General features: G+C 70.4%; 52 protein-coding genes and 2 pseudogenes. 35 read left to right on the top strand and 19 right to left on the bottom strand.

Going from position 1 to position 56,689, the window contains the following annotated elements; translation table 11 throughout:
- Window positions 1–17: 17 nt before the first annotated feature.
- From ACILSK_RS14325 to ACILSK_RS14310, 4 genes are all read right to left on the bottom strand, one after another.
- Entirely contained in the window at window positions 18–311 is a 294-nt protein-coding gene (locus ACILSK_RS14325; protein ID WP_395727842.1) for a hypothetical protein, read from the bottom strand.
- Between the two features lie 10 nt (window positions 312–321).
- The gene (locus ACILSK_RS14320) at window positions 322–996 is read right to left on the bottom strand and encodes an acetate uptake transporter (protein ID WP_395727841.1); all 675 of its coding nucleotides are present in this window, start codon (window positions 994–996) and stop codon (window positions 322–324) included.
- Window positions 997–1,328: 332 nt separating this feature from the next.
- Window positions 1,329–2,948, bottom strand: coding sequence for an AMP-binding protein (locus ACILSK_RS14315; protein ID WP_395727840.1), 1,620 nt, complete (start codon window positions 2,946–2,948; stop codon window positions 1,329–1,331).
- Between the two features lie 43 nt (window positions 2,949–2,991).
- Window positions 2,992–4,197 (bottom strand): acyl-CoA dehydrogenase family protein, encoded by a 1,206-nt coding sequence (locus tag ACILSK_RS14310; RefSeq protein ID WP_395727839.1) that lies wholly within the window; start codon window positions 4,195–4,197, stop codon window positions 2,992–2,994.
- 263 nt (window positions 4,198–4,460) lie between these two features.
- Between ACILSK_RS14310 and ACILSK_RS14305 the strand changes: the two genes are divergently transcribed.
- Together ACILSK_RS14305 and ACILSK_RS14300 are read left to right on the top strand one after the other, a co-directional pair.
- The gene (locus ACILSK_RS14305; protein WP_395727902.1) at window positions 4,461–4,940 is read left to right on the top strand and encodes a MarR family winged helix-turn-helix transcriptional regulator; all 480 of its coding nucleotides are present in this window, start codon (window positions 4,461–4,463) and stop codon (window positions 4,938–4,940) included.
- On the top strand, window positions 4,937–6,565 hold the full coding sequence (locus ACILSK_RS14300; RefSeq protein WP_395727838.1) for a DHA2 family efflux MFS transporter permease subunit: 1,629 nt from the start codon (window positions 4,937–4,939) through the stop codon (window positions 6,563–6,565). The genes ACILSK_RS14305 and ACILSK_RS14300 overlap by 4 nt, the downstream gene beginning before the upstream one ends.
- A gap of 53 nt (window positions 6,566–6,618) precedes the next feature.
- Here ACILSK_RS14300 and ACILSK_RS14295 read toward each other — a convergent pair whose 3' ends face one another.
- Entirely contained in the window at window positions 6,619–7,143 is a 525-nt protein-coding gene (locus ACILSK_RS14295) for a hypothetical protein (protein WP_395727837.1), read from the bottom strand.
- 1,099 nt (window positions 7,144–8,242) lie between these two features.
- On the opposite strand from ACILSK_RS14295, the gene ACILSK_RS14290 reads away from it, so the two are divergent.
- Window positions 8,243–9,568: an HNH endonuclease gene (locus tag ACILSK_RS14290; protein WP_395727836.1), complete on the top strand. Its 1,326-nt coding sequence runs from the start codon at window positions 8,243–8,245 to the stop codon at window positions 9,566–9,568.
- Window positions 9,569–9,634: 66 nt separating this feature from the next.
- Here ACILSK_RS14290 and ACILSK_RS14285 read toward each other — a convergent pair whose 3' ends face one another.
- Genes ACILSK_RS14285 through hutU form a run of 5 tightly spaced genes read right to left on the bottom strand, consistent with a single transcriptional unit; the run spans window position 9,635 to window position 15,397 of the window.
- Window positions 9,635–10,111, bottom strand: coding sequence for a hypothetical protein (locus ACILSK_RS14285; RefSeq protein ID WP_395727835.1), 477 nt, complete (start codon window positions 10,109–10,111; stop codon window positions 9,635–9,637).
- A 6-nt stretch (window positions 10,112–10,117) separates the two neighbouring features.
- Window positions 10,118–11,218, bottom strand: coding sequence for an amidohydrolase family protein (locus tag ACILSK_RS14280; protein WP_395727834.1), 1,101 nt, complete (start codon window positions 11,216–11,218; stop codon window positions 10,118–10,120).
- Window positions 11,218–12,534 carry a formimidoylglutamate deiminase gene (locus ACILSK_RS14275; protein WP_395727833.1) on the bottom strand — a complete coding sequence of 439 codons (1,317 nt, stop codon included), beginning with the start codon at window positions 12,532–12,534 and terminating at the stop codon, window positions 11,218–11,220. The genes ACILSK_RS14280 and ACILSK_RS14275 overlap by 1 nt, the downstream gene beginning before the upstream one ends.
- Window positions 12,531–13,718, bottom strand: coding sequence for an allantoate amidohydrolase (locus ACILSK_RS14270; RefSeq protein WP_395727901.1), 1,188 nt, complete (start codon window positions 13,716–13,718; stop codon window positions 12,531–12,533). Before ACILSK_RS14270 ends, ACILSK_RS14275 begins: the two co-directional genes overlap by 4 nt.
- A gap of 11 nt (window positions 13,719–13,729) precedes the next feature.
- Window positions 13,730–15,397, bottom strand: a complete 1,668-nt coding sequence (gene hutU, locus ACILSK_RS14265) for a urocanate hydratase (RefSeq protein ID WP_395727832.1) — start codon at window positions 15,395–15,397, stop codon at window positions 13,730–13,732.
- 267 nt (window positions 15,398–15,664) lie between these two features.
- On the opposite strand from hutU, the gene aceB reads away from it, so the two are divergent.
- From aceB to ACILSK_RS14235, 6 genes are all read left to right on the top strand, one after another.
- Window positions 15,665–17,287, top strand: coding sequence for a malate synthase A (gene aceB, locus ACILSK_RS14260; RefSeq protein WP_395727831.1), 1,623 nt, complete (start codon window positions 15,665–15,667; stop codon window positions 17,285–17,287).
- 118 nt (window positions 17,288–17,405) lie between these two features.
- Entirely contained in the window at window positions 17,406–19,118 is a 1,713-nt protein-coding gene (locus tag ACILSK_RS14255) for a multicopper oxidase family protein (protein WP_395727830.1), read from the top strand.
- Window positions 19,115–20,746 (top strand): FAD-binding oxidoreductase, encoded by a 1,632-nt coding sequence (locus ACILSK_RS14250; RefSeq protein WP_395727829.1) that lies wholly within the window; start codon window positions 19,115–19,117, stop codon window positions 20,744–20,746. The genes ACILSK_RS14255 and ACILSK_RS14250 overlap by 4 nt, the downstream gene beginning before the upstream one ends.
- 24 nt (window positions 20,747–20,770) lie before the next feature.
- Window positions 20,771–21,079, top strand: coding sequence for a DUF1272 domain-containing protein (locus ACILSK_RS14245; RefSeq protein WP_395727828.1), 309 nt, complete (start codon window positions 20,771–20,773; stop codon window positions 21,077–21,079).
- A gap of 44 nt (window positions 21,080–21,123) precedes the next feature.
- Entirely contained in the window at window positions 21,124–21,378 is a 255-nt protein-coding gene (locus ACILSK_RS14240; RefSeq protein WP_395727827.1) for a type II toxin-antitoxin system VapB family antitoxin, read from the top strand.
- A 61-nt stretch (window positions 21,379–21,439) separates the two neighbouring features.
- A complete protein-coding gene (locus ACILSK_RS14235; RefSeq protein WP_395727826.1) occupies window positions 21,440–21,841 on the top strand; it encodes a type II toxin-antitoxin system VapC family toxin in 402 nt (133 codons plus the stop codon).
- A 12-nt stretch (window positions 21,842–21,853) separates the two neighbouring features.
- Here ACILSK_RS14235 and ACILSK_RS14230 read toward each other — a convergent pair whose 3' ends face one another.
- Window positions 21,854–22,555: a FadR/GntR family transcriptional regulator gene (locus ACILSK_RS14230; protein WP_395727825.1), complete on the bottom strand. Its 702-nt coding sequence runs from the start codon at window positions 22,553–22,555 to the stop codon at window positions 21,854–21,856.
- Between the two features lie 219 nt (window positions 22,556–22,774).
- Between ACILSK_RS14230 and ACILSK_RS14225 the strand changes: the two genes are divergently transcribed.
- From ACILSK_RS14225 to ACILSK_RS14210, 4 genes and pseudogenes are all read left to right on the top strand, one after another.
- A complete protein-coding gene (locus ACILSK_RS14225; RefSeq protein WP_395727824.1) occupies window positions 22,775–24,172 on the top strand; it encodes an aspartate ammonia-lyase in 1,398 nt (465 codons plus the stop codon).
- On the top strand, window positions 24,169–25,188 hold the full coding sequence (locus ACILSK_RS14220; RefSeq protein WP_395727823.1) for an asparaginase: 1,020 nt from the start codon (window positions 24,169–24,171) through the stop codon (window positions 25,186–25,188). The genes ACILSK_RS14225 and ACILSK_RS14220 overlap by 4 nt, the downstream gene beginning before the upstream one ends.
- A 62-nt stretch (window positions 25,189–25,250) precedes the next feature.
- Window positions 25,251–26,825, top strand: coding sequence for an amino acid permease (locus tag ACILSK_RS14215; protein WP_395727822.1), 1,575 nt, complete (start codon window positions 25,251–25,253; stop codon window positions 26,823–26,825).
- 100 nt (window positions 26,826–26,925) lie between these two features.
- A pseudogene (locus tag ACILSK_RS14210) lies at window positions 26,926–28,639 on the top strand (NAD-dependent malic enzyme).
- Between the two features lie 157 nt (window positions 28,640–28,796).
- On the opposite strand, the gene ACILSK_RS14205 reads toward ACILSK_RS14210, so the two are convergent.
- From ACILSK_RS14205 to ACILSK_RS14195, 3 genes are read right to left on the bottom strand one after another with little or no spacing between them, the layout of a single operon-like run.
- A complete protein-coding gene (locus ACILSK_RS14205; RefSeq protein WP_395727821.1) occupies window positions 28,797–29,150 on the bottom strand; it encodes a hypothetical protein in 354 nt (117 codons plus the stop codon).
- Complete coding sequence (locus ACILSK_RS14200; RefSeq protein ID WP_395727820.1) at window positions 29,147–29,680, bottom strand: hypothetical protein; 534 nt, start codon at window positions 29,678–29,680, stop codon at window positions 29,147–29,149. The genes ACILSK_RS14205 and ACILSK_RS14200 overlap by 4 nt, the downstream gene beginning before the upstream one ends.
- Complete coding sequence (locus ACILSK_RS14195; RefSeq protein WP_395727819.1) at window positions 29,671–30,276, bottom strand: RNA polymerase sigma factor; 606 nt, start codon at window positions 30,274–30,276, stop codon at window positions 29,671–29,673. Before ACILSK_RS14195 ends, ACILSK_RS14200 begins: the two co-directional genes overlap by 10 nt.
- Before the next feature lie 244 nt (window positions 30,277–30,520).
- Between ACILSK_RS14195 and ACILSK_RS14190 the strand changes: the two genes are divergently transcribed.
- The 21 genes and pseudogenes from ACILSK_RS14190 to ACILSK_RS14090 all read left to right on the top strand — a co-directional run bounded on the left by ACILSK_RS14190 (window position 30,521) and on the right by ACILSK_RS14090 (window position 51,314).
- Complete coding sequence (locus tag ACILSK_RS14190; protein WP_395727818.1) at window positions 30,521–30,994, top strand: Asp23/Gls24 family envelope stress response protein; 474 nt, start codon at window positions 30,521–30,523, stop codon at window positions 30,992–30,994.
- Window positions 30,995–31,278: 284 nt separating this feature from the next.
- Complete coding sequence (locus tag ACILSK_RS14185; RefSeq protein WP_395727817.1) at window positions 31,279–31,476, top strand: hypothetical protein; 198 nt, start codon at window positions 31,279–31,281, stop codon at window positions 31,474–31,476.
- Window positions 31,477–31,508: 32 nt separating this feature from the next.
- On the top strand, window positions 31,509–31,898 hold the full coding sequence (locus ACILSK_RS14180) for an Asp23/Gls24 family envelope stress response protein (RefSeq protein WP_395727816.1): 390 nt from the start codon (window positions 31,509–31,511) through the stop codon (window positions 31,896–31,898).
- Complete coding sequence (locus tag ACILSK_RS14175; RefSeq protein WP_395727815.1) at window positions 31,895–32,464, top strand: DUF6286 domain-containing protein; 570 nt, start codon at window positions 31,895–31,897, stop codon at window positions 32,462–32,464. Before ACILSK_RS14180 ends, ACILSK_RS14175 begins: the two co-directional genes overlap by 4 nt.
- 8 nt (window positions 32,465–32,472) lie before the next feature.
- Entirely contained in the window at window positions 32,473–33,126 is a 654-nt protein-coding gene (locus ACILSK_RS14170; protein WP_395727814.1) for an alkaline shock response membrane anchor protein AmaP, read from the top strand.
- A gap of 63 nt (window positions 33,127–33,189) precedes the next feature.
- Complete coding sequence (locus ACILSK_RS14165) at window positions 33,190–33,372, top strand: CsbD family protein (RefSeq protein WP_395727813.1); 183 nt, start codon at window positions 33,190–33,192, stop codon at window positions 33,370–33,372.
- Window positions 33,373–33,524: 152 nt separating this feature from the next.
- A complete protein-coding gene (locus tag ACILSK_RS14160) occupies window positions 33,525–34,247 on the top strand; it encodes a helix-turn-helix domain-containing protein (protein ID WP_395727812.1) in 723 nt (240 codons plus the stop codon).
- Between the two features lie 118 nt (window positions 34,248–34,365).
- Complete coding sequence (locus ACILSK_RS14155) at window positions 34,366–35,544, top strand: CaiB/BaiF CoA transferase family protein (protein WP_395727811.1); 1,179 nt, start codon at window positions 34,366–34,368, stop codon at window positions 35,542–35,544.
- Window positions 35,537–36,304 (top strand): annotated as a pseudogene (locus tag ACILSK_RS14150) (citryl-CoA lyase); the annotation flags it as partial. The gene ACILSK_RS14155 and the pseudogene ACILSK_RS14150, both read left to right, overlap by 8 nt.
- Window positions 36,305–36,359: 55 nt before the next feature.
- Window positions 36,360–37,136, top strand: coding sequence for an extradiol ring-cleavage dioxygenase (locus ACILSK_RS14145; RefSeq protein WP_395727810.1), 777 nt, complete (start codon window positions 36,360–36,362; stop codon window positions 37,134–37,136).
- A 91-nt stretch (window positions 37,137–37,227) separates the two neighbouring features.
- Window positions 37,228–37,587, top strand: a complete 360-nt coding sequence (locus ACILSK_RS14140; protein WP_395727809.1) for a hypothetical protein — start codon at window positions 37,228–37,230, stop codon at window positions 37,585–37,587.
- A gap of 23 nt (window positions 37,588–37,610) precedes the next feature.
- A complete protein-coding gene (locus tag ACILSK_RS14135; RefSeq protein ID WP_395727808.1) occupies window positions 37,611–39,077 on the top strand; it encodes an amidohydrolase family protein in 1,467 nt (488 codons plus the stop codon).
- A gap of 97 nt (window positions 39,078–39,174) precedes the next feature.
- Window positions 39,175–40,146 (top strand): zinc-binding alcohol dehydrogenase family protein, encoded by a 972-nt coding sequence (locus tag ACILSK_RS14130; RefSeq protein ID WP_395727807.1) that lies wholly within the window; start codon window positions 39,175–39,177, stop codon window positions 40,144–40,146.
- Between the two features lie 124 nt (window positions 40,147–40,270).
- The gene (locus tag ACILSK_RS14125; RefSeq protein WP_395727806.1) at window positions 40,271–41,092 is read left to right on the top strand and encodes a class I SAM-dependent methyltransferase; all 822 of its coding nucleotides are present in this window, start codon (window positions 40,271–40,273) and stop codon (window positions 41,090–41,092) included.
- Between the two features lie 181 nt (window positions 41,093–41,273).
- On the top strand, window positions 41,274–44,648 hold the full coding sequence (locus ACILSK_RS14120) for an SNF2-related protein (protein WP_395727805.1): 3,375 nt from the start codon (window positions 41,274–41,276) through the stop codon (window positions 44,646–44,648).
- A 241-nt stretch (window positions 44,649–44,889) separates the two neighbouring features.
- Complete coding sequence (locus tag ACILSK_RS14115; protein WP_395727804.1) at window positions 44,890–45,285, top strand: hypothetical protein; 396 nt, start codon at window positions 44,890–44,892, stop codon at window positions 45,283–45,285.
- Window positions 45,261–46,418, top strand: a complete 1,158-nt coding sequence (locus ACILSK_RS14110; RefSeq protein WP_395727803.1) for a PTS transporter subunit EIIC — start codon at window positions 45,261–45,263, stop codon at window positions 46,416–46,418. Before ACILSK_RS14115 ends, ACILSK_RS14110 begins: the two co-directional genes overlap by 25 nt.
- Window positions 46,419–46,543: 125 nt before the next feature.
- Window positions 46,544–46,981, top strand: coding sequence for a PTS sugar transporter subunit IIA (locus ACILSK_RS14105; RefSeq protein ID WP_395727802.1), 438 nt, complete (start codon window positions 46,544–46,546; stop codon window positions 46,979–46,981).
- A 1-nt stretch (window position 46,982) separates the two neighbouring features.
- Complete coding sequence (locus tag ACILSK_RS14100) at window positions 46,983–48,143, top strand: mannitol-1-phosphate 5-dehydrogenase (protein ID WP_395727801.1); 1,161 nt, start codon at window positions 46,983–46,985, stop codon at window positions 48,141–48,143.
- 75 nt (window positions 48,144–48,218) lie between these two features.
- Window positions 48,219–50,477, top strand: a complete 2,259-nt coding sequence (locus ACILSK_RS14095; protein ID WP_395727800.1) for a 6-phosphofructokinase — start codon at window positions 48,219–48,221, stop codon at window positions 50,475–50,477.
- A gap of 51 nt (window positions 50,478–50,528) precedes the next feature.
- Window positions 50,529–51,314: a deoxyribonuclease IV gene (locus ACILSK_RS14090; RefSeq protein WP_395727799.1), complete on the top strand. Its 786-nt coding sequence runs from the start codon at window positions 50,529–50,531 to the stop codon at window positions 51,312–51,314.
- A gap of 242 nt (window positions 51,315–51,556) precedes the next feature.
- Here the strand turns inward: ACILSK_RS14090 and ACILSK_RS14085 are convergent, their stop codons facing one another.
- From ACILSK_RS14085 to ACILSK_RS14070, 4 genes are all read right to left on the bottom strand, one after another.
- Window positions 51,557–52,978 (bottom strand): FAD-binding oxidoreductase, encoded by a 1,422-nt coding sequence (locus ACILSK_RS14085; protein ID WP_395727798.1) that lies wholly within the window; start codon window positions 52,976–52,978, stop codon window positions 51,557–51,559.
- Window positions 52,979–53,123: 145 nt separating this feature from the next.
- Window positions 53,124–53,393, bottom strand: a complete 270-nt coding sequence (locus tag ACILSK_RS14080; protein ID WP_395727797.1) for a hypothetical protein — start codon at window positions 53,391–53,393, stop codon at window positions 53,124–53,126.
- Between the two features lie 212 nt (window positions 53,394–53,605).
- The gene (locus ACILSK_RS14075) at window positions 53,606–54,310 is read right to left on the bottom strand and encodes a head GIN domain-containing protein (RefSeq protein WP_395727796.1); all 705 of its coding nucleotides are present in this window, start codon (window positions 54,308–54,310) and stop codon (window positions 53,606–53,608) included.
- Window positions 54,307–54,900 carry an NUDIX domain-containing protein gene (locus ACILSK_RS14070; RefSeq protein ID WP_395727795.1) on the bottom strand — a complete coding sequence of 198 codons (594 nt, stop codon included), beginning with the start codon at window positions 54,898–54,900 and terminating at the stop codon, window positions 54,307–54,309. The genes ACILSK_RS14075 and ACILSK_RS14070 overlap by 4 nt, the downstream gene beginning before the upstream one ends.
- 175 nt (window positions 54,901–55,075) lie before the next feature.
- Here ACILSK_RS14070 and ACILSK_RS14065 point away from each other — a divergent pair, with 175 nt between their 5' ends.
- Complete coding sequence (locus tag ACILSK_RS14065; protein WP_395727794.1) at window positions 55,076–56,068, top strand: cation diffusion facilitator family transporter; 993 nt, start codon at window positions 55,076–55,078, stop codon at window positions 56,066–56,068.
- Between the two features lie 74 nt (window positions 56,069–56,142).
- Here the strand turns inward: ACILSK_RS14065 and ACILSK_RS14060 are convergent, their stop codons facing one another.
- Window positions 56,143–56,571, bottom strand: a complete 429-nt coding sequence (locus tag ACILSK_RS14060) for a Fur family transcriptional regulator (RefSeq protein WP_395727793.1) — start codon at window positions 56,569–56,571, stop codon at window positions 56,143–56,145.
- Window positions 56,572–56,689 lie beyond the last annotated feature (118 nt).

The raw sequence follows: 56,689 nt of genomic DNA, 5'->3' as shown, positions 1-56,689 counted from the left end.
GGGTGCTGCCGGCTGGTTCAGTGGAGCAACCCATGACTGCGAGCCCAGGACTGGACCAGCGGGGTGAGGTCGGCAACCCGCCGACCGAGTCGGCGCTCGCGCCGCCTCGTGTCGACCTCCGCCCAGCTGATCAGGCCCAGTTCGGCGGCGACGTCGTCGGTCAGCTCGCTGCGGCTGGGCCGCCAGCCATCGCAGAAGCCGTGGGTCAGCCGCAGCAGGTAGCTGCGCCGGCGGCCGGGTGGCAGCAGCCGGAGCACCGACTCGTACCGGTCGGTGATGCGGGCCGCCGGGGCGCCCGTCAAGGTAGCCATGACGAGCCGCTCAGGCCTTGACGAGCGACTTGTTGGGCAGCACCGGGCGGCCGAACACCGAACTCAGCACGCCCGCCAGGCACAGGTACCAGGCCATCGCGCCGGCCAGCAGACCGACCCAGCCGCCGGCCCGGGTCAGCGCCGTGACGCCTTCCAACGCGCCGAACCCGAGCAGGAAGAACGCGACCACGACCACCGCGAACAGGGTGGCCAGCACCGCGGTGGTGCGCAGCGCCGCGACGAACATCAGCACGGTAAAGATGCCCCAGCAGATCAGGAACCAGCCGGCGGCCGCGCCGTGCTGCTCGGCCGGGACGGTGGGTGCGTAGAAGGTGACGTAGGCCCAGAAGGAGAGCCAGAAGCCGCCGTAAGAGGAGAACACGGTGGCGCCGAAAACGTTGCCCTTCTTGAATTCCCACATTCCGGCCAGCAGCTGGGCGACGCCGCCGTAGGCCAGCGCGACACCGAACACGACCGGCTCGGCGGACGCCGGCATCAGGCCCGAGTTGGCCAGACTCAGCAGGAACGTGGTCAGGGCGAACGCGGCCAACCCCAGGGGCGCCGGGTCGGCAATCATCTGGACCTGGGCCGAGGCCATCTCGCGGGCCTGGGCGACCCGCCCGGCCGTCGGATCGCCCAGATCGGGGACCAGGTCGGATTCGGTGCGGTCGACGATGGTGGTCATGGCGGGAGCTCCTCTGCTCGTGGGTGATCCGCGGTGCGGATCGACTGGCGGCGTGCGGCGGTGCGGCGGTGCGGCGGTGCGGAAAGCGCTGAGGTGCGGAAAGCGCTGAGGTGCGGAAGGACCGAGGTGCCCGGGGTACTCGGGCTCGGCTGGCGCGCGGATCAACGACGCCGACGCGGATGAAATGACCTCGTCGGTGACGGGTGGGACCGGAGTTGCCGACTTCATCCGCGCGTCGGGGTCGGCGGAGCCGGCGGTGCCTGGTGGCACCGCCTGGGAAGGGTGGGGTCCCGCGGCGCCGTGGGTGATCGGCACGGCGCCGCGGGCAGTTGCTACGGGGTGGTGCTGAGGACGCGGGGGCTCGGTTCGGTCACCCGCAGCTCGTTCTTGCGGATCTTGCCGGTGGCCGTCCGGGGCAGTTGGTCGACGAACACCACCTCATCCGGCACCTTGTAGCGGGCGATCAAACCCCTGACGTGGTCGAGTATCTCGGCCGATGTGACGTCGACGTCCGGCCGAGCGACGACGAAGGCCCGCGGTCGCTCGCCCCACTTGACGCTGGGGATCCCGATCACCGCGGCCTCGGCCACCGCCGGGTGCGACAGGACGGCGTTCTCCACCTCGATGGTGGAGATGTTCTCGCCGCCGGAGATGATGATGTCCTTGGCCCGGTCCTTGAGTTCGATGTACCCGTCCGGGTGCATGACCCCCAGATCGCCGCTGTGGAACCAACCGCCGCGGAACGCCTCCTCGGTGGCCGCATCGTCCTTGAAGTAGCCGGCCATCACGTTGTTGCCGCGCAAGACGATCTCGCCGATGTGGTGGCCGTCGGGCGTGACGTCGACCATGTCGTCGTCGACCACCCGGGCCGATTCGGCCTGCAGCATGCCGACGCCCTGCCGGGACAGCTTCCGGGCCCGCTCGGCCGGCGGCAACTCGTCCCATTCGCGCTTGTACTCGCAGATGGTGAACGGGCCGTAGACCTCGGTCAGTCCGTACACATGCACGACGGTGACGCCGAGCCCGTCCAACTTCTCGATGATCGTCGGGGACGGCGGGGCGCCGGCGGTGGTGATCCGCAGCGGGCGGTCCAGACCATGGGCCTGCGGAGCATCCGCGATGGTGCTGCACACCGTGGGCGCGCCGCAGAGGTTCGTCACGCCCAGCTCGTCGACCGCCGACCAGATCGCGTCGGCCCGCACGGCCCGCAGGGCGACGTGGGTGGCGCCGGCGCCGGTGACCGCCCATGGCGTGCACCAGCCGTTGCAGTGGAACATCGGCAGCGTCCACAGGTACACCGAGTCACTGGTGAAGTGGTTGTGGAAGATCTCGCCGAACGAGTTCAGGTACGCGCCGCGGTGGGTGTACATGACGCCCTTGGGCTTTCCGGTGGTCCCGGAGGTGTAGTTGATGGTGATGACGGTGCGCTCATCCGCCACCGTCCACGGCAGGGCGTCCCCGTCGGCGCCGGCGGCCAGGAACGACGCGAACGACTCCTGGCCGAAATCCAGCCCACTGGACGCCAGACCGAACTCGGGGTCGGCGATCTCGACGACACCGGTCAGCGCGGGGGCGGCCTGGAACGAGTTGCCGACCGTGGCCACCAGCTCGGCGTCCACGAACAACAGCCTCGCCTCGGAATGGTTCAGGATGTAGTCGATCTCGGCCTTGGCCAGCCGGGAGTTCAGTGCCACCAGCACCCCGCCGGCCAGCGGCACGGCGAAGTGGGCGATGAGCATTTCCGGCACGTTGGGCGCGAGGAACACCACCCGGTCGCCGGGCTCGATCCGGTCCCGCAGGGCGCGGGCGAAACGCTGGGCGGTATCGGCGAAATCGGCGAAACTGTACCGGCGGGCGCCGTAGACGATGGCGTCCTTGGTCGGGTAGACCTCGGCCGAGCGCTGGAGGAAGCGCAAGGGGGTGAGCGGGGAATCGTTGGCCGTGCTGATCATCGCGATGACTCCTTTGTCAGGGTTGGTGTTCAGGGGACGGCGGTCAGTGGAACGCGCTGATGCCGGTCAGGTCCCGGCCGATCAGCAGCGCCTGAATGCTCTCGGTGCCTTCGTAGGTGTGCAGCGACTCGATGTCGGCCATATGCCGGATCACGTGATTCTCGAGCAGGATCCCGTTGCCGCCCAACAGATCCCTTGCGATGGCGGCCAGCTCTCGGGCACCCCGGGTGTTGGTGTACTTGGCCAGCGCGGCCTGAGTGGGGGTCAGCGTGCCGGCCTGGTCCAGCGCGGCCAGGTGCCGGCAGGTGAGCTGCATGGTGGTCAGGGTGGCCAGCATCCGGGTCAGCCGTTCCTGCACCAGCTGGAACGAGGCCAGGGGCTTGCCGAACTGCACGCGGTGCTTGGCGTAGGTCAGGGACGCCTCGAACACTGCGGTGGCGTGGCCGAGCGCCGCCCAGGCGACCCCCAGCCGGGTGGCCAGCAGCACCTTGCTCGCCGACTTGAAGCTGGTCGAGGCGGGCAACACCGCGTCCAGGGGCACCCGGACGTCGGTCAACGTGATGTTCGCCTGGTGGATCGCCCGCAGCGACGCCTTCCCCCGGATGGTCTCGCCGCGGTAGCCGGGCGTGTTCTGCTCGACCAGAAAGCCGCGGACGGCGCCCTCCTCGGTTCGTGCCCACACGACGGTGACGTCGCCGACCGAGCCGTTGCCGATCCACTTCTTCTCCCCGTTGAGGACCCAGGCATCGCCGTCCCGCACCGCGGTCGTCTCCAGGCCGACCGAGTCCGAACCGTGCGCCGGCTCGGTCAGGGCGAACGCGCCGAGCTTCTCGCCGCGGGCCAGCGGAACCAGCCACTGCGCCTTCTGCTCGTCACTGCCGAACATCGCGATGGACCGCAGGGCCAGGCCGCCCTGGACCGCGATGACGGTACCCATGGACCCGTCGCCGCGGGAGACCTCCATGTTGACCAGGCCCGCGGCCAGCGGCGACATGGGGGTGAGACCGGGTCCCACCACCCCGTCGGTGAGTAGATCCAGCTGGCCGAGCCGGCGGGCCAGGTGGACGGGGTACTCGGCCCTGTCCCAGGCCGCGTTCACCTCGTCGAGGGTCTCGTCGGCGAACGTGCGGGCCCGCTTCCAGAACCGCCGGTCAGCCTCGGGGACGTCGGCGAAGACGGCGTAGTAGTCGGTGTTCAGCGCCGCAGCGAGGTCGGGGGTGATCGTGGCGGGTGACAGCACATCGGTCATGAATCGATCCTCATCGTTGAGTGAAATCGTTGATTGAAGGGGGCGGCCGGGGCTGGCTCAATGGTGGCTGATACTGGGTGTCAGCACAATGGAATCGAGTGTCATGTGAGCGATGCCACCCGCCGCCGCGATGAGTTCGGGCTCTGACGACGGTCAGTCCCGGCATGGCGAACGGGATAACCCTGGTTCATTCGTGCAATAGTTGCATGCGTGGTACCTTCTCGTCCGTGAGCGCACCGACCGCCGAGCGATTGCTGAGCGTCCTGGAATCCTTCGTGGGGCGCCTGCACTGCGGCATCCAGAGCGCCGGCATCGAGGCGCTGATCGCCGCCGATCTGACGTTCTCGCAGATGCGAACGTTGCTGGTGCTGACCCAACAGCCGGAACCGGGCCCGATTCACGAGATCGCGACCCGGCTGGAGCTCTCGGTCGCGGCGGCCGGTCGGAACGTCGACCAGCTGGTGCGGCTCGGGCTCGTCGACCGCGTCGAGGACGACGCCGATCGGCGGATCAAACGGATCTCGTTGAGCGGTCCGGGCCGCGAGCTCATCGCCACGTTCAAGGCCGGCCAGCGCCGGTACGCCCTTGAGCTGCTCGCCGACGTCGACGAGCAGGATGCCCAGCGGCTGATCGACGCCCTTGGCCCGATCATCTCGAAACTCGGTTGCCCCGAGCCGATCACTGAACAAGCCTCACCGCCAGCCCCACCGCAGTTCGAGCACCGTCAGGAGATTCCGGTATGAGTAAGCATGCGGCCCCCGAGCCGGGGACCGATTCCGGCGGGCCACCGCCCCCCGACCTGACCAAGCCGGCCGGTGCCGGAGCGCACTCCGCCCCGCTCGCGACCGGTGTCACCCCGGACGACGACAAGCTGGACGGCACCGTCTGGCGGATCGCCGGCGTCGTCGTCCTCGGCGCGATCATGTCCATCCTGGACGTGACCGTCGTCAGCGTGGCGCTGCCGACGTTCCAGGAGACGTTCAACGCCAGCTACGCCACCGTCGCGTGGACGATGACCGGCTACACCCTGGCGCTGGCCACCGTCATTCCTCTGACCGGTTGGGCCGCGGACCGGTTCGGCACCAAGCGCCTGTACATGCTGGCGCTGACCCTGTTCCTGCTCGGCTCGATCGCCTGTGGCCTGGCCTGGAGCATCGGCTCGCTGATCACCTTCCGGGTGCTGCAGGGCCTGGGCGGCGGCATGCTCATGCCGCTCGGCATGACGATCATGACCCACGCCGCGGGCCCGCACCGGATCGGCCGGGTGATGGCCGTGCTGGGCGTGCCGATGCTGCTCGGCCCGATCTTCGGGCCCATCCTGGGCGGTTGGCTGATCGAGACCGCGAGCTGGCACTGGATCTTCTTCATCAACGTGCCGATCGGCATCGTCGCGCTGATCGCGGCCTGGCGGGTGCTGGCCAAGGACGACCCGTCGCCCTCGGAGTCCTTCGACTTCGTCGGCATGTTGCTGTTGTCACCAGGCCTGGCGCTGTTCCTCTACGGGGTGTCCACCATTCCGGGAGAGGGCACGTTCGTCTCGGCCAAGGTGCTGATTCCGATGGTGATCGGGCTGCTGCTGATGGCCGGGTTCGTCTTCCACGCGCTGCGCCGCCAGGATCACCCGCTGATCGACCTGCATCTGTTCAAGCGCCGGCAGCTGAGCGTCTCGGTCATCACCATGTCGCTGTTCGCCATCGCCTTCTTCGGCGCGATGCTCTTGCTACCCACCTATTTCATTCAGGTGCGGGGGGAGAGCACGCTGACCGCCGGTCTCCTGCTGGCCCCGCAGGGCATCGGCGCGATGCTGACCATGCCCATCGCCGGCCGGTTGACCGACAAGATGGGTCCGGGCCGGTTCGTCATCAGCGGCCTGATCCTGATCCTGATCGGGATGAGCGTGTTCACCCAGATCAGTTCGACCACGCCGATTCCGTTGCTGCTGGGGGCCCTGTTCATCAACGGCCTGGGCATGGGCATGACGATGATGCCGATCATGACGGCGGCCCTGGCCACGCTCAAGCACGCCGAGGTCGCCCGCGGGTCGACACTGATGAACATCGTTCAGCAGTCGGCGGCCTCCATCGGTACCGCGGTGATGTCGGTGATCCTGACCAACCAGCTGCTGAACAAGCCGGCGGTGCAGACCGCGGCGGCACTGCAGGCCGACCCGTCGGCCGCCGCGAATATTCCGCCGGACCAGCTGGCATCACTACAGACGGATGTACCGGCGCAGGCGGCGGAGGCGTTCGGCACCACCTTCTGGGTGGCGCTGATCCTGCTCGCGCTGACCTTGATCCCGGCGTTCCTGCTGCCCCGCAAGGCTCCGCAGGATGCCGAGCAGGCCGGTGTGCCGGTGGCCATGCACTGATCGCCGGATTCCTCTCGCGGGCCCGCCTCCCTCCGGGGGCGGGCCCGCAGTGGTCAGCGCTTGATCTCGACCAGCAGGACCCACGCGTTGGTCATGCAGGCGAAGATGCCGGTGACGAACGCTGCCGCCAGCCAGTACAGCCCGCCACCGGCCTGCACGGCCAGGCTGATGCCCCCGATGACCAGCACCACGCAGGGCACCAGCATGATCAACATCGGCTGGACCCGGTAGGCGAACGCATTGAGTGCAGTCGCCTCGTCGATCGTCCGCGGGCGAAGCGCCGCGGCGCTGAAGATCGTCACGCCCACCCCCAGCAGCGCTATCTCCAGGCCGACCAGCCAGTCCGGCTGGCCCGGGATCAGGCACGCGATGCCGGTCAGTAGCAGGATCAGCAGCATGACGACGGTAGCGGCGGACCGGCCGGGCAGCCGCTTCTGATGGATGATCAGGTCGACATTGATGGATAGCGCGACAAAGAACAGGCCGGCCAGTGCGGCCATGGCGCCGACCACAGCGACCATCAGGTCGGACCAGGGTTCGAGATCGTAGGCCGCGAACATGTCCACATTCTCGATCACCGACCGCTCCGCGGCCGCGGGACCCGTCCGATCACCGTGGTCATTGAACCGCCGAGGTCGCACCACCTCTCCCCTCCACAGGTGGTACGACCTCGGCGTCGTGCGGCGCCGGCAAGATCAGGTGCGGCTGGCGGGCCAGGGGATCAGTCCGATCGGTGATGCGGCGCGCACCGCTTGCTCCCGATGGGTGTCGATATGGTGATTCCCCCGTGCCGTAAGGGTTAACATCACCCGATCAGCACTTCAGCGACGGTAGTCGGAGCGACCACGAAGCGCGACATCTATCGGCCTCAGTCATGCCATTGGGTCGCGATATACACCTGAACGGGTACGCGCAGCAGTCACAACGAGACACCATCCTGATTGCGGGCGGCGCGGATCGACGCAGCGTGCTCAATCGGATTGCATTGCGTGACGGAACCACTGATCGCGTTGCGACGATGTGTCACCCGTAGGGGTGGTCCCGTCGTTGGTGTGCCTCAGCAGGCGACCCCGCCCGGTGCCTGATCCGCTGAGTCGGCCACCCGCCGGCTGCCATCTCAGCGAATGCATCGTGGTCCCGGTCGGTCGGATCCAATGACGCGAGCCAGCCGAGCGCCAGGTCGGTCCAGTACTTGCTCCGCCCGGCCGAGTGTGTCCAGCAGTACCGCCGCCGGGATGGCCGTAGGCGAGTCCAGGGACGGCACTCCGGCCATGGGCATCGGGTCTGCCGTCGCCGCCGGCCCACCCACTCGTTTTGCAGATCCATCTGGAACGCACCGAGGCGCCGGAACGGAGATAAATGCGGATGTCGAGGGCGACCGGCTACGGGTACCCCAGTGCAGCGGGTGCTCAACCCGCCGCCGCGCCCGATCGCGACGAGACCAGGACGACCCCACCGGGTGGTCGTGCGTCGATATCGAAGGTCCCAGACGTCGAGGTCGAACCCCGGGCAACCGGAGGCCGTTCACCGGCTCATCGTGATACGAGGCACCACTGTCGGACGTCCGTGGGAACCTGTACTCCGGGCGGCCTTCGGGTGTATGACTGTTCTAATTATGTGGCCTGACCTCGACGTTGCGTCTTGCAATGGCGAGCTGTGACGAATAAACTCGAACGTATGTCGTCGATCCTCGAGGCCGCTGCCGCGTTCCTCGCGGCCGTGGCTGCGGCGGGCCTGGACGGGTTGACCGACGCGGAGCGGATCGATGAGCTGACGGCGTTGGAGCGGGTGAAGTCGGCGGCGTTCGCCCGGCAGGCGCAGGTGACGGACGCGTTCGCCGGGTCGCAGCGGGCGTTGTTGGTGGCGGCGGGGTCGAAGTCGGGAGAGATCAGCCGGTCGGTGTGTGGGCAGGTCGGGTTGGCCCGGCGGGACAGCGCGCACAAGGGAAACCGGCATGTCGGGTTGGCTCGCACCCTGGTGCGGGAGATGCCCGGGGTGCTGGCCGTGCTGGCGGCCGGTGAGGCCAGTGAGTGGCGGGCCACGATTATTGCTCGGGAGACGGCGCACCTGTCGGTGGAGCACCGCGCGCAGATTGATGCGGCGATCGCGAGCGAGTTGGCCGGGTGGGGTGATGCGCGGACCGAGCGGGAAGCCCGGGGGTGGGCGCAGCGGCTGGATCCGCATGGTGCGGCGGAGCGGGCGGCGAAGGCGGGGGTGGACCGGCGGGTCAGTATCCGGCCGGCGCCGGACTGCATGACGTACGTGACGGCGCTGCTGCCGATGAAGCAGGGCGTAGCGGTGTTCGGGGAGTTGCATCGCACCGCTTTGACGGGCGCGGTCGACGTGGCCGAGCACCGGTCCAAGGGTCAGATCATGGCCGACGCCCTGGTGGACCGGGTACTGAGGCCGGCCGAGGGGGCACCGATGGTGCCCGGGGTCGAGGTGCATCTGGTGATGACCGACCGGACCCTGGCCGACGCGGACGACGAGCCCGCCCACGTCGTCGGGGTCGGGCCGATCCCGGCGCCGCTCGCCCGGGACCTGGTCCGCGCGGACGAGCAGACCCGGGTGTGGGTGCGGCGGTTGTTCACCGACCCGGTCAGCGGGGAGCTGGCCGCGACCGACGCTCGGCGGCGGGACTTCCCGCCCGCGGCCCGGATGTTTCTGACCGTGCGGGATCAGGTGTGCCGCACGCCGTGGTGTGGGGCGCCGATCCGGCACGCCGACCACGCGATCGCCGTCGCGAAGGGTGGGGACACCGACCTGCGCAACGGCAACGGTCGCTGCGCCCGGTGCAACCTGACCAAGGACTTGCGGGGCTGGGCCACCCAGGTGCGGGACGGCACCATCGTCACCACCACCCCGACCGGGCACCGCTACCGCAGCCGGCCACCGAAACCGCCGACCTCGACACCCTGGACATCGACATCAACGGCGTCGGTGCCCTGGCTGCCGGCCGTCGACGTCGACCTTCAATGGCCCGGCTCCGGCACCAGCGGGTAGCGGTTGCGCTGGCTGCCGTCGCCGGGCCCGCGCGCAAATCAGAATCGGCGCAGGACTCCGTGCAGGTCAGAACCCGCGCAGCGGATGGAATGGATTCTGGGTCGGGCTTCCGGTCCTGGTCTGCGAGTCCGCGACGCCGGCCTGATAGCCCAACGCCCAGGCCTCCCGCTGACTCTCCGTCACCCGTTCCTCCAGCTGCGGGAGGTCCACCGTCCGCACCGATTCAGTCCGATGATCGGCCTCCGTCGGTTGCCCGTGCCTCACGTCGGCGCCGCGCTCGTCACGCACCTGCCGGTCGGAATGCGACCCGACGCTCACGTGCCGGTCGGTGACCTGTTCGTCGGTCGGCCGCTCGTCAACCATGCGTCGGTCGGTCACCCGTGCATCGGTCGGCCGCTCGTCGCGCAACCGCTCGTCGGCGGGGCTGTTGCCGGCGTCGGCTCGGTGCAGTCGCTCGCGTTCCGCTGCGATCTCGCGCTCCAGCTGGTCGAGCCGGGAGTGCCGGTCGGCACGGTCATCGAGGTCATCCGAATGAGTCGTCATGCGGCATCAGTTCCCGTTCGCCGCAGCACCGAATCCCAACGCCCGCGCCAGCGGCACTCCGGCCCGGTAGGTGAGGTGCAGATAGCTCGGCGCGTCCAGCACCGTCAGATCCGCCCGGGAGCCGACCGTCAGCCGACCGATGTCGCTGCGCAGCAACGACTCCGCGGCGCCGACCGTGGCCGCCCGCAACGCCTGCGCCGGGGTGAGCCCCATCTCGCGGACCGCCAACGCGATCACGAACGGCATCGACGACGAGTAGCAGGTGCCCGGGTTGCAGTCGGTCGCCAGCGCGATCCGCACCCCCGTGGCCACTGTGTCGGATCCGGCCAGGGCATCGACGTCCGCATCGGACAGGTACGTGCAGTGGTCGACGCTGGCCGCGCCCAGCTCGACCGCGAGTTGGACACCCGGCCCGTGACCGAGCTGGTTGCCGTGCACCCGCAGCGCCAGACCGGCGTCCCGGCCCGCGGTCAACACGACCCGCGCCTCGTCGGCGGTGAATGCGTGCGGGCTGCGCGGCTCGCAGAACACGTCGATCCACCGCGCATACGGTGCGCACGCGGCCAGCATCGGGCCGGTGACCAGCGCGACGTACTCCCCGCGCCGGTCGGCGTACTCGGCCGGCACCACGTGCGCACCGAGAAACGTCGTCTCGTCGGTGAACTCACCGGCGATGCGCAGTGCCCGGGCCTCGTCCTCGACGGTCAACCCGTAGCCGCTCTTGATCTCCACGATGCCGGTGCCCTGCGACCGCATCTCCGTGACCCGGGCAGCCACCAGCCCACGCAACTCGTCGTCGGTCGCCGCCCGGGTGGCCTGCACCGATGAGGCGATCCCGCCACCGTCGTAGGGAGTGCCGGCCATCCGGGCGGCGAACTCGGCGGCCCGGTCACCGGCGAACACCAGATGGGCGTGCGAGTCGACGAACGACGGGACCACCGCCCGACCACCGACGTCGATCAGCGCATCGGCCGCCGGAGCCGCCGATGCGGCGCCGGCCCAGGCGACCCGCCCGTCGTCGACCACGACCGCCGCGTCGGTCAGGATGCCGAGATCGTCGCCGTCATTCGTGACCAGCTCCCCGATCCCGGTGACCAGTGTGCTCATCATGCCCTCCACAACGGTTCGATGGCCTTGCTCAGCAGATCGCCGACGTCGCCCAGCCGGTGCTGCCCGCCGGTCACGACGGGACGCCCATCCGTCACCACGGTGTCGACGTCGGCGGCGGTCGCGGCGAGCAGGATCTGCGCCGGGTCGACGCCGGCGGTGCGGGCGCTTTCCAGTCGCACCGCCACCAGGTCGGCCCGCCGGCCGACGGCCAACGCGCCGGCGTCGGCCCAGCCGAGAGTGTCGTGCCGGGTCGCGGCGGTCAGCAGCTGGTCGGGGGTGAAGCGGCCGCGGTGCAACGTGCCGAGCCGTTCGTGCATCTCCAGCGCCCGCGCCTCCTCGATCAGGTCGATCACGGCGTGCTGGTCGCTGCCCAGGCTCAGCCCGGATCCGGCGTCGAGCAGCGCCCGGGCCGGCCCGATGCCGTCGGCCAGGTCGCGTTCGGTGGTGGGGCAGAAGCAGGATGTGGTGCCGGTCCGGCCGAGGGTGGCGATGTCCGAATCGGTCAGGTGGGTGGCGTGTACCGCCGACGTGAGCGGCCCGAGCGCGCCGGCGTCGGCCAGCAGTTCGGTGGGCGTGCGCCCGTAGAACGCACGCGCCGCCTCGTTCTCGGCGGGCTGCTCGGACAGGTGCACGTGCAACGGCCGGCCGGCGGCGGCCTCCGCGACGACCGGGAGAGCCTCCAGTGGAACGGCCCGCACCGAGTGGACGGCGGCGCCCACCACCACCGAGTCGGAGCCGGCCAGCGATGCGACCCGATCCGCCCAGGCCCGCGCCGTGCCGTCGCCGAACCGCAGCTGCTCAGGACCCAGGGCGACATGCCCATCCGGGCCGAGACCACCGGCCAGGTAGCAGGTGTCGAGCAGCGTGAGCCGGATGCCGGCATCGGCGGCGGCCTGGATGAGCGCTGCGCCCATGGCGTTCGGGTCGTCGTACCGCACACCGCCGGGCGCATGGTGCAGGTAGTGGAACTCGCCCACCGCGGTGATGCCGGCCAGCGCCATCTCGGCGTACGTCGCGCGGGCCAGTTCCAGATACGAGTCCGGATCCAGCGCGTCGGCGACCGCGTACATACCTTGCCGCCAGGTCCAGAAGGTGCCGCCCCCGGCGTGGGTGCGGCCGCGCAGGGCCCGGTGGAACGCGTGACTGTGACAGTTGGCCAGCCCGGGCAGCACGACGCCGGGCAGCACGGTCCCGCCCGGCGCCGGTCGGGTGCCGGGCGTCACGGCGGTGAAGCGGCCGTCGGCGACCTCGAACGTCACGTCGGCCGCGGCGCCGGTCGGCAGCAGCGCGTGGCGGGCGAAGTAGCTCGTCATGACGCGAGGTCCCCGGTCACCGCGGTCAGGGCGGCCACCCCGGCCAGGCAGTCGTCGCGTTCGGCGAACTCGGCGGGGGAATGGGAGACGCCGGTGGGGTTGCGGACGAACAGCATCGCGGTCGGGATGCCGTGGACGGCGAGGATTCCGGCGTCGTGACCGGCACCGGTGCCCAGTCGCGGCACCTGCGGGCCCAGGACCGCCAGCAGCCGGTCGGCCAGGCCGGCGTCGAACGACGTCGGCGGCGTCCATGATTCCCGCCGCACCGTGGCCCCGTGGCCGGCGGCGATGGCCGCGATCTCCGAGACCGCGTCAAGTACGGCGGCCTCGTCCGCACCGCGGGCGTCCAGCCAGCCGGTGACGCCGCTGGCGATCGCGTTGACCCCGCCGGGACGAACCTGCACCTTGCCGATGGTGGCCAGGCAGCCGTGCCCTTCGGCGGCGGCCCGGGTGGCCAGCACGGTGTGCGCGTAGCCGATCATCGCGTCCTGCCGGTCGGCCAGCCGGGTGGTGCCGGCGTGGTTGGCCTCGCCGGGAAAGTCGATGCGCCACCGGCCGTGCGGCCACAGACCGGTGCCGATCGCCACCGGGTCACCGGTGTCCACCATGGCCCGGCCCTGCTCGACGTGCAGCTCGACGAAACAGCCGATCCGGCGGAGGGTCTCGGTGTCGACACCCAACTCGTCCGGCGAACCGCCGGCCCGGGACAGCGCCTCGGCCAACGAGACGCCATCGCCGTCGGTCAACCCGCGCGCCCGGTCACCCGCCAGCTGCCCGGTGATGATCCGGGACCCGGCGCAGGCGATGCCGAAGCGGGCGCCCTCCTCGTCCGCGAAATTGACCACGCCGATCGGCCGGGACGGCGCGAACCCGTTGGCCCGCAGCGCATCCACTGAGGCAAGCGCGCTGACGACACCGAGCGGACCGTCGAAGGCACCGCCGTCGGGCACCGAGTCCAGGTGGGAACCGATGACCACCCCGGGCCGGCCGGCGCGCACCGCGGCGTCCGGGTCGCCCCACCAGCCCCACTGGTTGCCGGCCCGGTCCACCGTGAGATCCAGCCCGCGAGAGGCGCATTCGCCGGCGAACCACTCCCGCAGGTCGTGGTCGGCCCGGGTCCAGGCGAACCGGCGGTACCCGCCGGTCCCGGCGTCCCGGCCGATCGGCTCGATCGCCGACCACATCGCGTCGAAACTCACGGTGCGACCTGACTCTCCTTCATCGGGATCCGGACACCGCGCTCGGCGGCGACCTGCTCGGCCCGCTCGTAGCCGGCATCGACGTGCCGGATGACGCCCATTCCGGGGTCGTTGGTCAGCACCCGGGCCAGCTTCTCGGCGGCCAACGCCGAACCGTCGGCCAGTGACACCTGGCCGGCGTGCAGGGAGCGGCCGATACCGACGCCGCCGCCGTGGTGGATGGACACCCAGGAGGCGCCGGACGCGGTGTTAATCAGCGCGTTGAGCAGGGGCCAGTCGGCGATCGCGTCGGACCCGTCGAGCATCGCCTCTGTCTCCCGGTAGGGGGAGGCGACGGAGCCGCAGTCCAGGTGGTCACGCCCGATGACGATCGGCGCGGACAGCTCACCGGAAGCCACCATCTCGTTGAACCGCAGGCCGGCCTTGTCCCGCTCGCCGTAGCCGAGCCAGCAGATCCGGGCCGGCAGGCCCTGGAAGCTGATCTTGTCCCGGGCGCCGCGCATCCACTTCTGCAGCCGGTCGTTCTCCGGGAACAACTCCATGACGGCCTTGTCGGTGGCGTAGATGTCCTTCGGGTCGCCGGACAGCGCCGCCCACCGGAACGGGCCCTTGCCCTCGCAGAACAACGGCCGGATGTAGGCGGGCACGAAGCCCGGGAACTCGAACGCCCGGTCGTAGCCACCCTGCCGGGCCTCGTCGCGGATGCTGTTGCCGTAGTCGAACACCTCGGCGCCGGCGTCCTGGAACTCGACCATGGCCTGCACGTGCCGGGCCATCGACTCCCGGGCCCGGTCGGTGAACTCCTCGGGCTTGCGCTCGGCGAAATCGGCCCAGTCCTCGAGTTCGACGCCCAGCGGCAGGTACGACAGCGGGTCGTGCGCGCTGGTCTGGTCGGTGACGATGTCGATGGCCACGCCGCGGCGCAGCAGTTCGGGGAAGACCTGCGCGCAGTTGCCGACCAGGCCGATCGACCAGGCGCGGCGCTGCTCCTTGGCGGCGAGGGCCTTGGCGACGGCGTCGTCCAGGTCGTCGGCGATCTCGTCCAGGTAGCGGTGGTCAACCCGGCGCTGCAGCCGGGACCGGTCGACGTCGACGATCAGGCAGGCGCCGCCGTTCATGGTGACGGCCAGGGGCTGCGCGCCACCCATGCCGCCGGCGCCGCCGGTCAGCGTGAGGGTGCCGGCCAGCGTGCCGCTGAACCGCTTCTCGGCGATCGCGGCGAACGTCTCGTAGGTGCCCTGGACGATGCCCTGGGAGCCGATGTAGATCCAGGAGCCGGCGGTCATCTGCCCGTACATGGTCAGGCCGAGCTTCTCCAGCCGGCGGAACTCCGGCCAGGTGGCCCAGTCGCCGACCAGGTTGGAGTTGGCCAGGATGACCCGCGGTGCCCACTCGTGGGTGCGCATGACGCCGACCGGCCGGCCGGACTGGACCAGCATGGTCTCGTCGGCCTCCAGGGTGGTCAGCGTGCGCACCATGGCGTCGAACGAGTTCCAGTCGCGGGCGGCCTTGCCGGTGCCGCCGTACACGACGAGATCATCGGGGCGCTCGGCGTTCTCCGGATCAAGATTGTTCATCAGCATCCGCAGCGGGGCCTCGGTGGCCCAGGACTTCGCGGTCAGGCTGGTGCCATGGGCGGCGCGGACGGGGCGTGCTCCCTGCATCGACACGTTCCTTTCGGGTCGGGCCGGGTGATTCATTTCGCGTGGTCGGTCCCGGATCAGTCCATGCAATCAGCGCCCCGGCCGGTGGGAATAGGGCCGACGGCCGGCTTCTGTCCGGTATCCCGGACAGCCGGCCCGGTGACCGGCGCGGATATATCTAGCGGCTGGGTCACACCGCGTTGACCGGTCCGGCGGACCTCGGTAGATTTCGAACCGCGAGAGTGCAATTCCATATTGTGGATAAACGACGAGCCGGGAGATGATCGAGTGACCGCCAGCCCCACCACCGGGTCCGCCACCGTCGAGGTCAAGGGAGTGCCCGTGCCGCGCGCGGACGAGATCCTCACTCCGGCCGCGCTGGACTTCGTGGCCGGCCTGCACCGTCGCTTCGCCGGCCGCCGGGACGAGCTGCTCGCGGCGCGCGCCACCCGCCGCGCGCAGGCCGCCCGCACCGGCCGGCTCGACTTCCTCCCGGAGACCGCGGCGATCCGCGCGGCCGACTGGACGGTCGCGCCGCCGCCCGCGGACCTGGTCGACCGGCGGGTGGAGATCACCGGCCCGCCGGAGCCGAAGATGGCGATCAACGCGCTGAACTCGGGCGCCCGGGTCTGGCTCGCCGACCTCGAGGACGCGAACACCCCGCACTGGCGCAACGTGATCGGCAGCCAGCTCGTGCTGCACGACGCGATTCGCGGGACGCTGCAGTTCGATTCGCCCCAGGGCAAGCAGTACCGGCTGGCCACCGACCGGCGGCTGGCGACCATCGTCGCCCGGCCCCGCGGCTGGCACTTCGACGAGCGGGATCTGCTGATCGACGGCACCCCGGCGGTCGGTGCGCTGGTCGACTTCGGCCTGTACTTCTTCCACAATGCCGCCGAGCTGCTGGCCCGGGGCAGCGGTCCGTACTTCTACCTGCCGAAGATGGAAAGCCATCTGGAGGCCCGGCTCTGGAACGACGTGTTCACCCATGCCCAGGCCGAGCTGGGCATCCCGCACGGTTCCGTCCGCGCCACCGTGCTGATCGAAACCATCCCGGCGGCCTTCGAGATGGACGAGATCCTCTACGAATTGCGCGATCACGCCTCCGGCCTGAACGCCGGCCGGTGGGACTACCTGTTCAGCGTGATCAAGTACTTCCGCGACGCCGGAGCCGCGTTCGTGCTGCCCGATCGGGGCAGTGTCGCCATGACCGCCCCGATGATGCGCGCGTACACCAACCTGCTCGTCGCCACCTGCCACCGGCGCGGCGCGTTCGCGATGGGCGGGATGGCAGCCTTCATTCCCAGCCGCCGGGACCCGGAGGTCAACCGGGTCGCCCTGGCGAAGGTACGGGCGGACAAGGAGCGCGAGGCCGGTGACGGCTTCGACGGCTCCTGGGTCGCCCACCCGGATCTGGTGCCGGTGTGTGCCGAGGTGTTCGACACCGTGCTGGGCGACCGGCCCAACCAGCTGGACCGCCGCCGCGACGATGTGATCGTGACCGCCGAGCAGTTGCTGGACGTCGCGTCCGTGCCGGGCGCGATCACCGAGGCCGGGCTGCGGGGCAACATCGACGTCGCCCTGCGGTACCTGGAGGCCTGGCTCGGCGGGAACGGTGCGGTCGGTATCCACAACCTGATGGAGGACGCGGCGACCGCCGAGATCTCCCGCTCGCAGGTGTGGCAATGGGTGCACAACGGCGTGACCCTGGACACCGGCCGCACCGTCACCGCCGAGCTGGTCCGCGGCATCGCCGACGAGGAACTGGCCGCCATCGCCGCCGAACTGGGCCCGGAGGCCTACGCGGCCAGCCGCTACCCGTTGGCGCGCAACGTGTTCGAGCAGGTGGCGCTGGCCGACGAGTTCGCCGACTTCCTCACCCTGCCGGCCTACGCGGCGGCCGGGAGCTGATTTACCCGCCGGCCCGTGCGCACCTGCCCGTGCGTGTCGTCCTCGCCCACCGGGCTGCCGCCGGTGTCTGCGCTTATGTTGACTCCGACCGGTGGCGAGGCTGGGGGAAGAGGGTGCCGTGACGGAGCAGTGGTCGCGCCGTCGGGTACTCACATGGGGGGCGGCGCTGGCCGGGGTGCCGCTGCTGATGGCGTGCTCGCCCGCGCCGAGCGGAACGGCGACCAGCGGGTCCACCGCCGCCGGAACGCCGGAAAACGTCACGCCCTCGGGATCGTCGAGCCTGCCCGGTTCCGCGGCCGGCTCGGTCCGGGACACCGCCGTCCGACGGAGCGAGAACGGCGTGCTGCAGACGACTCTGACGCCGCAGCCGGCCCAGGTCGACATCGGGGCGGCCCGGCCGATCACCACCTGGGCCTACGACGGACTGCTTCCGGGGCCGACGTGGGAGATCGGGCCGGGTGACCTGCTGCGCGTCGAACTGGTCAACGACCTGCCGGCCGAACCGCCCGGCGCCACGGCGAGCGCGTCCGCGGGTGTCGCCTCGTCGGCGACCTCCCCGGACCCCTCCGGCGCGGCCGGGATGGACGAGCACGGTGGCCACGATGTGAGCGCGGACCCGATGCCGATGGACCGCCCGCACCAGTGGACGACGACGAACCTGCACTACCACGGCATGCACGTCTCGCCGGAGGGCAACGGCGACGACGTGTTCCTGACGGTCGAGCCCGGCCAGCGCTACCAGTACGAGATCGAGGTACCGGCCGACCATCCCGGCGGGCTGTACTGGTACCACCCGCACCGGCACGGGGGTGTCGCCCAGCAGATCCGTGGGGGCATGGCCGGGGCCATCATCGTCCGCGGGGCGATCGACGAAGTGCCGGAGATCGCGGCCGCGGCCGAACAGCTGATGGTGGTTCAGGCGATCGAGGTCGACGACACCTTCACGGTGCCGCAGCCGATCCCTGATCCCTCCTCCACGGAGGCGTTCTTCCCGCGGAACCAGATCCTCTACCCGATCAACGGCGGCCTGTCGCCCACGCTGACGATGCGGCCCGGCGAGGTGGTGCGCTGGCGGATCCTCAACGCGGCTGAGGGCAAGTTCATCAACCTGGTCGCCGACGGCCTGGAGTTCCACGTCATCGCCTGGGACGGGCTGAACCTGGCCGAACCCGAACTGGTCCCGAACCTGTTCCTGTCCGCCGGGAACCGGGTGGAGGTGCTGGTCCGGGCGATCGCGCCGGGCACCGTCCAGCTGCAGTGCACCCCCAGCTCCAGCCAGAAGCCCGGCACCCAGGGCGTTCCCGGCTCGACAGAGGGCCTGCCGCCCGAGCTCGTCACCCGGCCGATCGCCACCATCGAGGTGGCCGGCGACCCGGTGAGCATGGCCCTGCCGACCGAGCTGCCGGCGTTCGACCAGGAGATCCGGCCGATCGCCCGGACCCGCGAGGTGACCTACTCCGTGGAGCGGGACGGCACCCAGTTCCAGGACTTCGGGATCGACGGTCAGCAGTTCACCGACCAGCTCCCGCCGTACCAGGTCAAGCTGGGCACCGCGGAGGAGTGGACCGTGATCAACGGCGTCGACGAGAAGCTGCCCCAGCACGCCCACGTCTTCCACATCCACGTCAACCCGTTCAAGATCACCAAGATCAACGGTCAACTGCTCGACAAGCCGCTCTGGCGGGACACGTTCATCCTCACCGGAAACACCGGTGACTCGTTCACCTTCCAGACGAACTTCCTCGACTTCACCGGGAAGTTCGTCGACCACTGCCACATCGTCAGTCACGAGGACCTGGGCATGATGGAGACGATCGAGGTGGTCCGATGACCCCGCCGCCGGACCTGCCGACGGGACCGCTCAACCGCCGCCGCGCCTTGCAGCTCGGCGCCGCCGGCGCGGTGGCGGGCCTACTGGCCGCATGCACCTCGACCGACCCGTCGTCGAGCGCCTCGACGCCGGCCACCGGCGGCAGTGCCGGGCCGTCGGCCGATCCCGAGTGGCGGACCCCGACGCCGCCGCCGACCAGCGCCACGGCCGCGCCGGACCCGGTGCCGGCCGGGGCGATCCAGGATCTGCGCAGCCGGCTGCGGGGCAACGTGCTGTCCCCGCTCGACGCGAACTACCCGTTCACCGGACTGTCCTCCAACACGCGCTACCTCGACGTGCGGCCCGCTGTCATCGCCCGGTGCAAGGACGAGGCCGATGTGGTCACCGCGGTGAACTGGGCCCGCGACAACGGACTGCCGGTCGCGCCCTACGGCGGCGGCCACAGCTACGCCGGCCTGTCGACGACCGCCGGGCTGCTGCTGGACATCGGCGCGATGAACGACGTCACCGTGGACCTGGCGTCGGGCACGGCCTCGGTCGGCGCCGCGGCGCTGAACGGCGACGTGCTGGACAAGACGATCAACACCCCGTTCCTGCTGCCCGGGGGCACCTGCCTCGGCGTCGGCACCGGCGGGCTCGTGCTCGGCGGCGGCATCGGCTACAACACCCACTGGGCCGGGCTGACCTGCGACCACCTGACCTCGACCCGGGTGGTGCTGGCCTCCGGCGACGTCGTCGATGCCGACGGGAGCCAGCACCCCGACCTGTTCTGGGCCTGCCGCGGCGGCACCGGCGGCACCTTCGGGCTGAACACGTCGTTCGAGTTCCAGCTGGTACCCGCCCCGCCGACGGTCGTGTACTTCCGGTACGACTACCGCGGCGCCGACGCCGCGACCGCGATGCTCGCCGCGGTCGACACCCTGTCCCAGACGGCGCCGGCCGGCCTGAACCTGAGCTCGTCCGCGCAGGCCACCCCGGTCGGCGACGGCGGCCCGCGGGAGGCGATCGACGCGTTCGTCCGCGGCCAGTACGTCGGCCCCGTGGACGAGGCCCGCGATCTGCTGGCCCCGTTCGTCGCGCTCTCCCCGGCGAAGTCGGCGCTGCAGGAGCGGCCGTTCTGGGAGGTGCAGCAGCAGGTGTGGCCGTCGGCCAATCCGGCGCCGCACTCCTGGGGTGACTGGTCGCGCTACACCCGGGCGGCGCTGCCGCAGGACCGGGTGGCGAAGATGGTCGACCTGCTGGCCCAGTGCCCGGTGCGGACCGACACCGCCAACGGCGCGTTGTGGTTCCTGGGTTGGGTGGGCGGCGACGTGGTCGGCAAGGTCGGGCGCACCGACACCGCCTACGTCCATCGCGGCTCCCCGCTGCTGCTGCGGCCGACCCCGGTGTGGGAGACCAGCGACCCGCCGTCCGTCGGCCAGGACCTGCTGGACTGGACGGCGGCGCAGATCGCCATCGTCGCCGACGTGACGCCGGACGAGAGCTACCAGAACTTCCCGAACCGGTTGATTCCCAACCCGCTCCAGCAGTATTTCGGCGAGAATCTGGACCGGCTCATCGAGGTCAAGGCCGCTTACGATCCGGCCAACCTGTTCACCAACGAGCAGGGCATCCCGGTGCGGAGCTAGGGGTACCTCGGAAGGAGATCGTTGATGGCCCTTCAACTGCGGCCCAACTGCGAGGGCTGCGACAAGGACCTGCCCCCGGTTGCCCCGGACGCGATGATCTGCACCTACGAATGCACGTGGTGCGCCGCGTGTGTCGAGCGGCTGCGGAACGTCTGCCCGAACTGCGGTGGCGGGTTCGTGCCGCGGCCCATCCGGCCGGCTCGGGAGTGGCGGCCGGGCCTGTCCCTGCGGCAGCGCCCGGCCTCGACCGAACGGGTGCACATGTCCTACAGCTGGGCCGAGGCGGGGGAGCTGTCCGCTGCGGTCGCCGGCATTCCGCCGGCGCAGCGGTAGCGGTCTTCCTTGTCGGACACCTTTCCTCCTCATATGGTGGAGGGATGGTGCTCAACATCAAGGACGCGGAAACGGATCGGCTGGCCCGGGAACTGGCCGCCGAGGCGGGCGAGTCGATCACGGTCGCCACCCGGCGCGCCCTACAGGAGCGGCTGGCTCGGATCCGCGCTCGCCAGGCCGTGGCCGGTTCCGATCTCGGCCTCGATGAGTACATCCGTCGCGGGCGGGAACGGGCCGTGCTCGACGCGCGCCCAGGCGACGAAGTCCTCGGCTACGACGAGCACGGTCTGCCGCGATGAGCGAGCCCGTGAGCGGATCATGGGCACCGCATCGCTCCGTTGAACTCTTCGGAGGGGTGCGATGAGCCCGATCATCCTGGACACGTCGGCGGTCGCTGCGGTGATATTCGGCGAGTCCGACGCCGAGGCCTATGCCGCAGCCATGGTCAGGCATGCGGGTGAGCTCAGCATCAGCGCCGTGACCTTGGTGGAACTCGGCATCGTGGCCGAGGCGAGACAGGGTCCGGCGGCGACCCAGGACGTGCGGGCGTTGCTCGATCGGCTGGGCGTCGTCACGGAGCCGGTGGATGCCGCCCAGGCGGGCGCCGCCCTGGCCGCCTGGCGGCGGTTCGGCAAGGGCCGCCATCCCGCCGGCCTGAATCTCGGTGACTGCTTCAGCTACGCGCTGGCCCGGATGTCGGGTGGATCACTCTTGTTCAAGGGCAACGACTTCGCCCAAACCGACATCGTCGGCGCACTCTGACCCGCCGATCGCTCACGTGCCGGCGGTGAGCTCCTCCACCGCCCGGCGCACCTGCGCAAGATGCTCGGCCATCGCCGCCTCGGCCCGCGGCGCGTGTTGCGCGTCGATGGCGGCGACGATGACGCCGTGCTCGGCGTTCGCGGCGTCCCGGCGGTGCGCGACCAGGTTGAGCGTCTCGGACTGGCGGGACAGCGCCGGGGCCATCGTCGCGTGCAGGTCGGCGAAGACCTGGTTGCCGCTGGCCCGGGCGATGGCCGCGTGGAACGCGGTGTCGATGCGCACCCAGTGCGCGGGGTTGTGCTCGACCTCCATCTCCCGGATCAACCGCCGCAGCTCGTCCCGCTGGGCGGCGGTGCGCCGGGCGGCGGCCAGGCCAGCGGCCGGGATTTCCACGTGCGGTCGCGCCTCCACCAGGTCCTGGCTCGAGTAAATGCCGACGGTCAGGGTGGTCGGCACATGGTCGGCGATGACATAGGTCCCGCTGCCCGTCCGGGTCCGGGTCAGCCCCAGCGTCTCGCAGGACCGCAGCGCCTCGCGGACCACCGCCCGGCTGACCCCGTAACGAGTGCCGAGTGCCGCCTCCGACGGGAGGCGCTGGCCGACCGGTAGCTCGCCGCGTTCGATTGCCCCGCGCAGGTCGGCCAGCACCGCCTCCGCCGCGGACACCCGGGCGAACTGTGGTTGCGACGTTGTCCAGCTGTCGGACGGACCCATGCCACGCATCCTAGCGATGGGCCGCGCTCAGGGCCGTGACCTGCAGGTTCCCGTCCGTCGTGTGAGCGCCGTCACGGCCTGTTGACGACAAGCTGGGGCGGGCCCTACAGTCTAAATCTGTCAGACAGCTTGACAGCAGGGCAGCAGGACCTCACGCTCCGTGACTCCAAGACCGCAGTGCCCACCGTCGTCGCCACTGCAGAAGGGTGTACCCCAGACATGTCCACACGCACCGAGCACGATCTCCTCGGCTACCTCGAGGTCCCCACCGACGCCTACTACGGCGTGCACACGGCCCGCGCCGTCGACAACTTCCCGATCACCGGCATCAAGCTGGCGATCTACCCGCTCTTCATCGCCGCCCTCGCCGCCGTCAAGCAGGCCGCCGCCACCGCCAACCGCGACATCGACGCCCTCGACGCGACCAAGGCCGACGCGATCATCGCCGCGGCGCAGGAGATCCGGGCAGGTGCGCTGCACGATCAGTTCGTCGTCGACATGATCCAGGGCGGCGCCGGCACCTCCACCAACATGAACGCCAACGAGGTCATCGCGAACCGGGCGCTGGAGATCCTCGGTCACACCCGCGGTGCGTACGAGCACCTGCACCCGCTGCAGGACGTCAACCTGGGCCAGAGCACCAACGACGTCTACCCGACCGCCATCAACATCGCGCTCGACGCGTACGTGGTCAAGCTGGACGCGGCCCTGGGCGTGCTGCACGCCGCCTACCTGCGCAAGGCCGCCGAGTTCGCCGACGTGCTGAAGATGGGCCGCACCCAGTTGCAGGACGCCGTCCCGATGACACTGGGCCAGGAGTTCGGCGCGTTCGCCTCCACCCTGGCCGAGGACCGGGAGCGGCTGCGCGAGGCGCGGGCCCTGCTGCACGAGATCAACCTCGGCGGCACCGCGATCGGCACCGAGCTCAACGCCCACCCCGAGTACCGGCGGCACGTCGTCGACGAGCTGCGCACGCTCACCGGCATCGAGACCCTCGTCTCGGCCACCGATCTCGTCGAGGCCACCTCCGACGTCGGGCACTTCGTCCAGCTGTCCGGTGTGCTCAAGCGGGTCGCCGTCAAGCTGTCCAAGGTCTGCAACGACCTGCGGCTGCTGTCCTCCGGCCCGCGCGCCGGCTTCGGCGAGATCAACCTGCCCGCGCGGCAGGCCGGCTCGTCGATCATGCCGGGCAAGGTCAACCCGGTGATCCCCGAGGTCGTCAATCAGGTCGCCTACGAGGTCATCGGCAACGACGTCACCATCACCATGGCCGCCGAGAGCGGGCAGCTGCAGCTCAACGCGTTCGAGCCGATCATCGCCCACTCGCTGTTCGCCAGCCTGGATCACCTGGCCGCGGCCGCGGTCGTGCTGGCCGAGAAGTGCGTCGACGGCATCACCGCCAACCGGGACCTGCTCCGCGCCCGGGTCGCCGACTCGATCGGCCTGGTCACCGCGCTCAGCCCGGAGATCGGCTACGAGAACGCCACCGACGTCGCCCAGGAGGCACTCATCAGCGGCCGCGGGGTGGCCGACATCGTCGCCCAGCGCGGGTTGCTGACCACCGAGCGGATCGACGCCATCCTGGCCGCCGTGGCCGGACCGGCCGGCGCGCGATGACCGTCGCCGCCGACGTTGATTCCGCGGCGGCCGCGGACGACCGCCCCGCCGGTCCGGACGTCGAGCTGGCCCGGGTCTACCGATCGGGCCTGCACGAGGGCACGCACTACGGCGCCCTGGTCCTGATCGACGGCGACGGCACCGTGCTGCGGCAGCGGGGCGACGTGCACCGCCCGGTCTTCCACCGGTCCTGCGCCAAGCCGTTCCAGGCCGTCGCCATGCTCGACGCCGGACTACGGCTGACCGGGCCGGACCTGGCCCTGGCCGCCGCCTCGCACACCGGTGAGGCCGAGCACGTCGCCATGGTCCGGGCCAGCCTGGCCGCCGGCGGCCTGACCGCGGACGACCTGGGCTGCCCGGCCGACCTGCCGAGTGACCCGGAGGCCCGGGACGACGCCGTGCGCCGCGGCGACCGGCCGAGCCGGGTCTACATGAACTGTTCGGGCAAGCACGCGGCCATGCTGCGCACCTGCCGGGCTGCCCGCTGGTCGACGGCCAACTACCTCGACCCGGCGCACCCGTTACAGCGCCGGATCCGTTCCACCGTCGAACGCTTTGCCGGCCCCACGCACGACACGGTCGGCGTCGACGGGTGCGGCGCCCCGGTGTTCGCCACCGACCTGGTCGGCCTGGCCCGCGGGTTCCGCGCACTCGTCACCGCCGAGCCGGGCAGCTCGGCCCGCGCGGTTGCCGATGCCATGCGCCGCCACCCGCATCTGGTCGGCGGCCGGACCTCCGGCGACACCCTGCTGATGCGCGAGATCCCCGGCCTGCTGGTCAAGCTCGGCGCCGACGGCGTCCAGTGCTTCGCCCTGCCGGACGGCCGGGCGGCCGCGTTCAAGATCTCCGACGGCGCCGAGCGGGCCCGGCTGCCCATCGTGCTGGCCGCCCTGGACTACCTCGGCATCCGTACCGAGCCGGTGGCCGCGGCGCCCCTCGCGGTCACCGCCCGCACCGTGTTCGGCGCCGGTCGGCCGGTCGGCTCCGTCGTCGCCGCGCCGGACCTGTTCCGCTGAAATCCGTCCCACCCCGCACGCGCTCTCCCGTCCGCCCACCCCCACACAACGAGGTGTCTTTCGTGACCGTCGAATCGAATCGCACGCCCCCATCGGAGCATCACACCTACCATCACCCGTCCCCGGAGCAGACCGAGGCGCATCTCGGCGAGCTCTTCCAGGACGAGGAGAAGGGCTACCACAAGGGCCTCAAGGCCCGGCAGGTGCAGATGATCGCCATCGGTGGCGCCATCGGCACCGGCCTGTTCCTCGGCGCCGGTGGCCGGCTGGCCCAGGCCGGCCCGGCCCTGGTGTTCATCTACGCGCTGTGCGGGTTCTTCGCCTTCCTGGTGCTGCGGGCGCTCGGTGAGCTGGTGCTGCACCGGCCCTCGTCCGGCTCGTTCGTCTCCTACGCCCGCGAGTTCTACGGCGAGAAGGCCGCTTTCGCTGCCGGTTGGATGTACTGGCTCAACTGGGCGATGACGGCCATCGTCGACGTCACCGCGGTCGCGCTGTACATGAAGTTCTTCGGCCAGTACTCACCGTTCATCAACTCGGTCCCGCAATGGGCCTGGGCGTTGATCGCGCTGGCCGTGGTGTTGTCGCTGAACCTGGTGTCGGTCAAGGTGTTCGGCGAGATGGAGTTCTGGTTCGCGTTGATCAAGGTGGTGGCCCTGGTCGCCTTCCTGGTCGTCGGCACCTACTTCGTGTTCTTCGGCACGCCCATCGACGGCCACCAGGTCGGCTTCAGTCTGATCTCCGACAACGGCGGGTGGCTGCCCAACGGCCTGCTGCCGGCGATCGTGATCATCCAGGGTGTCGTCTTCGCCTACGCCTCCATCGAGTTGATCGGTACCACCGCGGGCGAGACCAAGAACCCCGAGAAGATCATGCCCAAGGCGATCAACACCGTCATTCTGCGGATCGGCGTCTTCTACATCGGTTCCGTCCTGCTGCTCGTGCTGCTGCTGCCCTACACCGCCTACCAGGCCGGGGTGTCGCCGTTCGTGACGTTCTTCGACTCGATCGGCGTCGACGGCGCCGGAATGATCATGAACCTGGTGGTGCTCACGGCGGCCCTCTCCTCGCTGAACGCCGGGCTGTACTCCACCGGCCGCATCCTGCGCTCGATGGCGATGAACGGCTCCGCGCCGAAGTTCGCCGCCCGGATGAACAAGGCCGGCGTGCCCTACGGCGGCATCGCGATCACCGCGGCGATGACCCTGCTCGGTGTCGGCCTGAACGCGATCGTGCCTGAATCCGCCTTCGAGATCGTGCTCAACGTGGCCTCGCTCGGCATCATCGCGGCCTGGGCGACGATCGTGCTCTGCCAGATCCGGCTCAAGCAGTGGGCCGACAAGGGACTGTTGAAGCGTCCCTCGTTCAAGATGATCGGCGCGCCGTTCACCTCGTACCTGACCCTGGCGTTCCTGGTCGGTGTGCTCGTGCTCATCGCGTTCGACTACCCCGTCGGCACCTTCACCATCGGCTCGCTGGTGGTCATCGTCCCCGCGCTGGTCGGCGGCTGGTTCCTGTGCCGGGGCCGGATCACCGCGATCGCCGAGCAGCGGGCCTCGATCACCGGTCCCTACCCGGTGGTGGCGAATCGTCCGGCGATCGACGGCCGCGCGGCGGCCGGCGACGACTCCGCCGAGTAGTCCCTCAATTTCGATCCCTATCCGCTCGACCGGTGGACCCGGCGCCGTCCGCGCCGGGTCCACCGGGGCATTCCCATCCCCCCAGAGAGGCATGAAGACAATGGCTGTCGCCCCGTACGAGCTCGTCCATGGACCTGGAGACGTGGTGGCCCGGGTGGCTGCCCGGGGTCGGGCGGTGTTGTCGTCGCCGACGATCAACAAGGGCACTGCGTTCACGTTGGTTGAGCGTGAGCAGTTGGGGTTGACGGGGTTGTTGCCGACCGGGGTGACGACGTTGGAGGGGCAGACGCGGCGGGTGTGGGCGCAGTATCAGCAGCAGCCGACGGATCTGGCGAAGTGGGTGTATTTGGCGAATCTGCGGGATCGGAACGAGGTGTTGTTCTACCGGTTGCTCTCGGAGCGGCTGCCGGAGATGTTGCCGGTGGTGTACACGCCGACGGTGGGTGAGGCGATCCAGCGGTTCAGTCATGAGTTCCGGCGGAGCCGGGGTGTTCTTGTCGGTGGATCATCCGGATCAGGTCGAGACGGCGTTGCGGAACACGGGTCTGGGTCCGGATGATGTGGATCTGTTGGTGGCGACGGATTCGGAGGGGATCCTGGGGATCGGGGATCAGGGGATCGGCGGGATCGAGATCTCGATCGGGAAGTTGTCGGTGTATACGGCGGCGGCGGGGATCCATCCGCGGCGGGTGTTGCCGGTGGTGTTGGACACCGGGACGGACAATCTGAAGTTGTTGAACGATCCGATGTATATCGGGGAGCGGCATGCGCGGATCCGGGATCATCGGTATGACGAGTTGATCGACGCGTATGTGAGTGCGTGCAGCAAGTTGTTCCCGAACGCGATGTTGCATTGGGAGGATTTCGGCACGACGAACGCCCGTCGGATCCTGAACAAGTACTACGACCAGGTCTGTACGTTCAATGACGACATGCAGGGCACCGCGGCGGTGGTGTTGGCGGCGATCTTCTCGGCGGTGCGGGCGGCGGGGTCGCGGTTGCGGGATCAGACGATCGTGATCCATGGGGCCGGCACCGCCGGCCTGGGGATCGCGGACATGTTGCGGGATCAGATGGTCCGGGAGGGGTTGTCGCCGGACGAGGCGACGGGCCGGTTCTACGCGTTGGCCAAGCAGGGGTTGCTGGTCGGGGACGATCCGACGCTGCTGGATTTTCAGGTGCCGTATGCGCGGTCGCGGGCCGAGGTGGCGAACTGGCCGGGCGGACCGGGTGGGATTTCCCTGGCTGCGGTGGTGACGCGGGCGAAGCCGACGATCCTGATCGGGACGTCGACGCAGGCGGGGGCGTTCACGGAGTCGATCGTGCGGGAGATGGCGTCGTACACGGAGCGGCCGATCATCTTGCCGTTGTCGAATCCGACGAGTAAGGCGGAGGCGTTGCCGCACGATCTGATCCATTGGACGGATGGGAAGGTGTTGACGGCGACGGGTAGCCCGTTCGCGCCGGTGCCGTACAAGGGTGTGAGTTATCAGATCGCGCAGTCGAACAATGCGTTGGTGTTCCCGGGCCTGGGGTTGGGGGTTGCGGTGACGAAGGCGGAGCGGATCACCGATCGGATGATCGCGGCGGCGGCGGATGCGGTGGCGGCGATGTCGGATGCGGGTCGGCCGGGGGCCAGCCTGCTGCCGCCGATGACGGCGTTGCGGACGGCGTCGGCGGCGGTGGCGATCGCGGTGGCGAGGGTGGCCGACGAGGAGGGGTTGGCCCGGGTCGAGCTGACCAACCCGATCCAGCAGGTGTACGACGCGATGTGGCAGCCCGAGTACCCGCGGATCGAGATCCTCGCGGACTAACGGGGCCGCCCAGTTCGCCCACGATGCGGCCGATGCGGGCCGACAGCGACCGCCCTGGGCAGGAACCGGGGCTTTGGTTGGTTGGACACCGCCCGACGCACGTTCCTCACGGACGATCGGGTGTGGCCTGCGTCACACCACCGTCGTCGTCCCGAACTCAGGGTTCGACGTCGACCATGACGACCGTGACCGTCAGCCCCGGGCCGGTGACCTGGGACAACGCTCGTTCCACAGCCGAGTGGACCTGCTCGGCGGTCCGGCGGGGTGGCGGCGCCGCCGCTACCACGATGCGCACCGTGACGTGCGGGCCGGGTTCGTGGTCGACGCTGATGCCGCTTCGGTCCGCCTCGTCGTCGTGGGCGTCGTCGCCGGTGAACAAAGCCCGCGCGGCTCGGCCGGCCAGGTGGCGGAGCCCGGGCTGCAACCGAACCACCCCGGGGACCGCGGAGGCCGCCGCTGCGGCCAACCGGGCGAGGTCCTCATCGCCCGGCCCGTCGCCGGCCGGACTCACCGGCCGGCTCCGGCGGTGAAGACGTCCTGGACGAGCAGATCCACCCGATCCACCGCAAGGCCGAACAGCTCGGTGACGGTGTCGTTGACCGATGCACGCACCAGCTCGGACAGCTCAAGGGTGTCGGCGCCGTACGCAACGGACGCCGTCAGCTCGACCCGCAGCGCCCCGGAGACGTCCGGACCGTCCTCCGGCGCCTCGACGGTGCACCGGCGGACGACGATATCGGCCAGGTCGTCCAGCGCGCCGGTGATCGCGGTGGCGACGGCCGTCGAACCGACGAGCAGGTGGCCGCTCGACCCCGGCAGCACGATCAGCTGTCCGGGCCGCAGCTCGGCCCAGACCGAGTGCATGACGGCCGGCACCAGCCCGGCCGACGGTTCGCGGTCGGTGACCCGGCCCAGTTCGTCGGCGGCCCGGGCCAGCGCGGCCGCCGCCGCCGGGTCCGGCTCGGCCGGAGAATCGGCTGTCGCGGCCGCGGGCGAACTCGGTGCCCGGTCGGCCGGTTCGGGTTGCCCGTTCACCGCCATGGGGCCATCACCTCCGCCAGTCTGGTCCGGGCGCGGGCGATCCGGCCCCGGACGGTCGGTTCGGGAACGCCGACGATCTCGGCAATCTCGTCGTAGCTGCGATGATCCACCTCGCGCAGCAGCCAGCAGACCCGCAATGGCTCGGGCAGGTCGGCCAACGCGGACTGCAGCGCCTCCAGCATGGCCGATCGCTCGGCCTGGCGTTCCGGCCCGGCCGTGTCGACCAGGCCGGGTGGCACCGGGCCGGCATCCTCGACGTCCAGGTCGGCGGTGGGCTTGCGCCGGCGCAGTTCGTTCAGCGAGCGGTTCGTGACGATGCGGTACAGCCAGGTCGAGAATCTGGCGTCGCCGCGGAACTCGGGCAGCCGCCGCCACGACGCGATGAACGCCTCCTGGACGGCGTCCTCGGCATCCGCGGAGCGGCTGAGCAGTCGCAGTGAGGTGCCGAACATGGCCCGCTCGTGCCGGCGCAGCAACGTCTCGAAGGCGCGGCTGTTGCCGCTCTGCGCTCGCTGGACGAGCTCCTCGTCCGTCAGCTCGGACAGGCGTGACCGTCGACGGAAGGTGCCGCCCGCTGCCGCCGGGGGTTCGGTCACTGCCGGATCGTGCCACATCGGTCCCGGTGGAGACGTCGCCGACCGGCGGGTCGGTGTGGGGCGGGTCACAAGGACACACCCGTGAGGAAGGCGCGGGTCACCGGGTCATACCTGACATGCCGACGTTGAGCCCGGGACCGATGAGCATGTCGGACCGATGCGGGTCGGTACCGCCGGACCGATGGGGCCCCCGGCCGGCGGCCACAGACGAAGACGAGAACCACGAACGAAGGAGTGAAGCGACATGACGACGCCCACCACGACCAAGAAGGCGCCGGAGACCACCGATTCCACGCCGGCCGGCACGGTCGTCGAGACCGCGCTGGTGACCACCCGGGGCAAGACCTCCATCGCGGACACGGTGGTGGAGAAGATTGCCGGGTTGGCCGCGCGCGAGATCACCGGGGTGCACAAGCTGGGCGGGGGCGCCGCCCGGGCGTTCGGCGCGATCCGGGAGAAGATTCCGGGCCAGTCCGAGAGCCTGGCCCAGGGCGTGACCGTCGAGGTCGGCGAGCGGCAGGCCGCCGTGGACCTGGACATCACGGTCGAGTACGGAGTCGAGATCGGTGAGCTCAGCAAGGCCATCCGGCGCAACGTGATCAGCGCGATCGAGCGGATGACCACCCTGGAGGTCACCGAGGTCAACATCGTCGTGCACGACGTGCACGTTCCCAGCGACGACGACGAGGACGACCCGCACGACGCCCGGGTGGCGTGACCGACGACGAGCGAACGGCCCGGCGGGCGTACATCCGTGAGCACCACCCCGACCGGGGCGGCGATCCGGATGCCTTTATCGCGGGGTTGCGGCGGTGGGACGGGGGCCGCCGCACCCCGCCCGGGGAGCCCGGGGAGGTCGTCGTGATCCGGCGGAGCCGCCGGCGATGGTGGCGCCAGTGGTGGCGCCGCCGTTCCGCGCGCCGGAACCTGCGCTGATCCCACCGAGCTGCGACATCCCTTATCCCAAATATTCTTTCGATTCAAGACAGGTTGATGATCACGATGAGAGGTTCTGCTACCGCGATCGGCGTGGCAGTCGGCGTCGCGTTGGGGTTCGCCGGGGCCTTCGGCGGATTCCTGGCGTTCCTGCTGGTGCTGGTCCTCGCCGCGATCGGCGGGCTGGTCGGTGCGGTGGTGGACGGCCGGATCAATATCGGTGACTACGTCGGCGGTCGGGCCAACGGCCGCAGCCAGCGGTGACCGCCCCGGTCACCACCACGGGGAGCGTCCCCGTGGCCGGGACCGAGGTCGTCGGGACCGCGATCACGGCCGACCCGGCCGTCCGGGGCCGGACGGTGCTGCTCGACCGGGTGGTGGAGAAGACCGCCGCGGCGGCCGCCGCCGAGGTCGAGCACGTCCATGCCGCCGGCCGCGGCGCGGTCGGCCAGTTGCTGGGAACGCGCCCGGCGATCGCCGTCCAGTCCGCCATCGACGGGCATCTGGCTCAGCTGAGCCTGGAGGTGGAGATCGACTACCCGGCGCCACTGCGCCAGGTCACCCGCCACCTGCGGGAGCACGTCAGCGATCGCGTCCTCGAGTTGTGCTCGATCACCGTCACCGACCTCGATGTCCATGTGGTCGCTCTGCGACAGCAGACCCGTCCGGAAAGGAGAGTCCAGTGAGCGCCACCAGCGCGTCCGCGGCGGTCACCGCCGCTCCGGCCCGTGGCCGCCGCACGGTGGCCGCCGTCGTGGTCGCTGTGCTGCTGTTCCTGCTGGCCGGGTTCGCCGTCTGGCAGGCGGTCCTGCTGCAGCTGGGTCGCCGGCCCGAACCGCTGGACTCGGCGAGCATCTCAGCCTGGCTCAATACGACCCCCTGGTCGGAGCCGGTGATCATCGCGATCGGTGCCGTGATCTCCCTGCTCGGGCTGTGGCTGATCGCGTTGGCGTTGATCCCGCCTCGCCCGACGATGCTCGACCTGCGGGAGAAGCACCCCGACGTGATCACCCGCATCCGGCCGGCCGACCTGCGCCGGGCCCTCGACGGCGCCGCTCGGAGCGTCGACGGCATCAGTGCCGCGCGCACCATCCTGCGGCACGACCGCGCGATCGTCGAGGTGCGCTCGCCGCTGGGCGACCCGTCCGCGCTCCCGGACAAGGTCGCCGCGGCGGTTTCCGACCAGCTGACCGCCCTCGACCCGGTGCAACCGCTGCGCCCGGTCGTGCGGCTGACCGGAGTGCGGACATGAACACGGCGATGAGCGGCCCGATCAACAAGGGTTCGAATACCCGGCGCACCGCCCGCGGTAACCGCATCGGCCTGGGTCTGCTCGGACTGGTCCTGCTGGTCGCCGGCGGAGCGATCGTCATCCGGTCGACCGGCCTGTTCGGCGGCCTCCTCGGCCCGGCCGCGGACCCCGTGTACAGCGACGGGACTGCCGCGTGGGTGCACGATCAGCGGCCGTGGTTGTGGCTGACCATCGCCGCCGTCGGCGTGCTGGTGGCCCTGCTGGCCCTGCGCTGGCTGCTGGTGCAGCTGCGCACCGATCGTCTCGGCCGGCTCATGCTGGACACCGATGATGTCGGCGTGCCGGCCAGTGGGCGGGCCGACGTGCCCGCCGGGGTCGTGACCGCCGCGGTCGGTGAGGAGGTCGACACCTATCGCGGGGTGCAGAAGGTCCGGGTCGCGCTCACCGGCCGGCCCGACCAGCCCGAGCTGCGCCTGACGGTGACCGCCGACCCGGACGCGGATCTGTCCCGGATCCGGCGGCGGATCACCGGGGAGGCCCTGGCTCACGCCCGGTCGGCCCTGGACACCGACCGGCTCACCACCCACCTGCACCTGATCGTGGGCCGCCGGGCCCGGATCAAGGGCAACCAGATCGAAACCGAGATTCCCGTCCGGAGCTGACGCCCGGCCGGTTCCGGAGGCCGCCGACCGGCGGTCCCCACCCACCCATCAAGGAGGACACCCATGAGCATGGGAGACAAGATCAAGAACGCCGCCGAGGAAGCCGTCGGGAAGGCCAAGGAGGTCACCGGCAAGGTGACCGGGAACGAGGAGCTCGAGGCCCGTGGTCAGGCCGAGCAGGCCAAGGCCAACGTCAAGCAGGCCGGCGAGGACGTCAAGGACACCGTCAAGAAGGTCATCGACTGACCCCACCGCACCACGCGCGCCGTGGCCGCCTCCGGGCGGCCGCGGCGCGTTCTGCTGTCTGGCGGCGGTGGCCGGTGGTGCCGTACTACTGTCCGCCAGCCGGTCGGCGACGTAGGGTTCATCGGTCACCGCCGCACAGCGAAGGGAGGGCCATGCCGAGGGAGGGCACCGGTCCGGACTTCATCGAGGCCCTGGCTCGCGGGCTCGAGGTGATCACCGCCTTCCGCCCCGGCCGGCCGGTGATGACGCTGGCCGACGTGGCCAGCGCCACCGGCCTGGCCCGGCCGACGGCTCGCCGGATCCTGCTGACCCTGACCGAGTTGGGGTACGTGCGCCCGGCCGGTGGCGCCGTGGCCCCGGCCGGATTCGCGCTGACGCCCCGGGTGTTGGAGCTGGGGATGGCCTACGTGCAGTCGACGGGCCTGTGGGACATCGCCCGCCCGCACCTGGAGCGGCTGGTGGCGCGGACCAACGAGTCGTCGTCGATTGCCCAGTTGGACGGTTCCGACGTCGTCTACGTGGCCCGGGTGTCCGTGCCCAAGATCGTCACCCTGGCCGTCGATATCGGGACCAAGTTTCCGGCCCTGCCGACGTCGCTGGGAAAGGTGCTGCTGGCCGCGCTGTCGACGCGGGCCCGCGGCTGGGCGCTGACCGATGAGCAGCTGGCCCCGGGGATCCGGTCGGTGGCGGCGCCCCTGCGCGACGGAACAGGCCGGGTGATCGCCGCGGTCAACGTCAACGCGCACGCCGCCGAGACGAGCGTGGACCGGCTGGTCCGGGAGTACCTGCCCCTCCTGCTGACCACGGCCGGTGAGATCAGCGCCGACTTCGCCCGCCGCGACGCCCTCCCCCACGTGCGCGCCCCGGCCTCCTGACCGCCCCGTCCGAGAAAATTTCATGCCGAGGTATTGATCGGCCGCCCCTTGACACCACCCTGCCGGTGGGGGAGATTCGGCAGCGGACACCTGTCCGCTGTACGGCAGAGGGATGGTCATGGTGGATCCGGCTCCGGGCGAAGGGTGCAGCGGCCCCCTGGCGGGGATCGTGGTGGCGGACTTCTCGCGTGTCCTCGCCGGGCCGTACGCCACCATGCTGCTGGCCGACCTGGGCGCCGAGGTCATCAAGGTGGAAGGCCCCGGCGGGGACGACACCCGGGCGTGGGTTCCACCGGCCCGCGGCGACGTCGGCACCTACTACCTGGCCGTCAACCGGAACAAACGGTCGGTCGTCCTGGATCTCAAGGATGCGAACGACCGAGCCCTGGCCCACGAGCTCAGCGCGCGGGCGGATGTGTTCATCCAGAATTTCAAACCGGGCGGGCTGGCCCGCTTCGGCCTGGACTACGAGGCGGTGCACTCCCGCAACGCCGCCGTCATCTATTGCTCCATCAGCGGTTTCGGCGCCGGGGAGGGCGCAAGCCTGCCGGGTTACGACCTGCTGGTGCAGGGCATGTCCGGGTTGATGAGCCTGACCGGCGACCCCGACGGCCCGCCGTACCGCTCGGGTATCTCGGTGTTCGATGTGATGACCGGAATGCACTCGGTCATCGGCATTCTGGCTGCGCTGCACCACCGGGACCGGACCGGTCAGGGGCAGCACATCGAAACCAACCTGCTGTCCAGCGCCCTGTCGGCGCTGGTCAACCAGACCTCGGCGTACGTCGCCGGGGGGGTGGTGCCGGGCCGGATGGGCAACGCCCACCTGAGCCTGTTCCCGTACGAACCGATGGCCACGGGCGACGGCGAACTGATCGTCATCGCCGGCAACGACGGCCAGTTCCGCCGGCTGTGTGCCGCCATCGGCCGGCCCGAACTGGCCGACGACGACCGGTTCGACACCGTCGGCAAGCGCAATGACAACCGGGACCAGCTGCGGCCCTTGTTGCTGACGGCGCTGGCCGCCAGGAGCGCGCAGGAATGGTTCGACATCCTCACCGCGGCCGGACTGCCGAGCGGGCCGATCAATACCGTGCAGGGTGGTGTCGAGCTGGCCGAGCGCCTCGGACTGGATCCAGTGGTCACAGTCGGTCCGGACGGTGTTCCGTCGGTCCGCAATCCGATCCGGTTCTCCGTCACGCCGCCCGACTATCGTTATCCTCCGCCGGCTCTCGATCAGCAGGGCGAGCAGGTCCGGGCCTGGTTGGGGACCGCGCGGGAGGCGGCCGATGGCTGAGCAGATCGATCGGCCGGTGTACCCGACCGCATTGGGCGCCAGCAGCCGGGAGCGGATCACCCTGCTGGGTCAGGACTTGGCCGACGACGTGATGGGCAGCGTCGGGTTCGGCGAGCTGGCCTACTGGCTGGCCACTCAGCGCCGGCCGACCACCGGCGAGACCCGCGTGTTCGAGGCGGTTCTCGCGGCGTTGGCGGATCACGGCTTCACTCCGACCGCCATCGCCACCCGGTTGACCTTGCTGTCCGCGCCGGATTCGATTCAGGGTGCGCTGGCCGCCGGGCTGCTCGGCGGCGGTTCCCGCTTCCTCGGGGTGACCGAGGACTGCGGCCGGTTCCTGCACCAGGTACTGGCTGCCCAGGACGGCGTCCTGCCCACCGACGATGCTGGGTGGGACGCCCTGGCGCTGGCCACGGTCGCCGAGCAGCGCGCGCAGCGCCGGTTCGTGCCCGGTCTGGGTCACCACGTGCACAAGGACGGCGATCCGCGGACCCCGCGGTTGTACGCCATCGCCACCGAGGAGGGTCTGGTCGGACCCCACCTGGAACTGTTCGCCGCGATCGGCCGGGTTCACCCGCAGGTGTTGGGAAAGACGTTGCCGCTCAACGGTGCTGGAGTGTGCGGGGCGGCGTTGGCCGACCTCGGACTGCCGTTGGAGCTGTTGCGGGGGTTCGCCCTGCTGGCCCGGACGGCCGGGCTGATCGGGCAGCTGGCCGAAGAGCTCCGGCATCCGGTGGCCAACGAGATCTTCCTGTCTCTACTACCGGGCCAGCACCTCGACCGGGGCCGACCGGCCGCCGTTCGCCGACGAGTGGGTGGCCAAGATCGAGCGGTTCCGGCACACCCTCACCGTGGCCGAGCCCGACGTGCTGGTGATGGTCGGCAGCGACCACTTCCACCAGCTGTGGCTGGACAACATGCCGCAGTTCCTGGTCGGCAAGGCGCCCTGGTTCGACGCCAACTGGTACAACGAGGAACGCGAGTTCGGCCTGCCCCGGTTCCGGCTCAAGGGCGAGGAGGAACTGGCCGCCCACATCCTGCGGGACGGCCTGGACCGGGACTTCGACCTGGCGTTCAGCAACGAGCTACGGATCGACCACAGCGTCACCTGCCCGATCATCACGCTGCGCCCGCAGGCCGACCTGCCGATCGTGCCCGTCTACACCAACATTTTCGCTCCCCCGCTGCCCCAGCCGAGACGATTCGTGGCGCTGGGCAACGCCTTGCGCGAGATGGTCGAATCCTGGGACAGCGACCAGCGGGTGGCCATCATCGGCACCGGTCACCTGTCGCTGGAGCTCGGCGGCCCGCGGCAGTTCGGCGAGCACGGGCCCGATCCCGAGTTCGACCGTAAGGCGGTCGACTGGATCGCCTCCGGCGACATCGACGGCTGCCTGGCCGAGGTCACCCTGGACAGCCTGCACGCCCCGGGCAACGCCACCCACGGCTTCATGGACTTCATGCTCATGATGGGCGTGGCCGGCGAGGGTCGGAAGGCCGATCACGTTGACACTCTCGACCTGTTCCACACCATGGAGGCCTACTTCACCTGGTACCCGAACGGCGCACCGGCGAGGGGACCAGGGACATGAGCGAGGCTTGCCGAGCGAATCATCAACACTCGAATGACGGCGACGTCCGCGGGACGACCGAGCCTGCGAGGAGTCCCGAGGTGTCGTCGTCATGAGCAAGTACTTGCTTAACAAGTTCCTGTTCACCGTCGATCGCGATCCCGAACTGGTGGAGCGGTACCGCGACGACCCGGCGGGCACCGTCGACTGGTGGGAGGCCGAGCGGGCCAACCTGCTGTTGAACTGCACTGCGGCGGAGCGGTCGACCTGGCTGGCGTTCACCGACGACGAGCGCCGCGCACTGAAAGAACACGACCATGTCGCCCTGTTCGGGATGGGCGCGCACCCGTTCCTCACGCTGACCCTGTTCATCGCCCTGTTCGAGCGGGATCACGGCCCGCTTGAGTACCAGATCGCGTATGGCCGGGCGATGAAGCACCTGACGTTGCCGTACCCCGACATCACCACCTGAGCAGCACCAGAAAGGGGCTTTCAATGACGAATCCCGAATCCCTGGTCTTCCGCGGGGGCACCGTGCTGACCATGGACAAGACGCACACCATCCTCGATGGGGCCGACGTGCTGGTGGTCGGTGATTCCATCGCCGCGGTCGGGGTGGGCCTGGACGTTCCGCCGGGTACCCGCGAGATCGACGCCGGTGGCGGCATCGTCATGCCCGGCATGATCGACACCCACCGGCACATGTGGCAGACCGCCATGCGTGGGTACGGCGCCGACTGGACGCTGACCCAGTACTTCGTCTGGTACTACCTCGAGCACGGCCGCAAGTTCCGGCCGCAGGACGTGGCCGCCGGCAATCGGCTCGCCGCTTTGGAGTCGCTGGAGTCCGGCGTCACCACCGTCGTCGACTGGTCGCACGGTCTCCAATCCGTGGACCACGCCCAGGCCGCGGTCGACGCCCTGCTGGCGGTGCCCGGCCGGTACGTGCTGGCGTACGGCAACATCCAGGCCGGGCCGTGGGAGTGGTCGGCGGACCCGGCGGTCCGCGCGTTCCTGGAGCGGTACCGGGACGGCGAGGGATCGCTCAACGGGGTGCAGATGGCGTTCGACGTCACCGGCGACCCGGCGTTCCCGGAGAAGGCCGCGTTCGAAGTGGCCCGCGACCTCGGCCTGTCGGTCACCACGCACGCCGGGGTGTGGGGCGCCACCGGGGACGACAGCATCCGGCAGATGTACGACGGCGGGTTCATGCAGCCCGACACCGTGTACGTGCACGCAGCGTCCCTGTCCGCGGACTCCTACCACCGGATCGCCGCCACCGGTGGTTCGATCTCGGTGGCTACGGAGTCGGAACAGAGTGCGGGACAGGGCTACCCACCCACCTGGCAGGTCCGCCGGCACGGCATCCCGGTGTCCCTGTCAATGGATACGAGCGTGTGGTGGAGCGGCGACCTGTTCTCCGCGATGCGAACCACCCTGGGTGCCGACCGGTCACGCGAGCATTTCGAGGCCCACCTGAAGGGCGAGACGATCACGCACGCCGCGCTGCGCGCCGAGCACGTCGTCGAGTGGGCCACTCGCGGCGGTGCGCACGCGCTGGGCCGGGACGACCTGGGCAGCCTTGAGGTCGGCAAGAAGGCCGACGTCGTGCTGTTGCGCAACGACGATTCGACCGTCTCCTTCCCGGTGCTGAACCCCTACGGGCATGTCGCCTTCCAGGCCCAGCGGGCCGACGTGCACACGGTCGTGGTCAACGGCTCCGTGGTGAAGAGCGACGGCAAGCTGGTGGGTGTCGATCTGGCGTCGGCGCGGCGGGAGATCGAGGACACCGTCGGGTACCTGCGCGGGGAGCTGGGCGAGCAGGCCTGGTCGGCCGGCATGTATCCGGATCAGGCGGCGACCGAGCGGCTGGAGAACCCGTACCAGTACACCGACTTCAAGTCCGACACGACGACTCGCGCTCGGGAGGAAGAGTTCCGCGAGCAGCTGGAGCAAGGATGAGAGTGGCGCTGCCGGCCCGGCCGCGACAGGGGGATCCGTCGGGGGTCCTCCTGTTGGGGCCGGGCGGACCGTCACCGGCCGCCCCGGGGATCGGGTCATGACCACTCGGACCTCCGCGGCGCTCCTGAACGAGCCGGGCGGGGCGCCCCGCATCGGTGCGCGGGACGTCCTCCCGCCGATCGGCGATCAGGTGCTGATCCGGGTGGCGGCGGCCCCGATCACCCCGCTGGACCGGCTCTGCGCCACCGGCCGGTCGTACTTCGGGGTTCCCGTCACGCCCTACGTTCCCGGCGTCCAGGGCGTCGGCACGGTCGAGGCCGGGCCGATCCCGGCCGGCACCCCGGTGTGGTTCGCCACCACGGCCGGCATGCAACCCGGCGACGGCAGCATGCGGTCGGTGGTAGTCGCCGAGCTGCGGGACGTGGTGGGGCTGCCGGCCGGTGCCGACCCGGTGCTGGTCGGCGCGCTCGGCCTGTCGGCGGTCGCCGCCTGGGTGGCCATGACCGGCCCCGGCGAGCTGGCCGCCGGCGACCGTGTCCTGGTGCTCGGGGCCGGCGGCGTCGTCGGCCAAGCGGGCATCCAACTCGCCCGGGGTGCCGGCGCGGCCCGGGTGATCGCGGTGGCCCGGTCGGCGGCCGCGCGGGAGCAGGCACTGCGGCTCGGCGCCGACGCCGCGGTGGCGATCGAGGCGAGCGACGACGTCGACGCGCTGGCCGCCCGGATGGCCGCGGCCACCGACGGCCCGGTCGACCTCGTGCTGGATCCGCTCTTCGGGGTGCCGGCCGCCGCGGCGGCCCGGAACCTGCGCGGTGGCGGCCGGCTGGTCAACCTGGGCAGCTCGGCCGGCGAGACCTCGCCCATCGATTCGTCGACCATCCGCAGCCGGCAGCTGCAGATCCGGGGCTACACGAACAACGCGCTGTCGGCCGACCAACGGCGGGACGCACTCACCCACGTCGTCGCCGAGGTGGTCGCCGGGCGGTTGACCGTGGACCATCAACGGGTCCCGCTGGCCGATGTCGCGCAGGTCTGGGACCGGATCGGGCCGCGGGTGGTCCTGGTGCCCTGAGGAGGCTGATGGAGCGGAGATCGGCCGGTCGGCACTGCCACCGGACCGGATGCTGTTCGATCCGGCGCCGACATGAACCCGCCGAGCATCGGCGACGTGCCCGGCCAGTGGCATGGTGATCGCCATGGACCAGCGGGATCGGATCGCCGCCATGTTCGACCAAGCAGCGGACAGCTACGACCAGGTCGGCGTCGAGCTCTTTCAGCCGATCGCCGAGCGGCTCGTCCGGGAACTGGCCCCGCAGCCGGGCGAGCACGCGGTGGATCTCGGGTGCGGACGCGGCGCCGCCCTCCTGCGGTTGGCCGCCGCCGTCGCGCCCACCGGGCGCACGGTCGGCCTGGATCTTGCCCCACGGATGGTCCAGGCAGCCGCAGAGGGTGCTGCCCGAGCCGGCCACTCGGTCGACGTGGTGATCGGCGACGCGCAAAGTCCGGAGCTGCCCCCGGGGTCGTTCGACGTCGTTGCCTCGTCCCTCGTGGCGTTCTTCCTGCCGGACCCGGCGGCCGCGGTGCGTGCGTGGCGTCACCTGCTGGTCGACCACGGCCGTCTCGGAGTGTCCACGTTCGGCGCGTTCAGCCCGTGGTGGGCGCAGGTCGACGCGGTCTTCGCACCTTTTCTTCCGCCGGCCATGCTGGACGCCCGGACGACCGGGACGCAGGGCCCGTTCGCATCGGACGACGGGGTCGAGCAGCTCCTGGCCGACGCGGGGTTCGGCAGCGTGCGCACGGTCGGCGAAGTGCTCCCCGTCCGCTTCGACGACGTGGCCCATTGGTACCGGTGGACGATGTCCACCGGCCAACGGTTCTTCTGGCATCTGGTTCCCGACGAGCAGCACGCGTCCGTCTACGCGGCCGCGGCCGCCGCGCTCGACGACACACGACACCACACCGGGGACGGTCGGATCGGGTTCGACCAGCGCATCCGGTACACGATCGGACACCGGTGACGACGCGGCCGACACCGGACACCCGCGCTGACGCGTCCGACCGGTAGGCCGGCCACCTCCGATCCAGCCCGCCGGGCCCTGCGCCCGGCCTGTCGGTCGGGCAGTGTCGGACCCGGCTCCTACAGTCCCCAGCAGGTCGACCACCGCAGGCGCGACCCGACGGCGGGAACGGGGGACGGACATGGTGGGTGAACCGGCCGGCCGGGCGCGTGGGCGGGGAGCCTGGTCGGGCGCGGCGGGCGCACCCGACCACGGGCTGGCCTGGCACGTGGGTGACGTCGTGCTCGGTCGAGCCCGATCCGTGCTCGCGAGTGGTGGCGTGCTGACCTGCGTGCAGACCCGGCCGGGGGAGTTGCAGGCCACGGTCGGCGGGACCCGGCCGTGGCCGTACCAGGTCGGGGTGTCCTTCGTGCTGTCCGGCGGGCAGATCGGTGCGTTCGAGGGGGAGTGCGACTGCCCGGTCGAGCTCGACTGCAAGCATGCCGTCGCGGCCCTGCTGCACCACCTGGCCGGCCTCGTCCCTCCGCCGGCCCGCCACCGTGGATTGTCCGTGATCGACCCGGCGGACGGCACCGATCACGATGCCGCGCCCGGCTGGGAGCAGTCCCTGACCCAGCTGCTCGGGGCGTCGGTCCGGCCGCGGGCGGAGCGGGACCGCGTGCACACCATGCTGGCCCTGCAGGTCGGCCTGGTGCTGCACGCGTCGGCCGGCCCGTTCGGATCGGCCGGTCTACGGATCCGGCCCATCCAGTTCAACGCCCGTAGCCGCTGGGTGAGCACCGGGGTGTCCTGGCGAGACCTGCGCTACGGGTACTTCACCGCCCACTACCGCCCCGAGCAGCTCGAATCGCTGCGCGGGATCGCCGATCTGGAACTGCGCCGCAATCCGCAGCAGGCCCTGACCAGCTGGATCGCACTGGACGGGCCCGGCGGCGCGCAGCTGTGGGACGCCCTGGCGGAGGCCCAGCAGGCCGGCATCGACCTGCTGCTCGACGGTTCGCATGCGCCGGTCGAGCTGTGCGCGGACCCGGCCGAGGTCGCCCTCGATCTGGTCCGCGACCACACCATGAGTCTGCGACCGATCCTGCGCCTCGGCGAGCGAATCCTGGACCGGGACACGACGGCGCTGATCGGCCGGCCGGCGCACGGACTGGTCATCGGCGCGAGCCCCGGCCGGCCGCCGACCACGCCGATCGGGCTGGCGCGGCTGCGTCGCCCGCTGACCGCCGACCTGGCCGGCATGCTGGACGCCGGCCCGATCGAGGTCCCCGCGCCCGATCAGACCCGATTCCTGGCCGAGTTCCTGCCCGGGTTGCGCCGGCGGATCACCGTGCTGTCCAGCGACGGCACGGTGCCGCTACCCGATCCTTCGCCACCGCGGGCGGTGCTGACGGCAACCCGGGAACCGGGGCACCGGATCGGCCTGCACTGGCAGTGGCAGGACGAGTCCGGCCGCCGCCGTGAGTTCGACGACCGGCGCGGACTGCCGACCGCCGAGCGGGCCGCGATGCGCCGGGCCATCGCCGCCATCGTGGCCAGCGGGGCACTGCCGGCGGATGCCCTGGCCGGCGGACCCGACGGACCCGAACCCCACCCGCGGTTCCTGTTGACGGGCGCCGACTGCGTCCGATTCATGACCGGGGGGTGGCCCGTGCTGGCCGGGCTGACCGATCTGATCACCGAGCTCGACGGCCCGGACGCCGACCTCGAGTACCGGCCGGCGACCGCCGATCCCGAGCTGGATCTGGCCGACGCCGCGGAGGACGGCACCGGGACGAGGGACTGGTTCGGGTTCGCCGTCCGGGTGAGCATCGATGGTGAGCACGTCCCGTTCGAATCGATCTTCCGGGCGTTGGCCGGCGACGAATCGATGGTCATCCTGCCCAGCGGCGCCTACCTCGACGCGAGCATGCTCGACGAGCGGTGGAACCGGCTGCGCGAGCTCATCGAGGAAGCCCGGGCGATGGACGACGCCCCGCCCGGCGAGCTGCGGATCGGCCCGTACACGACGAGCCGGTGGGCCGACCTGGAGGAGACCGGCCTGCTCGACGAACGAGGTGCCCGCTGGCGCGCGCGGGTCGGGCAACTGGCGGCCGTCACGGGTGACGCCGCGCCGCCCGGGGGGCCACCGGCCGGCCTGCACGTCCGGCTGCGGGACTACCAGCAGGAGGGCCTGGACTGGCTGCGGACCCGGTACGACCAGGGTCTGGGCGGTGTGCTGGCCGACGACATGGGCCTGGGCAAGACCGTGCAGATGCTGGGCCTGATCGCGCACGCCCGGGCGAAGGATCCGGCCGGACCGCCGATGCTGGTGGTCGCGCCGACGTCGGTGGTCGGGAACTGGGTGGCCGAGGCGGCCAGGTTCACCCCGGGCCTGCGGGTCGCCCCGATCACCCGGGGCGGCACCGGCCGCGGCGGCGCGCTCACGGCCGCGACCGCCGGGGCGGACCTCGTGGTGACCTCCTACCAGCTGCTCCGGATCGGCATCGACACGTACCGGGAGCACGCCTGGTCCGGGCTGGTCCTGGACGAGGCCCAGTTCGTGAAGAACCCGCAGTCCAAGGGGTTCCGGTGCATGCAGGAGCTCCGGGTGCCGGTCACGTTCGCGGTCACCGGGACCCCGCTGGAGAACAACCTGATGGAGTTGTGGGCGCTGCTACGGCTGACCGTCCCCGGCCTGTTCCCGCAGTCGCGATCGTTCACCGAGCACTACCGGCTGCCGATCGAACGGTCGTCGGCGACGGCCGCGGAGCGGCTGGCCCAGCTGCGCCGCCGCACCGCCCCGTTCCTGCTGCGCCGCACCAAGGAGCAGGTCGCCCCCGAGCTGCCACCCAAGCTCGAGCAGGTGATCGAGGTCGACCTGAGCCCCCGCCATCAGCAGCTGTACCAGCGGTACCTGCAGCGCGAACGGCAGAAGATCCTCGGCCTGCTCGCGGACGAACGGTCCTTGCGGGACAACCGGTTCCAGATCCTGAAGTCGCTGACCCTGCTCCGGCAGCTCAGTCTCGACCCGTCGCTGATCGACCCGGCCCACGCGGACGTCCCATCCAGCAAGCTGGAGGTGGTGACCGACCGGATCGCCGAAATCGTCGGATCCGGGCACCGGGTGCTGGTGTTCAGCCAATTCACCAGATTCCTGGACCGGACCGCGGAACGGCTGAATGCGCTGGCGCTGGACCATTGCCGGCTCGACGGCCGCACCCGGGATCGGTCGGCGGTGGTCGAGGCCTTCCGTTCCGGCGCCGCGCCGGTGTTCCTGATCAGCCTCAAGGCCGGCGGATTCGGCCTGAACCTGACCGAGGCGGATTACTGCATCCTCCTCGACCCGTGGTGGAACCCGGCCGCCGAGGCCCAGGCCGTCGACCGGGCGCACCGGATCGGGCAGACCGGGACGGTCATCGTTCACCGGTACGTCGCCCGCGGCACGATCGAGGAGAAGGTGATGGCCCTCAAGGCCGGCAAGGCCAAGCTGTTCAACGACGTCCTGGGCGCCGGCCCCGGCGCCGCCGGCCAGGGCGCGCTGACCGCCGCCGAGATCCGGGATCTCCTCGCCTGATCCCCGATCCAGGTCACGACGCGATCTCGACGTCGTTGCGATTGGCGCCAACTCCGATCCCCCCGAGACGATCTTGATAACGGTTCTTCGTGCGGGCAACTAATCCCGGTCGGGCCCCTTGCCAAGCCCCCGATCGGGTTTATGGTGGGCCCGTCCGGAGAACCCCGTTGCGCAGCGATACCTGCTGTCGCAATTGGCCGCTTTCTCCGCTCGCCTGGCCAATGTCGGAGAGGTGAAGAGGATGACAACAGAAGCGGTCCCTGCCAGCAAGACCAGTAGTAGCCGGGTGGCGGTGCAGAAGTTCGGCACGTTCCTGTCCGGGATGATCATGCCGAACATTGCGGCGTTCATCGCGTGGGGTTTCATCACGGCGTTGTTCATCGAGAAGGGGCCGTTCCCGATCGCGGTGATCGGTGGGTTCGGGGTCGATGACGCGGGTGCGGCGAACCCGGGCCTGGTCGGGCCGATGGTGCGGTACATGTTGCCGATCCTGATCGCGGCGCAGGGCGGCCGGATGGTGTACGGGGTGCGCGGCGCGGTGGTGGCGGTGGTCGCGACGATGGGCGTGATCATGAGCACCACGGAGCCGATGTTCATGGGCGCGATGATCACATGGGTCCGCTCGCGGCGTGGCTGATGAAGAAGGTCGACGCGATCTGGGACGGCAAGATCAAGCCCGGGTTCGAGATGTTGGTGAACAACTTCTCCGCGGGCATTTTGTCGGCGGGGTTGGCGGTGGCCTCGTTCTATGTGTTCGGGCCGATCTTCCGGGCGATCTCGGATGCGTTGGGCAGTGGGGTGGACTGGCTGATCGCGCACAGTCTGTTGCCGTTGGCGAGCATCATCATCGAGCCGGCGAAGGTGTTGTTCCTGAACAACGCGATCAACCATGGGGTGTTGACGCCGTTGGGGATCAACCAGTCGGCCGAGACGGGGCAGTCGATCCTGTTCCTGTTGGAGGCGAATCCGGGTCCGGGTGTCGGCCTGCTGATCGCGTACTCGATCTTCGGGACGGGCCTGGCGAAGAGCACGGCGCCGGCGGCGGCGATCATCCAGTTCTTCGGTGGGATCCATGAGATCTATTTCCCGTATGTGCTGATGAAGCCGTTGACGTTGCTGGCCACGATCAGCGGTGGGATGGTCGGCATTCTGACGTTGACGATCTTCAACGCGGGGTTGCGGGCGCCGGCGGCGCCGGGGTCGATCATCGCGGTGTTCCTGCAGACGCCGGGCGGCAGTTTCGTCGGGGTCGCGTTGTCGGTGTTGTTGTCGGCGACGACGAGTTTCGTGATTGCCTCGATCATCCTGCGGGCCAGCCGCAAGTCCGATGACAACGGTGATCTGGCGGCGGCGACGGCGCAGATGGAGGGTATGAAGGGGAAGAAGTCGTCGGTGTCGGGGGTGTTGACCGATATCGAGGCCAATACCGAGCAGGCCGACGAGGCGCGGGAGGCGGCGACCCGGTCGACGCCGATCCACAAGATCGTGTTCGCCTGCGATGCGGGGATGGGGTCGTCGGCGATGGGTGCGTCGGTGCTCCGGAACAAGATCAAGAAGGCCGGGTTCACCGATGTCACGGTGGTCAACGTGGCGATCGCGAACCTGGTCGACGATGTCGACCTGATCGTCACCCATCAGGACCTGACCCCGCGGGCCCGGGACAAAGCCCCCTCGGCGCAGCATGTCTCGGTGTCCAACTTCATGAGCAGCCCGAAGTACGACGAGATCGTCGAGGAGCTGCGCGAGACCAACGGCGCCCCCGCCACCTGAGCACGAGGCCGTCGTCACCACACCCCGGGATCGGACGCCGGTCCCGGGGTGCTCCACGTCCGGCCCCGTTGGCGGCGCCGCGGTCTCCGCTGCACACCCGCGGGTTCTATGCCATTGTCGGGACCATGAGCGACATCCTCTCTGTCTCGCAGATCAAGACGCCGGGAACGGCGGCCGGCAAGGACGACGCGATCCGGGAGGCCGGGCAGATCCTGGTCGATTCCGGTGCCGTCGGCCCGGAGTACATCGACGCGATGTTCGAGCGGGAGAAGTCGGTGTCCACCTACATGGGCAACTTCCTGGCCATCCCGCACGGCACCAACGAGGCCAAGGACTCCATCAAGGCGTCCGCGCTGTCCGTCGTCCGCTACGAGAGCCCGATCGACTGGGACGGCAACGAGGTCCGGTTCGCCATCGGCATCGCCGGCTACGAGGGCGGCCACCTGGAGATCCTGGGCAAGGTCGCGATCATCTTCTCGGACATGGACGAGGTCGACAAGCTGATCGCCGCCGGCTCCGCGCAGGAGCTCTACGACCTGCTCAACGCGGTGAACGAGGACTGACATGGCTTCGACAGCAGTTCATTTCGGGGCGGGCAATATCGGCCGGGGCTTCGTCGGGCTGATCCTGCACCGGGCCGGGTACGAGGTCGTGTTCGCCGACGTCGCCGACGCGCTGATCGGCGCCCTGCAGGTGACGCCCAGCTACCAGGTCAACGCCGTCGGGCTGGAGTCCAGCACCGAGACCGTGGACAACTACCGGGCGATCAACAGCCGCGAGCACGAGGCAGCGTTGGTCCGGGAGATCGCGGCCGCCGACATCGTCACCACCGCGGTCGGGCCGACCATCCTGAAGTTCGTCGCGCCCACCATCGCCGCCGCGCTCAAGGCCCGGTCGGCCGATGCGCCGCCGCTGGCCGTGATGGCCTGCGAGAACGCGATCAACGCGACCGACGTGCTGGCCGGGCACATCCGGGAACACTGCTCGGCCGATGAGTGGGCGGGCATCGAGGCCAAGGCGATCTTCGCCAACACCGCGGTCGACCGCATCGTGCCGGCGCAGGCCGATGGCCAGGGTCTGGATGTCACCGTCGAGACCTACTTCGAGTGGGCCATCGAATCGCCGCCGTTCGCGGATCACCCGCTGACCATCCCGGACGCCAGCTGGGTGCCCGATCTGGCGCCGTACATCGAGCGAAAGCTGTTCACGGTCAACACCGGTCACGCCGCGACGGCCTACCACGGCAAGCTCCGAGGGATCAGCAAGCTGTCCGACGCGCTGTCCGACGAGCAGGTGCGAACCGCCGTCGAGGGAGTGCTGGCCGAGACCAAGGCGTTGCTGGTGGCCAAGCACGAGTTCAGCGACGCCGCGCAGCAGGCCTATGTCGACAAGATCCTGCAGCGCTTCGCCAACCCGCACCTGCCGGACACCACTGAGCGCGTCGGCCGCCAGCCGCTGCGCAAGCTGTCCCGCAACGAGCGGCTGATCGGTCCGGCCGCCCAGTTGGCCGAGCGGGGCATTCCCGCCCGCCACCTCATGGCCACCGTGGCGGCCGCCCTGGCATTCGACGTCCCGGAGGATCCGGAGAGCGTGGAACTGCAGGAGCTGGTGGGTTCGCTGCCGGCACCCCAGGCGGTGGAGAAGGTGACCGGGCTGACGCCGGACCACCCGCTGTACCCCGAGGTGCTCGACGCGTTCGAGCAGCGCAGCCACCGTAAGATCTGAGCCGCTCGGATCTGTCGGGCGACCGGTCCGTGGCGAAGTGGTCGAACGAGAGCAGAATTCGAGGTCGAGGATCAGATGACCGCGCACAGCCCCGATTCGGGCAAACGCCGTCTTGCCGTGATGACCAGCGGTGGTGACGCACAGGGGATGAACCCGGCCGTTCGCGCCGTGGTTCGCACCGCCCTGCACTACAACGCCGACATCTATGCCATCTACGAGGGCTACCGCGGCCTGATCGAAGGTGGCGACCGGATCCGGCCGGCCACCTTCGACGACGTCAGCGGCATCCTGAACCGGGGCGGGACGGTCATCGGGACCGCGCGTTCCCTTGAGTTCCGGGAACGATCGGGCCGGCTCAAGGCCGTGCACAACCTGATCGAGAAGGGGATCGACCGGCTGATCGTCATCGGCGGGGACGGCAGCCTGTCCGGCGCCGACCTGCTCCGCCGGGAGTGGTCGTCGCTGGTCGCCGAGTTGCTGGCCGACGGGGTGATCGATCAGGAGGCAGCCGATCGGCACCCCGCGTTGATGATCGCCGGCCTGGTCGGCTCGATCGACAACGACATGATCGGCACCGACATGACGATCGGTGCCGATTCGGCGTTGCACCGCATCGTCGAGGCGATCGACTCGATCTCCAGCACCGCGGCCAGCCACCAGCGCAGTTTCATCGTCGAGGTGATGGGCCGGCACTGCGGCTACCTCGCGTTGATGAGCGCGATCGCCGGTGGAGCCGACTACGTGTTCATCCCGGAGAACCCGCCCGCGCCCGGGTGGGAGACCCACCTGTGCGAACAGATCAGCAATGTGCGGGCATCGGGCCGGCGCAACAGCATCGTGGTGGTCGCCGAGGGCGCGCAGGACAGCGATCACACGCCGATCAACAGCGACTACATCCGGCAGGTCCTCGAGGACCGGCTCGGCGAGGACACCCGGGTCACCATCCTCGGCCACGTCCAGCGCGGCGGCGCACCCAGCGCGTTCGACCGGTCCATGAGCTCGCAGCAGGGGTTCGCGGCGGTCGAGGAGGTGCTGTCGGCCACCGCGGACACCGTGCCGTCGATCATCGGGGTGAATCACAACCGGATCGGCAAGGCGCCCCTCATGGAGAGCGTGGCCAAGACACGTGAATTGGCCAGCCTGATCGCGGCCAAGGACTACGACACGGCGCTGACCCTGCGCGGCGACAGCTACACCGAGCTCGCCCACGTGTTCCACTCCATCTCGCATGCCCTGCCCGGGGTGCGGATGACGAACGCGAAGTCGGCCCGGATCGCCGTGCTGAACGTCGGTGGTCTGGCTCCCGGGATGAACGCGGCCGCCCGGGTGGCCATCCGGCTCGGGCTGCACCGCGGGCACACCGTGCTCGGTGTCAAGGGAAGCTTCGCCGGCCTGGTCGAGGGAGACGTCCAGGAAATGCAATGGGGTGACGTCGAGGGCTGGAGCAGCCGCGGCGGCGCCGAGCTGGGCATCAGCCGCAAGGTGCCCACCGTCAAGGACCTGTACGCCATCGGCCGAGGCCTGGAGACCCATGGCATCGACGGCCTGGTGATCATCGGCGGGTGGGACGCCTTCGAGTCCGCGCACACCATGTGGCGCGAACGCGACCGGTACGAGGCGTTCAAGATCCCGACGATCTGCCTGCCGGCCAGCATCGATAACAACCTGCCCTTCTCCGAGCTGTCCATCGGCGCGGACAGCGCGCTGAACCTCATCGTCGATTCGATCGACCGGGTCCGGCAGGCCGGCGCCGCCCAGCGTCGGGCGTTCGTGGTCGAGACGATGGGCGGCACCTGCGGCTATCTCGCCCTGCTCGCCGGCCTGTCCGGCGGTGCGGTGCGGGTGTACCTGCACGAGGAGGGCATCACCCTCAAGGACCTGTCGGTCGACGTCGAGCGGATGGTGGACAGTTTCCGCGCCGGCCAGCGGCTGTTCATGGTGGTGGCCAACGAGAAGGCCAGTTCCATGTACACCAGCGACTTCCTGTGCCGGCTGTTCGAGCAGGAGAGCCAGGGATTGTTCGACGCGCGGAAGGTGGTGCTGGGTCAGACCCAGCAGGGCGGCACGCCGTCACCGTTCGACCGGATCCTCGGCACCCGGCTGGCGGCCCACTCGATGGACTGGATCAGCAACGAGATCGACCGGCGGCGGGCCGACAGCGCGGTCATCGGCTACACCAAGGGCACGGTCCGGGTCACGTCGATGCGCCAGGCCGAGGAGCTGGCCGACTGGGAGAACCGGCGTCCGCTCACCGAGTGGTGGATGCAGCTGCGACCGATCCTGGACGTGCTGGCCCAGCGGCTTCCGGTTGAGCAGGCGGCCACGCTGGGCTGATCCCCCGCGGCTGACTCGGCGCTGTCGGGGCGCCGGACTACCCTTCGCGGCATGGTGATGCTGGGTGTGCATGTCGGGGCTCGCGCGGATGACGGCGACCCGGTCGCCGAGGCGGCCGCGTCCGGTGCGGACGGCGTTCAGGTCTTCCTGGCCGACCCGCAGGGCTGGAAGACGCCCACACCGCACCCGCATGCGGACGCCATGCGGGCGGCCGGGCTGACGGTTTTCGTGCATGCGCCGTACATCGTCAACGTCGCGACCACCAACAATCGGATCCGGATCCCGAGCCGCAAGCTGCTGACCGCGCACGCCAAGGCGGCCGCCGAGACCGGAGCGAGCGGGTTGATCGTGCACGGCGGTCACGTGCTGGCCAAGGACGACCCCGAGGTCGGGTTCGCCAACTGGCGCAAGGTGTTCGAACGGCAGGCGGAGGAGGGCGGCTTCCCGCTGCCCGTGCTCATCGAGAACACCGCCGGCGGCGACAAGGCGATGACCCGGACCCTGGACGAGATCGGGCGTTTGTGGGCAGCGGTCGGTGATTTCGGGGCGGGCTTCGTGCTCGACACCTGCCACGCCTGGGCCGCGGGCCTGGACCTGGCCACCGTCGTCGACGACATCAAGGCCATCACCGGGCGGATCGACCTGGTGCACTGCAACAACTCCCGGGACGAGTTCGGCTCGGCCCGGGATCGGCACGCCTCGGTGATCGCCGGCGAGATCCCCCCGGACCTGCTGGCCGGGGTCATCCGGGCGGCCGGCGCGCCGGTCATCCTGGAGACGCCGGGCGGCGCTGCGGAGCGTGGCCCGGAGATCGACTTCCTGCGCACCGCTGCCTGACCCGCACTGACCCCGCCTGACCCGGACGCGCGATCGCCCCGGCGCCGGAGGGGAGCGGCGTCGGGGCGATCGGTGGGACCCAGCAGAGGGGTGCGGCCGGGTCGGCTCTTCATATATGGGCACCTCGGCGGTCGGGCCGCGTCGGTGAGTACACCGGGATTTCGCTGTTGATCATGGGTCCTGGGCCGCTTGGAGCGAGCCGGAACGGCCGTCGGCCCATGATCAACCGCGAAGTGGGTCGATCAGAAGAACTCGTCCTCCATCTCGTAGGTGCGCCGGACCAGGTGGTTGCCGACCAGGACGCCGTCCGGGTCGAGCGCCGACTTGAGCGTGACCAGCCGCCCGAAGGTGACCGGGTCGAACCCGGTGGCCGGGTCGACGGCGTTCTCCTGGAAGTTGAGGTAGTTGCGGCGGGAACCGAACGGCGCCAGCGCGGCGGCGAACTCCGCCGTGTCGCGCAGACCGGCGGCCGCCATCTCGGGGGTGGCGGCAATGGCACCGGCGAACGCGAGGAAGGCTCCCGGCAGCGTCGGCATCGCGCCGGCCCCGTCGGCCGGCCGGCCCAACGCACCACCCAGCTGGCGCAGTTCATGCAGCAGCACGGACGACCCGGCGCGGGCCTGGTCCAGGAAGGCGTGGATCGCGGCCTCGGGCATCGCATCGACGACGACCGTGTTCGAGACGCCCGGGCTGGGGCCCTCCGGATCCATGTGCAACCCGGTCAGCGCCTGCACCGGAGTCCGGGCGAAGGTGTCCACCTCCGGCTGCAGGTCGCGCAGCGGGGCGAGGATCTCCGCCGCGCGTTCGTCCGCGGCCAGCACCGCGCCGTCGATCACCACCAGGTGCCGGCCGCGGAACGGCGCCGGGATGTCCGGCAGGGGTGGGAGGCGCAGGACCCGGAATGAGGTGGTGACCTCGTCGGGGGCGTCACCGGCCCACTGCAGCCACCGCCGGAGCACCGGCTCGGCGAGGGCGGCATCCCACACGAGCATCCCGGCGAACGCGGTCGCGAACGGGAAGATGCGGAACTCCAGAGCGGTGACGATGCCGAAATTGCCACTGCCACCGCGCAGCGCCCAGAACAGCTCCGGATGATGCTCGGCGTCGGCCCAGACGACCCGACCGTCCGCGGTGACCACCTCCAGGCCGGTCACGCTGTTGGTCGCCAGCCCGAGCGCTCGGGCGTACCAGCCGATGCCGCCGCCGAGGGAGTAGCCGGCGATGCCCACGTCCGGTGACGAGCCGTGCAGCGTGGCGAAACCGTGCCGGGCGGCCGCGTCCACGGCCGACTGCCACAGCGCACCGCCGCCCACCCGTGCCCGATGCCGGGCCGGGTCGATCTGCACGGAGTCCATGGCCGAGGTCCGCACGATCACCACGTCGTCCAACCGGCCCAGCGGGGCGGCGTTGTGCCCGGTGCTCTGCGGGGCGACCCGAAGGCCGGCCGCGGCGGCGGCCCGCACCACCTGCGCGGCCTGCTGGGCATCGGCCGGGATCGCGACGGCCGCGGGCCGCTGGTCGACGGCAAGGTTCCAGGCCATCCGCGCGGAGTCGTAGCCCGGATCGCCCGGCAGATGGACGGCGCCGCCGCACAGCCCACGCAGGGCGTGGGCCGGCGATCGGTCCGTCGTGGTGGTGGTCCGGGCGAAGTCCTCGATGGTCATCTGGTCCGTCTTCCTGTGAACGTTTGTGGCGAACACGTTCACTGTGGCGGCCGGTCCTTAAGGACGACTGATCGCCGACTTAAGCCTGCCGGCCGGGGAAATGAGGGCCGTCCCAAGTGGGACTCAAGTCGGCCGGCCGCCGCGGTCACTGCGAGGCTAGGTGGTCCAGTTCCGCACTCAGCCGGGTGGCCAGGCTCAGCAGGTGGCTGGCGATCATCGCGTCGATGACGTCGTCGGCTACCGCGAAGTGCTCGGCGATCCGGGCCCGGACGAAGCTGATGACCAGCGCGTCCAGGTCGGTGCAGAAGGCGGCGCCGGCGGCCCGGTGCACGGCGGGCCGCAGGCCCGCCGGGTCGTTCCGGGCCTCGACGCCGGGTCGGGGCGGGCGGGGAGTGGTGAGCAGGAATGCGGACATCGGAGATGACCTCGCTTCGGCAGGTGGGGCAGCGGTGGTGGGGGTCCGAAGGCCGCGCCGTCTTCGTCGTGCCGATCTGGGCGAACCGTATCTGTATCGATCCAGTACCGAGGCTACGCGCCGGTAGGCCGGGACCCCGGGCACCGCCCCGGCCGTGTGAGCGCACTCATGTCCGGCCCGCCGGCCGGTCAACCGCCGGTGACCGGGCGATCTCAGCCGGCGACGATATCCCCGCTCCCGCTCCGGTCCCGCTGCACCGAGGTCGGGTTGCCGGTGTAGACGACATCGCCGCTGCCGCTCACCGTCGCCGTCAGGGTGCCGCTGACGTCGACCCGGGCCTGGCCGGAGCCGCTGACCTCGACGGCCGCCCGCTCGGTGGTCAAACCCGAGCCGTCGAAGTCGCCGGAACCGCTGATCGTCACTGATGCCGTGGTGGCGGCACCGGTCACCGTCATCCCGCCGGATCCGGAGATGTCGGCGGTGACCTCGTTCAGGTGCAGGCCGGAGAGGGTGGCCGAACCGGAGCCGGAGAGCGAGAGCATCCCGTCTCCGGTCGGCACGCCGGCTCCGGTGATGTTGCCCGACCCCGCGAGTTCGATGCGGTCCAACTCGGTCACCGTCAGGGTGTAGCGGATCGAGCCGCCGAACCAGGAACCCGACCTGCCGCCCAGCACGAGCGTGCCGTCGACGACGTCCGAGGTCAGCCCGTCGATGACGTTGGCCCCGGCGTCGATGGTCAGGCTCTCGCCCTCGCCGACGTTGATCGTCAGGTCGCCGCTGGTCTCCAGCTGCACCGCGTGGACGCCGGAGACCGTACGGTGCGCCGTGGTCGCCGGCCCGGCGTCGCGGGCCTGGCCGCAGCCGGCGGTCGCCAGCAGGAGGGTCAATCCGGCCGCCACGCTCATCGCTCGCTTCATCTCGGTTCCTTCGGGTCGGCGGCCGACCGTCCGGATGCGGCCTCCTCATCCACGCTAGGAGAGGTCTGCGGCCGGCACAGTGGGGCAAACCCCACCTCGTCGCCGGGCCATCCCCCCTCCGACCCCCGGTCAGATCCCGCCAGCCGGTCCGCCAGCCGGGTGAGGAAGACGACCTGGCCCTTCACCAGCTTGCCGGCCGCGGTCGGCAGATCGAACCACTCCGCCCGGTCCACCTCCGGGAACTCCTGGAATCGCCCGGACCGCGGCGGCCACTGCAGGGTGAAGGTGTTGCTGACCGCTGCGGCGGCGTCGAAATCGCCCGGGCGGGCGAACACCGTCACGGTCTTGTTGCTCTGCCGGGCCGAGCCGAGCTCGAGCGTCGGTCCACCGGGCGGCGGGTCGCCGAGCTCCTCGGTGAACTCCCGCACGGCCACCGCGGCCGGGTCCTCCCCCTCGTCGTACTCGCCCTTCGGGATCGACCACGCGTGGTCGTCCTTGCCGGCCCAGAAGGGGCCGCCCATGTGCACGAGCAGGACCTCGACGCCACCGGGGACCGGACGGTACAGCAGCAGACCGGCGCTGAGCTTCATCGGCGACTCCTTCGTCCGGTCGATCGTGGCCGGCCGTTCCGTGGTTCGGGCCGAAGCCTGCCATGGGCCGGCGGGGGCCGGTGCGGGGCGAGGTCCACCGTCCCGCGCGTCGCGGGTAGTTTCACGGCGAGCAGGCGCGACGGCGCCCGTCCCGGCCGATCGGAGGATGAGTCGGATGCGGGACCCTGCGACCGGACCGGACGCCGGCCCGCCGCCGGTGGTCGCCCTCGGCGACGCCCGGACCGGTGAGAAGTCCGAGAGCACGCTGACCGTGTTGATCGCGTTCACCGCGAACCTGCTGGTCGCGGTGGCCAAGACCTGGGCGGCGGCGTTGACCGGGTCGGCATCGATGGTGGCCGAGGCAGCGCATTCGTGGGCGGACACCGGCAACGAGATCTTCCTGATGATCGCCAACCGGATGTCCGGGCGACGGCCGGACGACGCGCATCCGCTGGGGTTCGGTCGCGAGGCCTACGTCTGGTCGCTGTTCGCGGCGCTCGGCCTGTTCGTCGCCGGCTCCGCGGTGTCGATCACCCACGGGATCCACGAGCTGGTCGATCCGGAGCCGGCCACCGACTTCCTCATCGGCTACCTGGTGCTGGGATTCTCGTTCCTGCTGGAGGGCACGTCGTTCCTGCAGTCGGTGCGGCAGGCCCGACGCGAGGCGGCCACCGTCAACCGGGACCTGATCAGCCACGTGTTGGCGACCTCGGACCCGACGCTGCGCGCGGTGTTCGCCGAGGACGCGGCCGCGCTCACCGGCCTGGTGATCGCGGCCACCGGCCTGGGCCTGCACCAGCTGACCGGTTCGGCCACGCCGGACGCCATCGGCTCGATCCTCGTCGGCATCCTGCTCGGGGTGGTGGCCATCGTGCTGATCGACCGCAACCGGCAGTTCCTGGTCGGCGTGCAGGTGAGCCCGCCGGTCCGGGCGGCGATCGTGCAGGCGCTGCGGGAGCTGCCCGAGGTCTCCCGGGTCACGGCGCTGCGGGTCGACTTCATCGGCCCCCGCCAGCTGTACCTCGTTGCCGACGTCGATCTGTCCGGCGACGATGCCGAATCCCACCTGGCGGTGCGCCTGCGCGCGCTCGAGGCGCGGATCCGCGAATCGCCGGCCGTGGTCGATTGCACGCTGAGCCTGTCCGCGCCGGACGAACCCGATCTGTAGGACCGCGCTGAACAATCAGGCTCACTGCGTCGCCAGATCGCTCAGGGCGCTCCTGGAGCGCCCGCCCTCGATGGTCAGCTGCCGATGGCCGATCGTTCGGCCGGCTGGGCCGAGCCGGCCGAGCAGGCCGGGCACACCCCGAACAGTTCGACCTCGTGGTTGATGTCGGTGTAGCCGAACTCGGCGGCCACCGCCCGAGCCCAGCGCTCGACGCTGGGCGCCTCGACCTCCTGGGTCCGCCCGCAAACCCGGCACACCAGGTGGTGGTGATGCCGCGGCTGCTCACACTGCCGGTACAGCACCTCACCGGTCTGCGTCCGCACCGTGTCCAGATCACCGCCGCCGGCCATGTCCTGCAGCGCCCGGTACACCGTGGCCAGGCCGATCGACGAGCCGGTGGACCGCAGGGTGGTGTGCAGCTCCTGGGCCGACAGGAACTCGTCCTTGCCGGCCAGGACGTCCAGGATGGCCGCACGTTGGGCGGTGTTGCGGCGCTGGGCCACGGTGGCGGCTACCTTCCTGATGACAACGATGAGATCCGGATCGGCCGGGCGTACCCGGCAGATCGAGCGTACCGGGCAAGCCGGTCGCACCCGAGGTGTGCACGCCTGGTGGAAGGGA

The organism is Nakamurella sp. (assembly GCF_044224575.1).
Taxonomy (GTDB): Bacteria; Actinomycetota; Actinomycetes; order Mycobacteriales; family Nakamurellaceae; genus Nakamurella.
Note: the sequence above shows the minus strand (reverse complement) of the source record. Positions and strands in the feature narration are given on the sequence as shown.

Bases quoted from the DNA above. Each gene is read 5' to 3' on its own strand.
- ACILSK_RS14070 (WP_395727795.1), bottom strand. From the start codon at position 54,900: ATGAAGCTCAGCGCCGGTCTGCTGCTGTACCGTCCGGTCCCCGGTGGC.
- ACILSK_RS14170 (WP_395727814.1), top strand. From the start codon at position 32,473: ATGAGCGGCCCGATCAACAAGGGTTCGAATACCCGGCGCACCGCCCGC.
- ACILSK_RS14090 (WP_395727799.1), top strand. From the start codon at position 50,529: ATGGTGATGCTGGGTGTGCATGTCGGGGCTCGCGCGGATGACGGCGAC.
- ACILSK_RS14315 (WP_395727840.1), bottom strand. From the start codon at position 2,948: ATGATCAGCACGGCCAACGATTCCCCGCTCACCCCCTTGCGCTTCCTC.
- ACILSK_RS14225 (WP_395727824.1), top strand. From the start codon at position 22,775: ATGTCCACACGCACCGAGCACGATCTCCTCGGCTACCTCGAGGTCCCC.
- ACILSK_RS14125 (WP_395727806.1), top strand. From the start codon at position 40,271: ATGGACCAGCGGGATCGGATCGCCGCCATGTTCGACCAAGCAGCGGAC.
- ACILSK_RS14320 (WP_395727841.1), bottom strand. From the start codon at position 996: ATGACCACCATCGTCGACCGCACCGAATCCGACCTGGTCCCCGATCTG.
- ACILSK_RS14100 (WP_395727801.1), top strand. From the start codon at position 46,983: ATGGCTTCGACAGCAGTTCATTTCGGGGCGGGCAATATCGGCCGGGGC.
- ACILSK_RS14110 (WP_395727803.1), top strand. From the start codon at position 45,261: ATGGGTCCGCTCGCGGCGTGGCTGATGAAGAAGGTCGACGCGATCTGG.
- ACILSK_RS14095 (WP_395727800.1), top strand. From the start codon at position 48,219: ATGACCGCGCACAGCCCCGATTCGGGCAAACGCCGTCTTGCCGTGATG.
- ACILSK_RS14280 (WP_395727834.1), bottom strand. From the start codon at position 11,218: ATGAGCACACTGGTCACCGGGATCGGGGAGCTGGTCACGAATGACGGC.
- ACILSK_RS14270 (WP_395727901.1), bottom strand. From the start codon at position 13,718: ATGTGGTCGGCGATCGAGCCGATCGGCCGGGACGCCGGGACCGGCGGG.
- ACILSK_RS14310 (WP_395727839.1), bottom strand. From the start codon at position 4,197: ATGACCGATGTGCTGTCACCCGCCACGATCACCCCCGACCTCGCTGCG.
- ACILSK_RS14120 (WP_395727805.1), top strand. From the start codon at position 41,274: ATGGTGGGTGAACCGGCCGGCCGGGCGCGTGGGCGGGGAGCCTGGTCG.
- ACILSK_RS14190 (WP_395727818.1), top strand. From the start codon at position 30,521: ATGACGACGCCCACCACGACCAAGAAGGCGCCGGAGACCACCGATTCC.
- ACILSK_RS14300 (WP_395727838.1), top strand. From the start codon at position 4,937: ATGAGTAAGCATGCGGCCCCCGAGCCGGGGACCGATTCCGGCGGGCCA.
- ACILSK_RS14240 (WP_395727827.1), top strand. From the start codon at position 21,124: ATGGTGCTCAACATCAAGGACGCGGAAACGGATCGGCTGGCCCGGGAA.
- ACILSK_RS14115 (WP_395727804.1), top strand. From the start codon at position 44,890: ATGACAACAGAAGCGGTCCCTGCCAGCAAGACCAGTAGTAGCCGGGTG.
- ACILSK_RS14325 (WP_395727842.1), bottom strand. From the start codon at position 311: ATGGCTACCTTGACGGGCGCCCCGGCGGCCCGCATCACCGACCGGTAC.
- ACILSK_RS14105 (WP_395727802.1), top strand. From the start codon at position 46,544: ATGAGCGACATCCTCTCTGTCTCGCAGATCAAGACGCCGGGAACGGCG.
- ACILSK_RS14220 (WP_395727823.1), top strand. From the start codon at position 24,169: ATGACCGTCGCCGCCGACGTTGATTCCGCGGCGGCCGCGGACGACCGC.
- ACILSK_RS14130 (WP_395727807.1), top strand. From the start codon at position 39,175: ATGACCACTCGGACCTCCGCGGCGCTCCTGAACGAGCCGGGCGGGGCG.
- ACILSK_RS14080 (WP_395727797.1), bottom strand. From the start codon at position 53,393: ATGTCCGCATTCCTGCTCACCACTCCCCGCCCGCCCCGACCCGGCGTC.
- ACILSK_RS14075 (WP_395727796.1), bottom strand. From the start codon at position 54,310: ATGAAGCGAGCGATGAGCGTGGCGGCCGGATTGACCCTCCTGCTGGCG.
- ACILSK_RS14185 (WP_395727817.1), top strand. From the start codon at position 31,279: ATGAGAGGTTCTGCTACCGCGATCGGCGTGGCAGTCGGCGTCGCGTTG.
- ACILSK_RS14235 (WP_395727826.1), top strand. From the start codon at position 21,440: ATGAGCCCGATCATCCTGGACACGTCGGCGGTCGCTGCGGTGATATTC.
- ACILSK_RS14250 (WP_395727829.1), top strand. From the start codon at position 19,115: ATGACCCCGCCGCCGGACCTGCCGACGGGACCGCTCAACCGCCGCCGC.
- hutU (WP_395727832.1), bottom strand. From the start codon at position 15,397: ATGCAGGGAGCACGCCCCGTCCGCGCCGCCCATGGCACCAGCCTGACC.
- ACILSK_RS14160 (WP_395727812.1), top strand. From the start codon at position 33,525: ATGCCGAGGGAGGGCACCGGTCCGGACTTCATCGAGGCCCTGGCTCGC.
- ACILSK_RS14165 (WP_395727813.1), top strand. From the start codon at position 33,190: ATGAGCATGGGAGACAAGATCAAGAACGCCGCCGAGGAAGCCGTCGGG.
- ACILSK_RS14245 (WP_395727828.1), top strand. From the start codon at position 20,771: ATGGCCCTTCAACTGCGGCCCAACTGCGAGGGCTGCGACAAGGACCTG.
- ACILSK_RS14200 (WP_395727820.1), bottom strand. From the start codon at position 29,680: ATGGCGGTGAACGGGCAACCCGAACCGGCCGACCGGGCACCGAGTTCG.
- ACILSK_RS14275 (WP_395727833.1), bottom strand. From the start codon at position 12,534: ATGACGAGCTACTTCGCCCGCCACGCGCTGCTGCCGACCGGCGCCGCG.
- ACILSK_RS14285 (WP_395727835.1), bottom strand. From the start codon at position 10,111: ATGACGACTCATTCGGATGACCTCGATGACCGTGCCGACCGGCACTCC.
- ACILSK_RS14290 (WP_395727836.1), top strand. From the start codon at position 8,243: ATGTCGTCGATCCTCGAGGCCGCTGCCGCGTTCCTCGCGGCCGTGGCT.
- ACILSK_RS14135 (WP_395727808.1), top strand. From the start codon at position 37,611: ATGACGAATCCCGAATCCCTGGTCTTCCGCGGGGGCACCGTGCTGACC.
- ACILSK_RS14065 (WP_395727794.1), top strand. From the start codon at position 55,076: ATGCGGGACCCTGCGACCGGACCGGACGCCGGCCCGCCGCCGGTGGTC.
- ACILSK_RS14230 (WP_395727825.1), bottom strand. From the start codon at position 22,555: ATGGGTCCGTCCGACAGCTGGACAACGTCGCAACCACAGTTCGCCCGG.
- ACILSK_RS14085 (WP_395727798.1), bottom strand. From the start codon at position 52,978: ATGACCATCGAGGACTTCGCCCGGACCACCACCACGACGGACCGATCG.
- ACILSK_RS14155 (WP_395727811.1), top strand. From the start codon at position 34,366: ATGGTGGATCCGGCTCCGGGCGAAGGGTGCAGCGGCCCCCTGGCGGGG.
- ACILSK_RS14140 (WP_395727809.1), top strand. From the start codon at position 37,228: ATGAGCAAGTACTTGCTTAACAAGTTCCTGTTCACCGTCGATCGCGAT.